This window comes from Aeromonas sp. 62-46 (assembly GCF_001898585.1).
Classification (GTDB): Bacteria; Pseudomonadota; Gammaproteobacteria; order Enterobacterales; family Aeromonadaceae; genus Aeromonas; species Aeromonas caviae.
The window spans coordinates 1-47,449 of the sequence record NZ_MKUI01000051.1 but is presented as its reverse complement, the minus strand read 5'-3'; the positions used below and the strand labels follow the sequence as shown (position 1 = coordinate 47,449).

The 47,449-nt window shown below is 61.5% G+C and carries 45 protein-coding genes and 1 pseudogene; 34 read left to right on the top strand and 12 right to left on the bottom strand.

Annotation, left to right across the window (positions count from 1 at the left end):
* The first annotated feature begins 169 nt into the window (after nucleotides 1-169).
* The 9 genes from lafB to BGO64_RS16675 all read left to right on the top strand — a co-directional run bounded on the left by lafB (nucleotide 170) and on the right by BGO64_RS16675 (nucleotide 6,898).
* Nucleotides 170-1,453 (top strand): lateral flagellar capping protein LafB, encoded by a 1,284-nt coding sequence (gene lafB, locus BGO64_RS16715; RefSeq protein ID WP_202044632.1) that lies wholly within the window; start codon nucleotides 170-172, stop codon nucleotides 1,451-1,453.
* Between the two features lie 39 nt (nucleotides 1,454-1,492).
* Complete coding sequence (lafC, locus tag BGO64_RS16710; RefSeq protein WP_042864849.1) at nucleotides 1,493-1,885, top strand: lateral flagellar export chaperone LafC; 393 nt, start codon at nucleotides 1,493-1,495, stop codon at nucleotides 1,883-1,885.
* Between the two features lie 120 nt (nucleotides 1,886-2,005).
* Nucleotides 2,006-2,344 (top strand): hypothetical protein, encoded by a 339-nt coding sequence (locus tag BGO64_RS16705; protein WP_041214009.1) that lies wholly within the window; start codon nucleotides 2,006-2,008, stop codon nucleotides 2,342-2,344.
* Nucleotides 2,341-3,384 (top strand): flagellar hook-length control protein FliK, encoded by a 1,044-nt coding sequence (locus BGO64_RS16700; protein ID WP_410487674.1) that lies wholly within the window; start codon nucleotides 2,341-2,343, stop codon nucleotides 3,382-3,384. The genes BGO64_RS16705 and BGO64_RS16700 overlap by 4 nt, the downstream gene beginning before the upstream one ends.
* A gap of 39 nt (nucleotides 3,385-3,423) precedes the next feature.
* Nucleotides 3,424-3,882 carry a lateral flagellar basal body-associated protein LafF gene (lafF, locus tag BGO64_RS16695; protein WP_041211801.1) on the top strand — a complete coding sequence of 153 codons (459 nt, stop codon included), beginning with the start codon at nucleotides 3,424-3,426 and terminating at the stop codon, nucleotides 3,880-3,882.
* A 5-nt stretch (nucleotides 3,883-3,887) separates the two neighbouring features.
* Nucleotides 3,888-4,598: a lateral flagellar system RNA polymerase sigma factor LafS gene (gene lafS / locus BGO64_RS16690; RefSeq protein ID WP_045522170.1), complete on the top strand. Its 711-nt coding sequence runs from the start codon at nucleotides 3,888-3,890 to the stop codon at nucleotides 4,596-4,598.
* Nucleotides 4,599-4,648: 50 nt separating this feature from the next.
* Nucleotides 4,649-5,506 (top strand): lateral flagellar motor stator protein LafT, encoded by an 858-nt coding sequence (gene lafT, locus BGO64_RS16685; RefSeq protein ID WP_041211799.1) that lies wholly within the window; start codon nucleotides 4,649-4,651, stop codon nucleotides 5,504-5,506.
* The gene (lafU, locus tag BGO64_RS16680; RefSeq protein WP_213320004.1) at nucleotides 5,506-6,453 is read left to right on the top strand and encodes a lateral flagellar motor protein LafU; all 948 of its coding nucleotides are present in this window, start codon (nucleotides 5,506-5,508) and stop codon (nucleotides 6,451-6,453) included. Before lafT ends, lafU begins: the two co-directional genes overlap by 1 nt.
* On the top strand, nucleotides 6,440-6,898 hold the full coding sequence (locus BGO64_RS16675) for a PilZ domain-containing protein (protein ID WP_042015087.1): 459 nt from the start codon (nucleotides 6,440-6,442) through the stop codon (nucleotides 6,896-6,898). Before lafU ends, BGO64_RS16675 begins: the two co-directional genes overlap by 14 nt.
* Here BGO64_RS16675 and BGO64_RS16670 read toward each other — a convergent pair.
* Nucleotides 6,834-7,691: a lytic transglycosylase domain-containing protein gene (locus tag BGO64_RS16670; protein WP_213320157.1), complete on the bottom strand. Its 858-nt coding sequence runs from the start codon at nucleotides 7,689-7,691 to the stop codon at nucleotides 6,834-6,836. The genes BGO64_RS16675 and BGO64_RS16670 overlap by 65 nt on opposite strands.
* A gap of 255 nt (nucleotides 7,692-7,946) precedes the next feature.
* Here BGO64_RS16670 and BGO64_RS16665 point away from each other — a divergent pair, with 255 nt between their 5' ends.
* The 20 genes from BGO64_RS16665 (at nucleotide 7,947) to mutT (ending at nucleotide 30,859) form a co-directional block, all read left to right on the top strand.
* Nucleotides 7,947-8,243: a hypothetical protein gene (locus BGO64_RS16665; protein WP_041211797.1), complete on the top strand. Its 297-nt coding sequence runs from the start codon at nucleotides 7,947-7,949 to the stop codon at nucleotides 8,241-8,243.
* Nucleotides 8,244-8,481: 238 nt separating this feature from the next.
* Nucleotides 8,482-8,940 carry a division/cell wall cluster transcriptional repressor MraZ gene (mraZ, locus tag BGO64_RS16660; protein WP_039040489.1) on the top strand — a complete coding sequence of 153 codons (459 nt, stop codon included), beginning with the start codon at nucleotides 8,482-8,484 and terminating at the stop codon, nucleotides 8,938-8,940.
* Nucleotides 8,941-9,879: a 16S rRNA (cytosine(1402)-N(4))-methyltransferase RsmH gene (gene rsmH / locus BGO64_RS16655; RefSeq protein WP_042015088.1), complete on the top strand. Its 939-nt coding sequence runs from the start codon at nucleotides 8,941-8,943 to the stop codon at nucleotides 9,877-9,879.
* Between the two features lie 3 nt (nucleotides 9,880-9,882).
* On the top strand, nucleotides 9,883-10,197 hold the full coding sequence (gene ftsL, locus BGO64_RS16650) for a cell division protein FtsL (RefSeq protein ID WP_010675842.1): 315 nt from the start codon (nucleotides 9,883-9,885) through the stop codon (nucleotides 10,195-10,197).
* The gene (locus tag BGO64_RS16645) at nucleotides 10,194-11,960 is read left to right on the top strand and encodes a peptidoglycan glycosyltransferase FtsI (RefSeq protein WP_010675841.1); all 1,767 of its coding nucleotides are present in this window, start codon (nucleotides 10,194-10,196) and stop codon (nucleotides 11,958-11,960) included. The genes ftsL and BGO64_RS16645 overlap by 4 nt, the downstream gene beginning before the upstream one ends.
* A gap of 95 nt (nucleotides 11,961-12,055) precedes the next feature.
* Nucleotides 12,056-13,540 (top strand): UDP-N-acetylmuramoyl-L-alanyl-D-glutamate--2,6-diaminopimelate ligase, encoded by a 1,485-nt coding sequence (gene murE / locus BGO64_RS16640; RefSeq protein ID WP_286701039.1) that lies wholly within the window; start codon nucleotides 12,056-12,058, stop codon nucleotides 13,538-13,540.
* On the top strand, nucleotides 13,537-14,892 hold the full coding sequence (murF, locus tag BGO64_RS16635) for a UDP-N-acetylmuramoyl-tripeptide--D-alanyl-D-alanine ligase (RefSeq protein WP_042864853.1): 1,356 nt from the start codon (nucleotides 13,537-13,539) through the stop codon (nucleotides 14,890-14,892). The genes murE and murF overlap by 4 nt, the downstream gene beginning before the upstream one ends.
* Nucleotides 14,886-15,968 (top strand): phospho-N-acetylmuramoyl-pentapeptide-transferase, encoded by a 1,083-nt coding sequence (mraY, locus tag BGO64_RS16630; protein ID WP_010675838.1) that lies wholly within the window; start codon nucleotides 14,886-14,888, stop codon nucleotides 15,966-15,968. Before murF ends, mraY begins: the two co-directional genes overlap by 7 nt.
* Nucleotides 15,969-15,971: 3 nt before the next feature.
* Nucleotides 15,972-17,255, top strand: coding sequence for a UDP-N-acetylmuramoyl-L-alanine--D-glutamate ligase (gene murD / locus BGO64_RS16625; RefSeq protein WP_041211794.1), 1,284 nt, complete (start codon nucleotides 15,972-15,974; stop codon nucleotides 17,253-17,255).
* Nucleotides 17,252-18,436: a cell division protein FtsW gene (gene ftsW, locus BGO64_RS16620; RefSeq protein WP_010675836.1), complete on the top strand. Its 1,185-nt coding sequence runs from the start codon at nucleotides 17,252-17,254 to the stop codon at nucleotides 18,434-18,436. Before murD ends, ftsW begins: the two co-directional genes overlap by 4 nt.
* Nucleotides 18,433-19,500 carry an undecaprenyldiphospho-muramoylpentapeptide beta-N-acetylglucosaminyltransferase gene (gene murG, locus BGO64_RS16615; protein ID WP_010675835.1) on the top strand — a complete coding sequence of 356 codons (1,068 nt, stop codon included), beginning with the start codon at nucleotides 18,433-18,435 and terminating at the stop codon, nucleotides 19,498-19,500. Before ftsW ends, murG begins: the two co-directional genes overlap by 4 nt.
* A gap of 110 nt (nucleotides 19,501-19,610) precedes the next feature.
* The gene (gene murC / locus BGO64_RS16610; protein WP_045522161.1) at nucleotides 19,611-21,065 is read left to right on the top strand and encodes a UDP-N-acetylmuramate--L-alanine ligase; all 1,455 of its coding nucleotides are present in this window, start codon (nucleotides 19,611-19,613) and stop codon (nucleotides 21,063-21,065) included.
* A gap of 97 nt (nucleotides 21,066-21,162) precedes the next feature.
* Entirely contained in the window at nucleotides 21,163-21,915 is a 753-nt protein-coding gene (locus tag BGO64_RS16605; protein WP_029314839.1) for a cell division protein FtsQ/DivIB, read from the top strand.
* The gene (gene ftsA / locus BGO64_RS16600; protein WP_010675832.1) at nucleotides 21,896-23,155 is read left to right on the top strand and encodes a cell division protein FtsA; all 1,260 of its coding nucleotides are present in this window, start codon (nucleotides 21,896-21,898) and stop codon (nucleotides 23,153-23,155) included. The genes BGO64_RS16605 and ftsA overlap by 20 nt, the downstream gene beginning before the upstream one ends.
* A gap of 39 nt (nucleotides 23,156-23,194) precedes the next feature.
* Entirely contained in the window at nucleotides 23,195-24,346 is a 1,152-nt protein-coding gene (gene ftsZ, locus BGO64_RS16595; protein ID WP_005305686.1) for a cell division protein FtsZ, read from the top strand.
* Between the two features lie 102 nt (nucleotides 24,347-24,448).
* Entirely contained in the window at nucleotides 24,449-25,372 is a 924-nt protein-coding gene (gene lpxC, locus BGO64_RS16590; RefSeq protein WP_010675831.1) for a UDP-3-O-acyl-N-acetylglucosamine deacetylase, read from the top strand.
* Nucleotides 25,373-25,512: 140 nt separating this feature from the next.
* Nucleotides 25,513-26,418 (top strand): M23 family metallopeptidase, encoded by a 906-nt coding sequence (locus BGO64_RS16585; RefSeq protein ID WP_039040495.1) that lies wholly within the window; start codon nucleotides 25,513-25,515, stop codon nucleotides 26,416-26,418.
* Between the two features lie 57 nt (nucleotides 26,419-26,475).
* On the top strand, nucleotides 26,476-29,196 hold the full coding sequence (gene secA / locus BGO64_RS16580; RefSeq protein WP_041211791.1) for a preprotein translocase subunit SecA: 2,721 nt from the start codon (nucleotides 26,476-26,478) through the stop codon (nucleotides 29,194-29,196).
* Between the two features lie 65 nt (nucleotides 29,197-29,261).
* A complete protein-coding gene (locus tag BGO64_RS16575; RefSeq protein WP_286701038.1) occupies nucleotides 29,262-30,446 on the top strand; it encodes a tetratricopeptide repeat protein in 1,185 nt (394 codons plus the stop codon).
* 8 nt (nucleotides 30,447-30,454) lie between these two features.
* Nucleotides 30,455-30,859 carry an 8-oxo-dGTP diphosphatase MutT gene (mutT, locus tag BGO64_RS16570; RefSeq protein WP_171864957.1) on the top strand — a complete coding sequence of 135 codons (405 nt, stop codon included), beginning with the start codon at nucleotides 30,455-30,457 and terminating at the stop codon, nucleotides 30,857-30,859.
* Nucleotides 30,860-30,916: 57 nt separating this feature from the next.
* Here mutT and yacG read toward each other — a convergent pair whose 3' ends face one another.
* The 9 genes from yacG to BGO64_RS16525 all read right to left on the bottom strand — a co-directional run bounded on the left by yacG (nucleotide 30,917) and on the right by BGO64_RS16525 (nucleotide 38,611).
* Complete coding sequence (gene yacG / locus BGO64_RS16565) at nucleotides 30,917-31,111, bottom strand: DNA gyrase inhibitor YacG (protein WP_039040499.1); 195 nt, start codon at nucleotides 31,109-31,111, stop codon at nucleotides 30,917-30,919.
* Nucleotides 31,112-31,121: 10 nt separating this feature from the next.
* Nucleotides 31,122-31,844 carry a cell division protein ZapD gene (gene zapD, locus BGO64_RS16560; protein ID WP_286701037.1) on the bottom strand — a complete coding sequence of 241 codons (723 nt, stop codon included), beginning with the start codon at nucleotides 31,842-31,844 and terminating at the stop codon, nucleotides 31,122-31,124.
* Nucleotides 31,845-31,881: 37 nt separating this feature from the next.
* A complete protein-coding gene (coaE, locus tag BGO64_RS16555) occupies nucleotides 31,882-32,496 on the bottom strand; it encodes a dephospho-CoA kinase (RefSeq protein WP_286701036.1) in 615 nt (204 codons plus the stop codon).
* Nucleotides 32,497-32,514: 18 nt separating this feature from the next.
* Nucleotides 32,515-33,390 carry a prepilin peptidase gene (locus tag BGO64_RS16550; protein WP_286701035.1) on the bottom strand — a complete coding sequence of 292 codons (876 nt, stop codon included), beginning with the start codon at nucleotides 33,388-33,390 and terminating at the stop codon, nucleotides 32,515-32,517.
* Between the two features lie 77 nt (nucleotides 33,391-33,467).
* Nucleotides 33,468-34,709: a type II secretion system F family protein gene (locus BGO64_RS16545; protein WP_010675822.1), complete on the bottom strand. Its 1,242-nt coding sequence runs from the start codon at nucleotides 34,707-34,709 to the stop codon at nucleotides 33,468-33,470.
* A gap of 127 nt (nucleotides 34,710-34,836) precedes the next feature.
* Entirely contained in the window at nucleotides 34,837-36,543 is a 1,707-nt protein-coding gene (tapB, locus tag BGO64_RS16540; RefSeq protein ID WP_041213997.1) for a PilB family type IVa pilus assembly ATPase TapB, read from the bottom strand.
* A gap of 3 nt (nucleotides 36,544-36,546) precedes the next feature.
* Nucleotides 36,547-36,963, bottom strand: a complete 417-nt coding sequence (gene tapA, locus BGO64_RS16535) for a type IVa pilus major pilin TapA (RefSeq protein ID WP_194859978.1) — start codon at nucleotides 36,961-36,963, stop codon at nucleotides 36,547-36,549.
* Nucleotides 36,964-37,273: 310 nt separating this feature from the next.
* Nucleotides 37,274-38,137: a carboxylating nicotinate-nucleotide diphosphorylase gene (gene nadC / locus BGO64_RS16530; protein WP_041211785.1), complete on the bottom strand. Its 864-nt coding sequence runs from the start codon at nucleotides 38,135-38,137 to the stop codon at nucleotides 37,274-37,276.
* Between the two features lie 3 nt (nucleotides 38,138-38,140).
* The gene (locus BGO64_RS16525) at nucleotides 38,141-38,611 is read right to left on the bottom strand and encodes a retropepsin-like aspartic protease family protein (protein WP_042015101.1); all 471 of its coding nucleotides are present in this window, start codon (nucleotides 38,609-38,611) and stop codon (nucleotides 38,141-38,143) included.
* A gap of 128 nt (nucleotides 38,612-38,739) precedes the next feature.
* On the opposite strand from BGO64_RS16525, the gene ampD reads away from it, so the two are divergent.
* The 5 genes from ampD to lpdA all read left to right on the top strand — a co-directional run bounded on the left by ampD (nucleotide 38,740) and on the right by lpdA (nucleotide 46,689).
* On the top strand, nucleotides 38,740-39,312 hold the full coding sequence (ampD, locus tag BGO64_RS16520) for a 1,6-anhydro-N-acetylmuramyl-L-alanine amidase AmpD (protein ID WP_039040507.1): 573 nt from the start codon (nucleotides 38,740-38,742) through the stop codon (nucleotides 39,310-39,312).
* Nucleotides 39,313-39,588: 276 nt separating this feature from the next.
* Entirely contained in the window at nucleotides 39,589-40,353 is a 765-nt protein-coding gene (gene pdhR, locus BGO64_RS16515; RefSeq protein WP_010675815.1) for a pyruvate dehydrogenase complex transcriptional repressor PdhR, read from the top strand.
* 83 nt (nucleotides 40,354-40,436) lie between these two features.
* Nucleotides 40,437-43,097, top strand: coding sequence for a pyruvate dehydrogenase (acetyl-transferring), homodimeric type (gene aceE / locus BGO64_RS16510; protein WP_039040509.1), 2,661 nt, complete (start codon nucleotides 40,437-40,439; stop codon nucleotides 43,095-43,097).
* A gap of 120 nt (nucleotides 43,098-43,217) precedes the next feature.
* Nucleotides 43,218-45,113 (top strand): pyruvate dehydrogenase complex dihydrolipoyllysine-residue acetyltransferase, encoded by a 1,896-nt coding sequence (gene aceF / locus BGO64_RS16505; protein WP_286701034.1) that lies wholly within the window; start codon nucleotides 43,218-43,220, stop codon nucleotides 45,111-45,113.
* Between the two features lie 148 nt (nucleotides 45,114-45,261).
* Nucleotides 45,262-46,689, top strand: a complete 1,428-nt coding sequence (lpdA, locus tag BGO64_RS16500) for a dihydrolipoyl dehydrogenase (RefSeq protein WP_010675812.1) — start codon at nucleotides 45,262-45,264, stop codon at nucleotides 46,687-46,689.
* A gap of 73 nt (nucleotides 46,690-46,762) precedes the next feature.
* Here the strand turns inward: lpdA and BGO64_RS16495 are convergent, their stop codons facing one another.
* Both BGO64_RS16495 and BGO64_RS16490 read right to left on the bottom strand, forming a co-directional pair.
* Nucleotides 46,763-46,945 (bottom strand): hypothetical protein, encoded by a 183-nt coding sequence (locus BGO64_RS16495; protein ID WP_017779057.1) that lies wholly within the window; start codon nucleotides 46,943-46,945, stop codon nucleotides 46,763-46,765.
* Between the two features lie 143 nt (nucleotides 46,946-47,088).
* Nucleotides 47,089-47,449: pseudogene (locus tag BGO64_RS16490) on the bottom strand (methyl-accepting chemotaxis protein); the annotation flags it as partial.

The following is a 47,449-nucleotide window of genomic DNA, read 5'->3' as shown; positions in this document are numbered from 1 at the left end:
CCGTGCTGTCCAACTCCAACCAGATGACCGGCATGGTGACTTCCCTGCTGCGTTGATGGTTTGCCGGGCCGCCCCGAGAGGGGCGGCTCTTGTTTGACAACCGCTTGCCGGTTGGAAAGGGCCGAGCCGGTCTTTTCCAACAGGCATGCCACCGAATAAGGGGATAAAGATGCAAATAGATCCGGCCAGCACGGCGATGCAACTGGTAGCCGTCGAGCGCCAGAACATGGACAAGTTGCTGAAGAAGCAGCTGGACAGCGTCAAGGCTCAGCAGAGCGCCATCAGCAGCCTCACCACCAAGCTGTCGAGTTTCCAGACCCTGCTCAAGGATCTGAACAAGGCGAGCAGCCTGCAGGCTCAGAAGGCCACCCTGTCCCAGGAAGGGCTCATGACGGTGACGAGCAATGGCAAGGCCAGCTCGGGTCAGTACAGCTTCTTCGTGGAGCAGCTTGCCCAGTCCCATCAGGTCGGCTTGCAGCTTGACAGTGACACGGCACCGCTGCCGGCAGACGGCGTCTTCTCCCTGACCGTCAAGGGCAAGACCCTGGACATCGACCTGGCCTCCCTCCCGGCTGGCGCCACCGTCAAGGATCTGGTCTCCCAGATCAACAATGCCAAGGACAACCCGGGGGTGAAGGCGACCCTGGTACGTACCGACGGCAAGGTCAGCATGGTACTGACCAGCAAGGAGAGCGGCGTGGAGAACGCCATCACCCTGGGGTACAGCGGGGATGGTGCCAATGCCCTCGGGGTGGCGATGGCCGGCAAGACGGACATCACCCAGGCGCAGGACGCCAAGCTGCGCATGGGGGGGGACAACCCTCTCACCATCACCTCTGCCAGCAACAAGATAGAGAACGTGGTGGATGGCCTGACGTTCCAGCTGACCAAGGCGCAAAAGGCGGATGACGCTCCGCTGCTGGTCACGGTGGATCAGGACAAGGAGGCGGTTACCGGCTCCCTCAAGAAGTTTGTCGACAGTTACAACGAGCTGGTGGATGAGCTGGCCAAGATGACCTCCAGCGATCCCAAGGCGCCGGGAGCCCTCTCCTCCGACAGCGGGGTACGCAGCCTCAAGAGCGTGATTGCCCGCAGCGTGCGGGAGTTGCCCGATGATCTGACTCTGGGGAGCCTGGGGATCAAGACCGACAAGGCGGGCAAGCTCTCCTTCAACGAGACCGACTTCAACAAGGCGCTGGAGAAGGATCCCGAGCTGCTCGGCAAGGCACTCATGGGCGACGATGGTCTGCTCAAGCGGATGAGTAATGCCCTGGACCCCTATACCAAGCGGGACGGTGCACTCAAGGGACGCAAGACAGGTCTTGAAGCGAACGAGAAGCGGGTGAATGAGCGGATGGAGGCGCTGGATCGGCGCATGGATTCCGCGTATAAGCGCTACCTCAATCAGTTCACCACCATGAACCAGATGTTGCAGACCATGGGCGGCTTGTGAGACGGCTAGCCCGTAACACTTTGAATAAGCGAGTTTTTCATGTTTGAACCCCAAGAAGGCTATGACGCCTACCAGTTCGCCGCCACCCAGGCCAAGGCCGCGAGCGCCGATCCGCACCAGCTGGTGCTGATGTTGATGGATGGCCTGCTCGACGAAATAGCCAGGGCCGAGGGCCACATTCTGGCCAGGCAGTACGAGCGCAAGGGGCAGTCCATCAACAAGTGTCTGCAGATCCTGGGAGGGCTCGACAGTGCCCTCGACATGGACAAGGGCGGGGAGCTGGCCAGCAACCTGCACCGTCTGTACGACTACTGCGGCCAGCGGCTGTTCGAGATCAGTGTGGGCAACGATGTCGCGGGCTTTGCAGAGGTGCGTCGCATCCTGCTGGAGCTGAAAGAGGGTTGGGAAGCGATGGCCCGCCATCCCCGTTGATGCGGAAATCCACCTTCCTCATGGGGCAAAGGTCGGAACTAACGTATTGAAATATAATGTTTATATATTTGGCCTGCTCCTTGCTTGCCCGCAAGGTCGTCCTATTTTGAGGCCATCATCATGTCCATGACAGGAGCCGTGCCCCCCGGTGCGGAACGCGAGACCCGTCAGCGCCAGCTCCTGGGGCTCGGGCGTCTTATCTTGCAGCAGGCCCGCGCCGGACAGTGGGATGCGGTGCGGCTGGCGGACCAGCGTCTGGCCCAGCTGGTGGCGCATCTGAACAGTCAGCCTGCATTGTGGCAATCCCTGATGCCGGCCCGGGATCAGGTGCGCCACTGGCATCGGGAAGCCTTCGCGCTCTGTGAGCAGGAAACGGCGCTGCGCAAGCAGGAGTGGGACAGCCTCTCCCGCAAGCGGGAAGGATTGCAGGCCTACGACGAGGCGCAGACATGGGCATGATCCCTCTCCCCGTGGCAGAGACACTGCCCGCTTCCCCATCCGGTGGTTTTACCCGCCTCTCCCGCCAGCCTGACGGTCAGGGGGAAGAGTACCAGCCTCTGGATCTTCCGCAGGAGGCGATGCTTCCTCCGTCCACCGCCCCTTCCGCCCCCGTCGACGAGACGGAGCAGGCGGAAAGCGTCGAAGTGGCTGCGGATGTCGCAGAGCAACTCGCCGCCTTCAACCAGATGCCACCACCTTTTGTCCGACAGGAGGAGGGACGTCTTCCTCCTGCCCGTTTGTCATCGAATGGCGGCCTTGCCCCCGTCGGGGAGGTGCAACCCGCCTCCTCGCCTGTGCTGCGCGCCCTCAGCGGGTTCGAGCGAATGGAAGGGGAGCGGATGCCGGTGCCGCCGCTTTCCGTTGGCAAAGAGAGCCTCCCTCAACCCGCCGGGGAGCTGGCCATGCGAATGCTCCAGCCAACCACCCAGGGCGAGCAGCCTGCGACCCGGAGTGCGGCAGTGGTGGTGCCTCTTCCCGGGGAGCCCGCCCCGGAGCGGGAGGTCAGCGTCACCGAATTCAAGGCAATGGCGGGGTTGTCGCCCGCGCTCTCTGCCGCCAGGCCTGCGGAATACCAGTGGGCACCGGCGCGTCTTGCCGCAAGCGAGGCCCAGTGGGGCCAGCAGCTGGTCGATGTGCTCAAAGACAGGGTCGAGCTGCAGGTAAACCATAGCATCAAGCAAGCCCATATCCGCCTCGATCCCCCAGAGCTGGGTCGCCTCGAACTGACCGTGAGGATGGAAGGGGATCGGCTCAACGTGCAGCTCAACGTGACCAACCCGGCGGTGCGTGAAGCCCTGATCCAGTCGATGGAGCGGCTTCGCATGAGTTTGGCTCCCCATCATGCTGGTGGTGTCGAGGTGAACGTGGGCCAGGGGGGAGAGCAGGAGCGGGGGGATCGCTGGCAGCAGGAGAAGATCCTGGCAGGTCGACGACAGTGGCAGGAAGAACAGGACGCATCGGGCAGTGCTGGCCAGGATTGGCTCAACACCCTGGTGTGACATTTCAAGATCTGGCAATAGCGAGAGTGATTTCAAATTATGCGGCGTGTCATGAAGTGGTTGATGGTGATAATGATGGCGCTGTGCCTGCTGGCGGCGCTGGCCTATGGCGCCTATCTCAAGCGGGATACGGTTGCCGTCTGGCTGGGCCTGGCAGAAGCCAAGCCCGAGCTGAGCAAGACGCCGCTGTTCAAACCGATGGAGCGTTTCGTCATCAGCCTGGAGGGAGACAGGGAGCCCCACTATCTGGTGCTGGAGCTGGCGCTGGTCACCCACAATCCCCAGCAGCTGGAGACGCTCAACGAGCTGACCCCCCTGATCCGCAATGCCATGGTGCAATATTTCAGCCATCGCTCCCATGAGGCGGTGAAGCAGGAGCTGCAGAACATCTCGGCCCTGCAGACCTCTCTGCTCGGCAAACTGGTGGGAACCCTGGAGGGGTATGGCTACAAGCCTTATCTGGATGAAGTGCTGGTCACCAAGGTCCTGGTGCAGTAGCGAACATGATGGACGCTGGTTGGGATACTCCCTGCGAACTGACCGCCTCCGCTCCCCGCACCGGTGAGCAGGTGATCCTGAGCCGTTATCTGCCTCTGGTGAAGCGGGCAGCCACTCACCTGCGCAGTCAGGTGAGCGCCAGCTTCGATCAGGAGGACATGGAGCAGGTCGGCATGATGGGGCTGCTGGAAGCCTGGCGTCGCTATGGGGGTGAACCGGATGCCCAGTTCGAGAGCTATGCCTTCAAGCGGGTGCGGGGAGCCATGCTGGACGAGCTGCGGCGCCTCGACTGGCGCCCCCGTCAGCTGCGCCAGCAGGTGCACGGTCACAACCAGGTACAGCGGGAGCTGTTCAACCGTCTGGGGCGCAACCCGACCGAGCAGGAGCTGGCACAGGCGCTTTCCTGCACCGTCGAGGAGGTGCGCCAGCTCGCCTATGCGAGCCAGGCCGAGGCGTTGCAGAGTCTGGAGGAGTGGCTGGAGAACGGAGGCAGGGCGCCCGCATCCGAGTCTGACGATCAGGATCTGGCCATGACCCTTGGCAAGGTGCTCGGCACCCTGGACAAGCGTGAACAGCTGCTGCTTTCCCTCTATTACCAGCAGGAATTGAACATGAAGGAGATTGCACTGGTGCTCGGGTTGACCGAGTCGCGGGTGTGCCAGCTCCACAAGCAGTGCGTCCTTCAGCTCAAGCAGCGATTGGTCGACTCCATATAGTTATGCCTCTCCCCGCGGGGGGAGTCTTGTTGATTTCTGCGGGAGCATCCATGCAAAAACAGATTGGTCTTGGTGTCATTTTCGTATGTGTGATCGGCGGCTTCATGATGGCCGGGGGGCGCCCCATCGCCCTGTGGCAGCCTGCCGAACTCATCATCATCATAGGGGCGGCGGTCGGTTCCATGTTCCTTGGCAATTCCAAGGAGGTGATGCATGAAATGTGGCGCCAGATGAAGCTTTGCTTCAAGTCCAACAAGGACGAGAAGGAGATCTATCGCGAACTGCTGACCCTGATGCACCAACTGCTGGAAGAGACCCGCAACAAGGGGATGAAGGCGCTGGACGAGCACGTGGAGAATCCGCAGCAGAGCTCCGTCTTCCTCATGTATCCCCAGGTATCGGAAGATCCGCAACTGCTGGGCTTCATCATCGACAACCTGCGTCTGCTAGGCATGGGCAAGATCACGCCCCATGAGCTCGACACCATACTGGAGCAGGAGATCATGGCCATCGAGGAGGACATGCTCAAGCCCGCCCATGCGCTGCACAAGACCGGGGAGGCCTGCCCCGGCTTCGGGATCCTGGCGGCGGTGATGGGGATCATCATCACCATGCAGCAGCTCGACGGCCCCCTCAGCAACATAGGCGTACACGTGGCGGCCGCCCTGGTGGGCACCTTCATCGGCATCTTCCTCTGTTATTGCCTGCTGGAGCCCATCAGCAATGCCATGGAGGAGATGGTCAAGCGCCGCATCGGCATGCTGATGTGCATCAAGTCGATCCTGATCGCCCAGCTGCGGGGCAAGACGCCGCTGCTCTCCGTCGATTCCGGCCGCAAGATGCTGGAGCCTGACGTGAAACCCAGCTTCCTCGAACTGGAAGACTGGGTGACCAACAGGGCCATGTGATGCGCAACCACGAGCAGATCGTCATCAAGCGCCAGCAGCGGCGCAGCAGCGCTCCCAAGGGGGGCGGTGCATGGAAGGTGGCCTTCGCCGACTTCACCCTGGCCATGATGGCCTTCTTCATGGTGCTCTGGATCCTGGCCGTCTCCAGCCAGGAGGAGCGTGATGTGGTGGCCAGCCGTCTGCGCGACTACAGCATCATGGACAGCGAGGCAAACCCGTTCGACATCAGCAACAGCCCCTATCCGGTGGATCTTGGCGGCAACCCCTCGGTACTGGAGGAGTTGAGTCCCCAGTTCGTGGAGGAGGGGCAGCGCATGCCCAGACATATGGAGCGGGATCGCAGCATCTTTACCGATGGCGCCAAGGGAGGCTATGAGAGCCTGCTGGCGGGCAAGATTGAGGGAGAGAAGCAGATGGCGCAGTTGGCCGGTTTCATCGGATCCATGGCGGATCAGATGCAGGCCAGAAACAACCTCGAGCTGCAACTGGTGCCCCAGGGTCTGCGGATCCTGATCCGCGACGATGACGAGCGCGAGATGTACAGCCGGGGCAGTGCGCGGATCAGCCCCTATTTCCGCCACCTGCTGATGGCACTGGCCCCTGTCTTCCAGCGAGTGGAGAACCGGGTCATGATCTCGGGCCACACCGACAGCACCCCCTTTGCCGGTGACAACTACAGCAACTGGGAGCTCTCCTCCGATCGCGCCATGATGGCGAGGCGTGTCCTGCTTGCTGGCGGCATGCCCCCCGAGCGAGTGGGTCAGGTGGTCGCCATGTCGGATACCATGCTGGACAACACCGCCGATCCCAAAGGCAGCCAGAACCGCCGCATCGAGTTGCTGGTGATGACGACCCAGGCGGAAAAGAGCCTGGAGCAGCTGTTCAGTGCCCAAACCCAAGCCGCCACCCGGACAGCCAAGGACGCCGTTGCCCATGGAAACCCCTGATGCCGATCTGCCCCCCGTGACACCGTTCAAGGATCCCAGGCGCAAACTGCCGCGCTGGTATCTCCATGACGGGACCACGCCCCTGGAATCCCAGAGTTGCGGCATCGCGGCCCGGCTCATGGTTTCCGGCCTGCTGTTCGACAAGCGCATCGGACGGGCGGTGATCAAGGATATCGGACCGGGTGGGGTCGGTTTCCTCGCCCCCGCCCGTTTTACCTTGCCCGATAACGTCAGCCTGTCGTTGTCACCGCGGATCGTGCTGGCCTGTCATATCACCCATCGCAGGGCCATAGGCCAGTACCTCAGCTTCTACGGCGCGCGATGGGTCGATCCTGACTCGGTGGATCTCGCGCCTGTTCTGAGCCACTGGCGCCACTGTTTCATGGCGCCAGCAGAGGGCGAGCCTGCTCCAATCCCAGTGGATCCGGCAACCGCTCAAGAGTGAGGCCTCCCCGCCCCATGTCCAGTCCCCGTGCAGGCAGCAACAGCAGGGGATCGTGCAGGCTTTCCAGGGACACGGCCCGCACCAGCTGCGGGCGTGTCTCTTGATGACGCGGGGCAGGAGGGGCCTTGCCCCCGCCATAAATGATGGGGCAGTCACTCACCTCCCGGGGATCGGGCAATCGCCAGGCGGGATTCCACCGGCTTGCCTCGTTCATGGCAACCCCCCGTTCCATGGCCCACTCCAGCAATGAGCAGCCCCCCGGCTGCCGCCATACCCGGATATTTTCTCCCGCCTGCCAGGGCGGCAGGACAAACCCGTGCTGCGCCGCTCTATCCAGCAATTGGGAGAGCGCGAGGAAGCGCGCCACATAGAGGCGAGTTTCGGTTGGCAATTGCAACTCCCACACATTGCGTGTCCCGCCGTTGAGCACCGCCTTCAGTACTCTTCCCTCTCCCGCGTTGTAGGCAGCCAGTGCCAGCAACCAGTCCTGCCCGAAGAATTGATGCAGCCAGCCGAGGTAGGAGAGCGCCGCCTCCGTCGCCAATGGCAGGGAGTAGCGGCCATCGAAGCCGTTTGTCATGGGGACGGAGAAGCGGGCTGCGGTATCCGGCATCAACTGCCAGGGCCCGGCGGCGCCCGCCGAGGAGATCACGTCAAGCCGGTAGCTGCTCTCGATCAGGGGCAGCAGTGCCAGCATGGGCGGGAGTTTTCGCGTCTGAACCTGCTCCGTGACCCAGCGGATCATGGGCTGGGACTCGGCGAGCCTCGTTTGCAGGTGGCTGCGCTGGCGCAGCAGAAAGCGGGTCTGCTCGTTGACCAGTTCGGCACCCGGGCCGACAACGGGGGTAGGAAAACCCGCCTGCCAGTGATAATGATCATAGGAGTAACAAACGGCACTGCTCAGTAGCGAGAGCCCGGGGAGAAGGCGCAGGGATATTTTGGCAACAGCGGACAGAGCCTGGCGGGAAAATGATAAAAACACGATGTATCTCAACAGTTTTTGACAATATCTGTCGACTGTTCATGTGGTATCCAGGACGTGATAAGCATGATAACACGAGTAAAAAAGACCCCAAAGGCGGGCAGGGCGATTCAGAAATTTCTGCTTTATCTGATCCTCGTTAATTTTGGTTTGATGTGGCTCTATATCATGTATGCCGACGAGCTGACATTGGGCGCCAATCTACTGCTGACTTTTCTTCTCATCGTCTATAACCTGCTGCTCTGCCAGCTGGTGGTGCTGCGAGCCCGTCGGGTAGGGGATGGATACATCATCTATCCCGTGGTGGGCGTCAGCATTATCCTGTGCGCCGTCGTGCTGTTCCGTTTCATCATTTCCCCGTGAAATCGATTAATTACGAGGCACACTTCGCCGGGATGATTTAATTCCCCCATGAATAACTTGTGGAAAATCAATTCATTTAATCGGTAGTCCCATCACGCTGCGTCAATATGTTCCCCATGCCCGAGATCCTTGCTTGAAAAGCCCCCTGCTCGTCCTTAAACTTCATGGTGGAGAAAAGTGGATCAAAGTGGTTTTATTGGGCATCTAGCCCCCATAACTCACCTTCGGGGACTGCAATTTGTTGCGTGGCGCTCACGCCATCAGCCTGGACAGCAAGGGGCGGTTGGCGATTCCGACCAAATTTCGTGATTGGCTGCGCGACGAATGCGACGGCCAGCTGGTCTGCACCATCGACATCGCCCATCCCTGTCTGCTGCTTTATCCCCTGAATGAATGGGAAGAGGTGGAGCGCAAGCTGAAGACCCTTTCCAGCACCAACCCGGCGGAACGCCGCCTGCAGCGTCTGCTGCTCGGCCACGCGGCCGAATGCGAACTGGATGGCAATGGCCGTCTGCTGCTCAGCCAGCCGCTGCGCAGCCATGCCGGGCTGGACAAGAAAGTCATGCTGGTGGGTCAGCTCAACAAATTCGAGCTGTGGGATGAAGCCCGCTGGCAACAACAGATCAACGACGACATCCTGGGCCTGCCCGAGGACGACTGGGCAAGTTCACCACGACTACAGGATTTTTCTTTATAAATGACCCAAGCCGCTGAACACATCACAGTGCTGTTGCACGAAGCCGTCGAAGGGCTGGCCATCAAGCCGGACGGTATCTACGTCGACGGTACCTTTGGCCGGGGTGGTCACTCTCGTCTCATTCTCCAGCATCTGGGCCCCAATGGCCGTCTGATCGCCATCGACCGGGATCCCCAGGCCATTGCCGAGGCGGCCAAGATCCAGGATCCCCGTTTCGAGATCGTGCACGGTCCCTTCTCCGGCATCACCCGCTATCTGACAGAGCGCGGCCTGCTGGGCAAGGTCGATGGTTTCCTGCTGGATCTCGGTGTCTCCTCCCCCCAGCTTGACGATGCCGAGCGTGGCTTCAGCTTCATGAAGGACGGCCCGCTCGACATGAGGATGGATCCCACCTCCGGTCAGAGTGCCGCCGAGTGGCTGGCCCGTGCCGATGTGGACGACATCGCCTGGGTGCTGAAAACCTTCGGTGAGGAGCGCTTCGCCAAGAAGATTGCTCGCGCCATCGTGCACGACCGGGTGACCGAGCCCTATGTACGCACCCGCCAGCTGGCGGAGATGATTGCCCGGGTCAACCCGAGCAAGGAGAAGGGCAAGCACGCGGCGACCCGCAGCTTCCAGGCCATCCGCATCTATATCAACAGCGAGCTGGACGAGATCGAAACCGCCCTCAACGGCGCGCTGGACGTGCTGGCTCCTCACGGCCGTCTCTCCGTCATCAGCTTCCACTCTCTGGAAGATCGGCTGGTGAAGCATTTTATTCGCAAGCATGAGAAAGGTCCGGAAGTACCCCACGGCATCCCCCTGACCGAAGCCCAGCTTGCCGGTGGTCGCAAGCTGAAGTCGATCGGCAAGGCGCTCAAGCCTTCCGACCACGAGGTCAATGAAAACACCCGGTCCCGCAGCTCGGTGCTGCGGGTCGCAGAGCGTCTTGCGGAGTAAACGATGAGCGACGTGCGCGTTCACCTCGCCAGGGAGATCGTTGCGGATCTCTGGCGCCACAAGTTGCAGGTCCTGTTGACCGTCGCCGTGCTGGTCACCGCCTTTGCGGTGATCCTGGTGACCAACATGACCCGGGGTCTGACGGCCAAGCAGAACGATCTGATGGCGGAGGAGGACAGGCTCAACATCGAGTGGCGCCACCTCTTGCTGGAACAGGGCACATTGGCTGAGCACTCCCGGGTGGCGAGTCTGGCCATGGACAAGTTGCAGATGGCTCGTCCCCTGGTGACCACTGAAAAGGTAATTACACAACCATGACACGCAAGGCCGCCACCAAGGCTCCGGCAAAGGACAAAGCCAAGGCGAAAGCACCCTCACTCTACCCGTGGCGCTTTCGGACCCTGGTTTTCTTCATCGGCATCGCGTTTGCGGGGCTGATCCTGCGGCTGGCCTGGATCCAGGTGATCGATCCGGACAGACTGCGCCAGGAGGGGGACATGCGCTCCCTGCGCACCACCTCCACCCAGGCGGTGCGCGGCATGATCACGGACCGCAATGGCGAACAGTTGGCGGTATCCGTGCCGGTCGAAGCGGTCTGGGCTGATCCCAAGACGGTGCACGAGTCCGGTGCCATCCACAACGAGCGTGCCTGGCTGGCACTCTCCGCCGTGCTCAAGCTCGACATCAACACCCTCAAGCATCGCATCGCCAACCCGAGCAAGCGCTTCGTCTATCTGCAGCGGCAGGTGACGCCTGCGGTGGCCGAGTACATCAAGGGGTTGAAGCTGGGGGGCATCTATCTGCGCCCCGAGGCGCGCCGTTTCTACCCGACCGGCGAGATAAGCTCCCACCTGGTGGGGGTGACCAACATCGATGGCAGCGGCATCGAGGGGATTGAGCGCAGCTACAACGAGTGGCTGACCGCAACCCCTGGCGAGATGAGGGTGCGCAAGGACAGGCAGGGCCGCGTCATCGAGCGCCTGGGCCTGGTGAAAGAGGGCAAGCACGCCAACGATCTGCAACTGAGCATCGATCAGCGGGTGCAGGCGCTGGCCTATCGCGCCCTCAAACGGGCCACCGACGAGAACAAGGCCACCTCCGGCTCCATGGTGATGCTGGATGTGAAGACCGGCGAGGTGCTCGCCATGGTCAACACCCCCTCCTACAACCCGAACAACCGCGGCCAGTACCAGAGTTTCCGGGTGCGAAACCGGGTGGTGACCGATACCTATGAGCCGGGTTCCACGGTCAAGCCATTGATTTTGCTTAGTGCCTTGCAAGCCGGTGTCACCAGCTGGAAGGACTTCATCCCGGGCGGCCCCCTCTTCATCGGGGCCAAGCAGATCCGTGACGTGAGTATCCACAAGGCGACCAACCTGTACGACATCCTGCGCTACTCCTCCAACATCGGCATGTCGCGCATCGCGCTGCGGATGCCGGCCCAGGAGATGATCAACACCCTGAGCATGGTGGGCTTCGGCATGGACACCGGCAGCGGCCTGATGGGGGAGAGCAGCGGCATGCTGCCCCAGCGTCGCCGCTGGTCCGACATCGAGCGAGCCACCCTGTCGTTCGGTTATGGTCTGCGAGTGACCCCGCTGCAGCTGGCCTCCGCCTACGCCACCCTGGCCAACAAGGGCAAGCGGGTTCCGCTCTCCATCATCAAGGTGACCAAGCCGCCCAAGGGTGAGCAGGTCATCGATCACAACAACGCCGCTGCCATGTTGCAGGCGCTGGAGTACGTGGTCAGCAATGCCATTCCCAAGGCCCAGATCCCCGGTTATCGGGTCGGTGGCAAGAGTGGTACCGCCAAGGTGGCCGTGGCTGGGGGCTATGGCAAGGACTACATGGCCTGGTTTGCCGGTTTCGCGCCGGCCAGCAATCCCCGTTTCGTCATGGTGGTGGTGATCAACGAGCCCAAGGGGGATGCCTACTACGGCGGTGCCGTGGCGACCCCGCCCTTTGCGGAGGCCATGGGAGGCGTGTTGCAGCTCTTCAACATCCGTCCCGATGCGATCCCGCCCGAGGTACCCGCCAAGCTTGCCCGCACGGAGGCCAACAATGGCGCACCGCGTACTTGACGGGCATCCGGCTTTTTCCATCGGCCCCGCTGCTGTCGGGGCATTTTCCATGGCGTGTACGAGCGCCCGCATCCCCGCATTTTCGGAGGCTTCCCATGCCGCCCCGCACACTTGATCAACTGATGAGCCGCTTCGGCATCGATGCCCCGGCGCTTTCCCTCACCGATCTCCAGCTCGACAGCCGGCGGGTCGGTCCCGGCTCGCTCTTCGTGGCGATTCGTGGCCATCAGGTGGATGGCAGGCGCTTCATCGAACAGGCGGTGGCTCAGGGAGCGACCGCCGTGCTGTTTGAGGAGGACGGAGAATTCGTCCCTCCGGCGACCCAGATCCCCTGCATCGGCATGAGGGATCTTCCCGCTCGTCTCTCCGAGCTGGCCGGTCATTTCTACGGTCACCCTGCGCAAAAGCTGCAACTGGTGGGCATCACGGGCACCAACGGCAAAAGCACCACGGCCCTGCTGGTGGCCAACTGGCGCACCCTGCTGGGGGGCAAGGCCGGGGTCATGGGCACCATAGGCAACGGTCTGTTTGGCGAGCTCATCGAAGCAGAGAACACCACGGGCAGCGCGGTCCAGGTGCAGGCCAATCTGGCCGCCTTGCAGCAGCAGGGGGCCGATCTGGTGGCGATGGAGGTCTCCAGCCACGGTCTGGTGCAGCATCGCGTGGCGGCCCTGCCGTTTGCCGCGGTAGTCTTCACCAACCTGAGCCGGGATCATCTGGACTATCACGGCACCATGGAGGCCTATGCCGCCGCCAAGGAGGAGCTGCTGAAGCTGGTGGATGAGCCTTGCGCCGTCATCAACGCCGATGACCATCTGGGACGGCAATGGTTGGCGACCTATCCCGGTGCGGTGGCCTTCGGGGTTCATGGTCCGATTGAAAACCATGCCGGACGACAACTGACGGCGCAGGATCCCCATTTCCACCAACAAGGTTTTGATACGCGCATTAACTCCAGCTGGGGGAATGGTGTATTATCCGCCCCCTTGCTCGGCCGCTTCAACGTCAGCAACGTGCTGGGCGCCATGGGCGCCATGCTGGTGCTCGGCTACGACTTCGATGACCTGCTGGCGACGGCCCCCAGACTGCAACCGGTGACCGGTCGCATGGAGTGCTTCGGCGGTGGCGATGCGCCGCTCGCCGTGGTCGATTACGCCCACACCCCGGATGCGCTGGAGAAGGCATTGCAGGCCCTGCGGGTGCACTGTCACGGCCGGCTCTGGTGCCTGGTGGGATGCGGCGGCGACAGGGATCGCGGCAAGCGTCCCATGATGGCTGCCATGGCGGAGCAGCATGCGGACTGCGTGATCCTGACCGACGACAATCCCCGTACCGAGGAGCCGGCCCGGATCATGGCCGACATGGTGGCGGGTCTTCGCGATCCCGGCGCCGTGCAGATTGAGCACGACAGGACCAAGGCAATCCAGCTGGCACTGAGTCAAGCGAGCAAAGAGGACATCATCCTGGTGGCCGGCAAAGGCCACGAGGATTATCAGATCATTGGAACCGACAAGCGGCACTACAGCGATCGGGAAACCGTCGCAGCCGCCTTGCACACATTAATGGAGTCATTCAAATGATGACCCTCAGGCTTGCCGACCTGGCGCAGGTGCTCGATGCCCGTCTGATCGGGGGCGACCATGAGATCACGGCGGTCAGCACCGACACCCGTACCCTGGGCGCGGGGGCGCTGTTCGTGGCCCTGCGCGGCGAGCGTTTCGACGCCCACGATTTCTGCGACCAGGCGGTTGCCGCCGGCGCCAGTGCCCTGCTGGTGGAGCGCGAATTGCCGCTGGCCATTCCACAACTGGTGGTGGGCGACACCCTCAAGGGGCTTGGGCGTCTGGGCAGGCTGGTGCGCGAGCGCATCAATCCGAAAGTGCTCGCCATCACCGGCAGCTGTGGCAAAACCACGGTGAAGGAGATGGCGACGGCCATCCTGCGTTGTGAAGGGGAGGTGCTGGCCACCGCCGGCAACTTCAACAACGAGGTGGGGGTGCCGCTGACCCTGCTGCGCCTCGAGCCGCAACACCAGTTCGCGGTGATGGAGCTGGGAGCCAACCACCCGGGCGAGATCGCCTGGACCACGTCGCTCGCCAGACCCGACGCCGCCATCATCAACAACGTCGCTGCCGCGCACCTGGAAGGCTTTGGCTCCCTGGAAGGGGTGTTCCATGCCAAGAGCGAAATCTTCGAAGGGTTAGGCGAGGGCGGCACCGCCATCGTCAATGCCGACAACGAGTTCTGGCCGAAGTGGCGTGAAAAGGGCATCCACTGCGCCTTCTCCCTCGAGGATCAGCGTCAGCCGTTCCACGCCCGCGACATCGTGCTCAACGAGCAGGGTTGTGCCGGGTTCGTGATGGTGACGCCCCAGGGAGAGGTGAACCTGACCCTGGCCATTCCGGGCCGCCACAACGTGGCCAACGCCCTGGCTGCTGCCGCCGGGACCCTGGCCCTGGGTGCATCGCTTGCGTCCGTCAAGGCGGGGCTGGAGCAGATGGCGCCGGTCAAGGGCCGTTTCTGCGTGCAACGCTGGGGTGGCCTCACCCTGGTGGATGACACCTACAACGCCAGCGTGGAGTCCGTGCTGGCGGGTATCGATGCCCTGACCGCCATGAACGGCTACAAGGTGCTGGTATTCGGTGACATGAAAGAGTTGGGTGAGGAGTCCGCCGCGCAGCATGCCCGGGTCGGACACCACGCCCGTGAGCAGGGCCTCGATGCCGTGCTGACCGTAGGGGAACAGAGTCGCCACACCGCAGATGCCGCGGCTGGCCGACATTTCGATAACAAGGCGTCGTTGTTTGAAGTGCTTGCGCAAATGATAAAGACACATCAGGAAATTTCGATTCTGGTCAAGGGCGCCCGTGGCTCCCGCATGGAAGATATCGTCGAGATGGTCAAGGGCCATCAGGAGTCAGCCACATGCTAGTCTGGCTGGCGGAACTGCTCACCCCGCACTTCACCTTCTTCAACGTCTTCTCCTACCTGACGTTTCGCGCCATCCTGTCGATCATCACCGGTCTGGTGGTGGCGCTCTGGATGGGGCCGCGCCTCATCCGTCGCCTGCAGATCATGAAGTTCGGCCAGGTGATCCGCAACGACGGTCCCGAATCCCATCTCAGCAAGAAGGGCACCCCGACCATGGGCGGCCTGATGATCATTGCAGCCATTTTCACTTCTGTGCTGCTCTGGTGCCGCCTCGACAACCCCTATGTCTGGCTGGTGCTGTTCGTGCTGGGGGCCTATGGCGCCATCGGTTTTGCCGATGACTATCTCAAGGTGGTGCGCAAGAACACCGACGGCCTCATCGCCCGCTGGAAGTACTTCTGGCAGTCCGCGGTCGCGCTGGGTGTGGCAGTCTTCCTCTACGCCACGGCCACCCACGATGGTCAGACCCAGCTGGTGGTCCCCTTCCTCAAGGATGTGATGCCCCAGCTCGGCCTGATGTTCATCCTGCTGACCTACTTCGTCATCGTCGGTACTTCCAACGCGGTCAACCTGACCGATGGCCTGGATGGCCTCGCCATCATGCCCACCGTGATGGTGGCGGGGGGCTTCGCCCTGATCGCCTGGGCGACCGGCAACGTCAACTTCGCGAACTACCTGCACATTCCCTACGTGCCCTACACCTCCGAACTGGTGATCGTCTGTACCGCCATCGTGGGCGCGGGTCTGGGTTTCCTCTGGTTCAACACCTACCCGGCCCAGGTCTTCATGGGGGACGTGGGTTCCCTGGCCCTGGGCGGCGCGCTCGGTACCATAGCCGTGCTGGTGCGCCAGGAGTTCCTGCTGGTGATCATGGGGGGCGTCTTCGTGATGGAGACCGTCTCGGTGATCCTGCAGGTCGGATCCTACAAACTGCGCGGCGTGCGGATCTTCCGCATGGCCCCCATCCATCACCACTATGAGAAGAAGGGCTGGCCGGAGCCGCGCGTCATCGTGCGCTTCTGGATCATCACCCTCATGCTGGTGCTGCTTGGCCTCGCCACCCTGAAGGTGAGGTAAGCCATGGTCATCATCATCGGACTCGGCAAAACCGGACTCTCCTGCGTCGATTACTTCCTCGACCGCGGCGTCACGCCGCTGGTGATGGACACCCGTGCCAATCCGCCGGGCAAGGACGAGCTGCCCCCCGAGGTGGAGCTCATCCACGGGCTGGACGCGGAGCGGCTCAAGCAGGCGCACATGATAGTGGCGAGCCCGGGCATCGCCCTGGCGACCCCGGAGTTGAAGGCCGCCGCCGAGTTCGGGGTGCGCATCGTCGGTGACATCGAACTGTTCGTGCGTGAAACCCAGACGCCCGTCATCGCCATCACCGGTTCCAACGGCAAGAGCACGGTCACCACGCTAGTGGGTGAGATGATCGCCGAGGCGGGGCTCAAGGTCGGTGTGGGGGGCAATATCGGCACCCCGGCGCTGTCGCTCCTCAAGCAGCCCATGGATCTCTGCGTGCTGGAGCTCTCCAGCTTCCAGCTCGAGACCACCTACAGCCTGCGGGCCGCCGCCTCCGTGGTCTTGAACCTCAGTGAAGATCATATGGATCGCTATGCCGGCATGGCGGATTACCGCGCCGCCAAGATGGAGATCCATCAGCACTCCCAGCACATCCTGATCAATCGCGACGATCCCCAGACCCTGCCCGATGTGGGTCAGGTTTGGCAGAGTTTCGGCCTCGACTGCAACGGCTACGGTCGCTGCGAGCTGGAGGGCCGTCACTGGCTGACTTTGCACGGCGAGCCGCTCCTGGCGGTGGACGAGATGAAGATAGTGGGTGCCCACAACCAGGCCAACGCGCTGGCCGCCATGGCCCTGTGCGATGCGGTGGGTATTCCTCGCGAGGCACAACTTGCCGTGCTGCGCCGCTTTGAAGGCCTGCCTCACCGTGCCCGCTTCGTGCGGGAGGTAAATGGGGTGCGCTGGATCAACGACTCCAAGGCCACCAACGTGGGGGCGACCCTGGCCGCCGTGGCCGGGGTGCGTGAAGCGGTAAAGGGCCGCCTGCTGCTGCTGGCCGGTGGCCAGGGCAAGGGGCAGGACTTCGGCCCGGTGCAGGCGCTGCTCGGCAGCCAGATCGATCACATGTACTGCTTTGGTCAGGATGCCGAGGTGCTGCTGGCCCTGGGCGAACAGACCGAGCGGGTTGCCGATCTTGACGCTGCTGTCGCCAAGGCGGCGGTCGATGCCAGGCCCGGTGACTGGGTGCTGCTGGCGCCGGCCTGTGCGAGCCTGGATCAGTTCAAATCCTTTGAAGCGCGCGGCGATCGCTTCACCGAACTGGTGATGGGCTTATGAACGCCCTGCGCGTGGTTGCGGGATTCTTGCAGCGCTGGTTGCTACCGGCGCGCCCCGCCGGTCTCTACGATCGGCAGCTGGTGGTACTGGCTCTCGCCCTGATGGGCGTCGGGCTGGTGATAGTGGCGTCAGCTTCCATTCCTGAGGGGATCGCCATCAACAACGATCCCTTCATGTTCGTGAAGCGCCACGGCATGTTCCTGGTGATGGCGCTGGGTATCTCCTGGTTCGTGTTGCAGGTACCCATGGCACGCTGGCAGCACTACAACGGCCCCATGTTGTTGCTGGCCATCGTGCTGCTGGTGATGGTGTTGCTGGTGGGCCGCAGCGTCAACGGTTCGGTACGCTGGCTGCCGCTTGGCCCCTTCAACTTGCAGCCGGCTGAGTTCGGCAAGCTGGCGCTGTTCGTCTATCTGGCGGGCTATCTGGTGCGCCGCCAGAGTGAGGTGCGCGAACGCTTCATCGGTTTCATGAAACCCATGGCGGTGCTGTTCGTGGTGGCCATCCTGCTGCTGGCCCAGCCGGATCTCGGGTCAGTGGTGGTGATGTTCGTCACCTCCCTCGGGATGCTGTTCCTGGCCGGTGCCCGGCTGGTGCAGTTCATCGGTCTCATCCTGGTGGGGGTGAGCGCCGTGGTGACCCTGATCATCGCGGAGCCCTACCGGATGCGGCGGGTGACCTCTTTCCTCGACCCCTGGGCAGATCCCTTCGGCAGCGGCTATCAGCTGACCCAGTCCCTGATGGCCTTTGGTCGGGGGAGCTGGTTTGGCGAGGGGCTCGGCAACTCCATCCAGAAGATGGAGTACCTGCCGGAAGCCCACACCGACTTCGTGTTCGCCATTCTGGGCGAAGAGCTGGGCTACGTGGGGGTGCTTGGCGCACTCTTCCTGATTTTTGCGCTGGCGGTGAAGGCGCTCAAGCTGGGTCACCAGGCGCTGGTGGCCGAGCGGCTCTATGAAGGTTATCTGGCCATCGGCATCGGCATCTGGTTCAGTTTCCAGACTTTCGTCAACGTCGGTGCCGCCAGCGGCATGATGCCTACCAAGGGGCTGACCCTGCCGCTGGTCAGTTATGGCGGCTCCAGTCTCATCATCATGATGGTGGCGGTGAGCATGTTGATTCGTATCGATTTCGAGTTGCGCCAGGCGAGTGCCCAGGCGCGCGTGCGGGAGGTTGCGTGAGCAAGACGTTACTGGTGATGGCGGGTGGTACCGGGGGCCATGTGTTCCCCGGCCTGGCCGTCGCCGATCGCCTCAAGGCCCAGGGCTGGACCATCCACTGGCTCGGCACTGCCGACCGGATGGAGGCGGAGCTGGTGCCTGCCCATGGTTATCCCATCTCCTTCATCGACATCCAGGGGGTGCGTGGCAACGGCATCAAGCGTCTGCTCGCGGCGCCCTACCGTGTCATCAAATCCGTGCTGCAGGCCCGCCAGGTGCTCAAGACCATCCAGCCCGATGTGGTGCTGGGCATGGGGGGCTTCGCCTCCGGCCCGGGTGGCGTGGCCGCCTGGCTGTCGGGCATTCCGCTGCTGCTGCACGAGCAGAATGCCGCCGCCGGCCTGACCAACAAGCTGCTGGCCCGTATCGCCAGGCGGGTACTGATGGCCTTCCCCGGTGCCTTCGCCCCCAATGCCCGCACCGCCGTGGTGGGCAACCCGGTGCGCCCCGAGGTGGTGGCGCTGCCGGATCCCCAACTGCGCAGCAGCAGCGATCCTCTGCGCCTGCTTGTGGTCGGTGGCAGCCTGGGGGCCCGGGTCCTCAACGAGCAGGTGCCTCCTGCGGTTGCAGCTGCCGGTGTGCCCATCGAGGTGCGTCACCAGTGCGGCAAGGGCAACGGGGAGGCCGTGGCTGCCTCCTATGCCGGGCTGGGGGTCGAGGCCGAGGTGAGTGAATTTATCAAGGACATGGCGGATGCCTATGCCTGGGCGGACCTGGTAGTGTGCCGCGCCGGCGCATTGACCGTCTCCGAAGTGGCCGCCGCCGGTGTGGCCGCCATCTTCGTGCCCCTGCCCCATGCGGTGGACGATCACCAGACCCGCAACGCCCTGACCCTGGTCGACGGCGGTGCGGCCGAGTTCCTGCCCCAGTCAGAGCTGACGCCGGCGGCGCTGGCGTCGCGCCTCTCCTGGCTCGCCGGGCGCAGGGAAACCCTGTTGAACATGGCCCAGGCCGCGCGCCGGGTCGCCATCATCGATGCCGCCGAACGGGTTGCCGATGAGTGCAAACGGCTCGCCACCGGCTGAGCCAAACGAGATGGAAGGCCAAGATGTGCCGCCAAGGCCCCGCTTCTGTCTTCGAACTGATGAATGTCGCCGAATGAAAATGGCCTGTGGCCGCGAATTGAGAAAGAACTATGACCAAGGTTGAACTGGCAAAACTGCGTACCGTTATCCCCGAAATGCGCCGCGTGCGTCGCATCCACTTCATCGGCATCGGTGGCGCCGGTATGGGCGGTATTGCGGAAGTGCTTGCCAATGAAGGGTATCAGGTGACCGGCTCGGATCTTGCCCGCAACGGGGTGACTGAACGCCTGGCCTCTTTGGGCGCACACATCTTTGTCGGTCACAGTGCCGAGCATGTGGACGGTGCCAGCGTGGTGGTGGTTTCCACCGCCATCAAGCAGGACAACCCCGAGCTGCTGGCTGCCCGCGAGCTGCGTATTCCCGTGGTGCGCCGCGCCGAAATGCTGGCGGAACTGATGCGCTTCCGTCACGGCATCGCCATCGCTGGGACCCACGGCAAGACCACCACCACCAGTCTGGTGGCGAGCATCTATGCCGAGGCGGATCGCGACCCCACCTTCGTCATCGGCGGTCTGCTCAACAGCGCCGGCACCAATGCCCGCCTGGGCAGCAGCCGTTATCTGATTGCCGAGGCGGACGAGAGCGACGCCTCCTTCCTGCATCTGCAACCCATGGTCTCCATCGTGACCAATATCGAAGCGGATCACATGGACACCTATGGTGGCGATTTCTCCAGGTTGAAGGCCACCTTCATCGATTTCCTGCACAACCTGCCGTTCTACGGCCTGGCTGTGGTGTGCGTGGATGACCCGGTGATCCGCGCCATGCTGCCGGAGATCGCCCGTCCCACCCTCACCTACGGTCTGAGCGATGATGCCGATGTGCAGGTGCTGGACTTCGTGCAGACCAGCAATCGCAGCCGTTTCCGGGTGCGCCGTGCAGGGGCGGGTGAGCTGGAGGTGACCCTGAATCTGCCGGGCATCCACAACGCCCTCAACGCCGCCGCCGCCATTGCGGTGGCAACCGAAGACGGCATCGGCGACGAGGCCATCATCCAGGCACTTTCCAAGTTTGAAGGGGTGGGGCGCCGCTTCCAGCAATATGGCGAGTTTGAAACCGGCCGTGGCAAGGCCATGCTGGTGGACGATTACGGTCATCACCCGAGCGAAGTGAAGGTGACCATCAACGCCGCTCGCGCCGGCTGGCCCGAGAAGCGGCTGGTGATGGTGTTCCAGCCGCACCGCTACAGCCGGACCCGGGATCTCTACGAAGATTTCGCGGATGTGCTTTCCAAGGTGGACGTGCTGGTGATGCTGGAGGTCTATGCCGCCGGTGAGGAGCCCATTCCCGGTGCCGATGGCCGTGCCTTGTGCCGTTCCATCCGCTCCCGCGGCACCCTGGAGCCCATCTTTGTCGCAACGCCGGACGATGTGCCCGCGGTGCTGGCCGACCTGATTGGCGAGGGGGATCTGGTATTGACCCAGGGGGCGGGTAACGTCGGTGCGCTGGCCCGTCGTCTCGGCGAGATGAAATTGAGCGTGGATAGCATGAAATCCGGTGCCTGAGGGCCCAATGAGTATTTTGACCGCCAAGCCGAGGCCTATATAATGGCGAACCGGTCTGCAAGTGGCCGGCATGGCGCGTTTTACGGGGATCGATCGGGTGGAGGCAAGGGCACAAGGGCGCACCAAGGGGGGCTTCATCGCCGGGGTGGCATTTTTCATCCTGGTCATGTGGGGGCTCTACCAGACTGCGCTGGATGTTAAAGACTGGCTGACGGATGCCAGTCGGTTGCCCATGAGCGAGCTGTTGCTGCAGGGGCAACACGAATATTTGAAGGCCGATGAGTTGCGTGCTGCCGTGCTGGATGGTGCCGAACTTCGCAACTTCTTCGAGCTGGATGTGAACGAATTGCAGGCGCGTCTGAACGCTCTGCCCTGGGTGGCCCAGGTCTCGGTACGAAAGAAGTGGCCGAACAAGATCAAGGTCTATCTCACGGAACAGGATGTGGCGGCTCGCTGGAACGGTAACCGCTTCGTCAACACCAAGGGTGAGGTATTCAGTGCCCCGGACAGGGTGAAGAAGCCCCTGATGCAGTTGTCCGGGCCCGATGATCAGGCCGCCAAGGTGCTGGAAGCCAGCCATCAGTACGAAACGCTGCTGGCGGCCAAGGGATACAAGTTGCTGGGGGTGAATCTGACCCCCCGCCATGCCTGGGAACTGACCCTGGATGGCAACATTCAGCTGTTTGTGGGGCGCTCGGATATCGCGCTTCGTCTGCAGCGGTTTATCGATGCCTTTCCGGTCATCGAGCCCCGTGAGCGGGTTGCTTACGTGGATCTTCGATACGACACCGGGATGGCAGTTGGCTGGAAGAAAAGCGAAGAGAAAGTGAATGACCAACACCGCAGATAGAAATTTGATTGTCGGACTGGATATCGGCACGACCAAGGTGGCGGTACTGGTTGGCGAAGTATTGCCCGATGGCGAACTCAATGTCATCGGCATGGGCAGCCACGCTTCTCGCGGGATGGAGAAGGGCGGGGTCAATGACCTCGACTCCGTGGTCAAGTCCCTGCGCCGCGCGGTGGAAGAGGCCGAGATGATGGCAGACTGCCAGATCAGTTCCGTCTATCTGGGGCTGTCCGGCAAGCACATCGATTGCCGCAACGAGACCGGCATGGTGCCCATCTCCGACGAAGAGGTGACCCAGGAGGATGTGGACAACGTCATCCACACCGCCAAGTCGGTGCGGTTGTCTGACGAGCTCCGGGTGCTGCACGTGCTGCCCCAGGAGTTCGCCATCGACTATCAGGAAGGGATCAAGAACCCGGTCGGCCTCTCCGGCGTGCGGATGGCAGCCAAGGTGCATCTCATCACCTGCCACAACGACATGGCGCGCAACATCGAGAAGTGTGTGGAGAAGGTGGGTCTGCGGGTGGATCAGCTGATCTTCTCCGCCCTGGCCTCCAGCTACGCCGTGCTGACCGAAGACGAGAAGGAGCTGGGTGTCTGCGTGGTGGACATCGGTGGTGGCACCATGGACATGTCGCTCTTTACCGGCGGTGCCCTGCGTCACACCAAGGTGATTCCCTATGCGGGCAGCACGGTGACCAGCGACATCGCCTATGCCTTCGGCACGCCGCCGCTGGATGCGGAGGCGATCAAGGTGCGCTACGGCTGCGCCCTCGGCCGCCTGGTCAGCAAGGAAGACAATATCGAAGTGCCCAGTGTCGGCGGTCGCCCGGCGCGCAGCCTGCAACGGCAGACACTGGCGGAAGTGATTGAACCCCGTTACACCGAGTTGCTCTCCATGGTGAATGACGAGCTGGTGCGGGTGCAGAGCGAATTGAAGGCACAGGGGGTCAAGCATCAGCTGGCCGCCGGTGTGGTCTTGACCGGTGGCGCGGCCCAGATCGAAGGCATTGTGGAGTGCGCAGAGCAGATCTTCCAGAGCCAGGTCCGGGTGGGCGAGCCCATGAATATCCGGGGATTGAGTGATTACGTACAGGCACCGGTGTACTCGACTGCGGTCGGGTTGTTGCAGTACGGCCGCACCAACCAATCCACCGGCAGTAACAAGGAATATGCCGCCAAGGCAAGCGTAGGTGGGCTGGTCAAACGGGTCAGCAACTGGTTGCGTGGCGAGTTCTAAAGATTTTGCTGAGTCAGGCAAATAAAGCGGAGAGACAACATGTTTGAATTTATGGATAGCCACACTGACGAAGCCGTCATCAAGGTGATAGGTGTGGGTGGCGGCGGCGGCAACGCAGTCGAGCACATGGTTCGTCAAAACATCGAAGGTGTCGAGTTCATCACCGTGAACACCGACGCCCAGGCACTGCGCAACTCCAGTGCCAATACCACCTTGCAGATCGGCGGTGGCATCACCAAGGGTTTGGGTGCCGGGGCCAACCCGGAAGTGGGTCGTGACGCCGCCATGGAAGACAGGGAAGCGCTGCGCGAGCTGCTGACCGGTTCCGACATGGTGTTCATCGCTGCCGGCATGGGTGGTGGTACTGGTACAGGTGCTGCCCCGATCGTGGCCGAAGTGGCCCGCGAGATGGGTATCCTGACCGTTGCCGTCGTGACCAAACCGTTCTCCTTCGAAGGGAAGAAGCGGATGGGCTTCGCCGCTCACGGCATCGAAGAGCTCTCCAAGAACGTCGACTCCCTGATCACCATCCCCAACGACAAGTTGCTGAAGGTACTGGGTCGCGGCATCTCCCTGCTGGACGCCTTCAAGGCGGCCAACGACGTGCTGCTGGGTGCGGTGCAAGGCATCGCCGAACTGATCACCCGCCCGGGCCTCATCAACGTCGACTTCGCGGACGTGCGGACCGTGATGCGCGAGATGGGTACCGCCATGATGGGTACCGGCTCCGCCTCCGGTGACGACCGTGCCGAAGAAGCGGCCGAGAAGGCCATCTCCAGCCCGCTGCTGGAAGATGTGGATCTGGCCGGTGCCCGCGGCATCCTGGTCAACATCACTGCCGGCATGGACATGACCATCGAAGAGTTCGAGACCGTGGGTAACGCGGTCAAGGCCTTCGCGTCCGAGAACGCCACCGTGGTGGTGGGTACCGTAATCGACCCGGAAATGCACGACGAACTGCGCGTTACCGTAGTGGCGACCGGTATCGGTGCCGAGCGCAAGCCCGACATCACTCTGGTCAAGAACAACATGGTTCAAGAGCGTCCGGCTCGTCAGCCCCTGATCAGCGAAGCCCTGCAGTCTCGCGTGATGGAAGAGGCCCCGGCCAAGGTGGTGAACGCCGAGCCGCAAGCTCGTCGCGAACCGGATTATCTCGATATTCCTGCGTTCCTGCGCAAGCAGGCAGACTAAGCCTCTGATGGCTCTGGTTTGTTTGTTGCTTAAGGATTGTGCTAAGATGGCCCGGCAACGACCATCTGGTCAGGAATTTGAGCTGTTAAAGCGGATACGCCCATGATTAGACAAAGAACCTTGAAAACGAGTGTCCAGGCCACCGGTGTGGGCCTGCATTCGGGCCGGAAAGTCACTATGACGTTCCGTCCGGCGCCTGTTAACACAGGGATCGTTTACTTGCGTACCGATCTGAATCCTGTGGTCGCGCTGCCAGCCAACGCCGATCAGGTGCGTGATACCGTGCTTTGTACCGCTCTGGTGAACGAAGCCGGTGTTCGCGTGTCGACCATCGAACACCTGTCTGCCGCTCTGGCCGGGATGGGCATCGACAACCTCTATGTCGAGGTTGATGCCCCCGAGATCCCGGTAATGGACGGCAGTGCGCATCCGTTCATCTATCTGCTGCAGGAAGTGGGTATTCGTGAACAGAACGCACCCAAGCAGTTCGTGCGGATCAAGCAGAGCATCCGGGTTGAAGACGGCGACAAGTGGGCGGAATTCCACCCCTACCGCAACGGCTTCAAGATGGATCTCGAGATCGATTTCCAGCATCCGGTGTTTGAAGGCCGCAACCAGCGTTGCGTGCTGGACTTCTCCGGCAGCTCCTTCGTGAAAGAGATCAGCCGTGCCCGTACCTTCGGCTTCATGCGTGACATCGAGTACCTGCGTTCCCAGAACCTGGCACTGGGCGGCAGCCTGGAAAACGCCGTGGTGCTGGATGACTACCGGGTGCTGAACGAAGATGGTCTGCGCTACGAAGACGAGTTCGTGAAGCACAAGATGCTGGATGCCATCGGCGATCTGTACATGTGCAATCGCAGTATCATCGGTGAATTCCGTGCCTACAAGACGGGCCATGCCCTGAACAACAAGCTGCTGCGTGCCCTGCTGGCCCAGCAGGAGGCCTGGGAACTGGTGACCTTCGAGGGTGAGGGCGACAAAGCGCCTATCGCTTACTACGACAACGGTCTGGTTCTGGCCTGATAGCTGTGCAACAGGACGTCGGTCATCTCTCCGCACCGACGTCCTGTCATTTGTTTATTCCATCCTTTAATACCGATTATCTCCCGGTTTTATTGCCCGTGAAGGCCCTTGGCCTCACCTGACCGAGAAGACAGATTTCTATGAGCATTACCCTGATCCTCCACGGTAAGCAGCGCCGCAGGTTGCACTTACCCAAACAACGTCTGGCCTGGGTCGGCGGTATTCTCTTCACTGTATTGGCCTTGGGGGGCGGCTGGCTCTGGCAGAGCTGGCAGCAGAAAATGGAGGCGCTGGAAGTGGCGCTGACCCTGGCGCAGCAGCAAAAATCCACGCAAGGGGCCGATGAAGCCCGCGAACAGCTTGCCATGCTGGCCGCCCAGGTGGGCACCATGCAGGGACAACTTGGTCGCCTCAACGCCCTCGGCGAGCGCCTGACCGAGAAGGCGGACCTCGATCCCGAGGAGTTCAACTTCAAGGAGCTGCCCCCGATGGGCGGCCCTTCCTACGATGCAGACCTGGAAGTCAGCCTGGGTGAACTGCAAGATTCCATGGAACACCTCAGCCGCCAGCTCAGCAGCCGCGAAGAACAGCTGTCGGTACTTGAATCCTTCATCATGAACCACCATATCACCGATGCGGGTTTCATCCCCGGCTCACCGGTCAAGCAGGAGCGTGTCTGGATCTCCTCCGGTTTCGGTGGGCGGGTCGATCCGTTCAACGGTCGCGCCAAGATGCACAAAGGGGTGGATTTCCGCGGCAGGCCCGGCACCCCCATCCTGGCGACAGGCAAGGGGATTGTCAGCTGGGCGGGGCGCCATCCGGAGTTTGGCAACATGGTGGAGATTGACCATGGCAATGGCCTGGTCACCCGCTATGCCCACAATTCCAAGTTACTGGTGGATGTGGGCACCCTGGTCGATGAGGGCCAGAAGATTGCCCTGATGGGGCGAACCGGTCGTGCAACCGGAGTTCATTTGCATTACGAAGTGTTGAAAGATGGTCGTCAGGTCAACCCCGCGCGCTTTCTGAATGCCAGACGGGGTTAGGTTTTTTCTTCAGGTTCCAGTGACGGAACGCTTATATAACCAAAACAGTTGGTACCCATGATTAGCACACTGCTCACCAAGATTATCGGCAGCCGGAACGACAGAACGCTCAAGGCTTTGCGCAAAATTGTAAAACAAATCAATGCGATGGAGCCTCAATTTGAGGCACTGTCCGATCAGGAACTGCAGGCGAAGACCGCCGAGTACCGTCAGCGTCTGGAGCAGGGCGAAACATTGGAGCAGTTGCTGCCGGAAGCGTTCGCCACCGTCCGTGAAGCCTCCCGCCGTGTGTTCGGCATGCGTCACTTCGACGTCCAGCTGATCGGCGGCATGGTGCTGAACTCCAACCGCATTGCCGAAATGAAGACAGGTGAAGGTAAAACCCTGACGGCCACCCTGCCGGCCTACCTGAACGCCCTGACCGGCCGCGGTGTGCACGTCGTGACGGTGAACGACTATCTGGCCAAGCGTGATGCGGAAGCCAACCGCCCGCTGTTCGCCTTCCTCGGCATGACGGTGGACTGCAACGTGCCCGGCATGGATGCGTCCCAGAAGCGCGATGCCTACGCTGCCGACATCACCTACGGTACCAACAACGAATTCGGTTTCGACTACCTGCGCGACAACATGGCATTCTCGCCGGAGCAGCGCGTACAGCGTCCGCTCAACTACGCGCTGGTGGATGAGGTGGATTCGGTGCTCATCGATGAAGCCCGCACCCCGCTCATCATCTCCGGTCCGGCGGAAGACAGCTCCGCCATGTACACCCAGATCAACAAGTTGATCCCGCTGCTGGTCAAGCAGGACAAGGAAGACTCCGAGGAGTACACCGGCGACGGCCACTACACGGTAGACGAGAAGAACCGCCAGGCGCTGCTGACCGAAAACGGCCAGATCTTCGTGGAAGAGCTGCTCAAGAAAGAGGGACTGCTGGCCGAGGATGACTCCCTGTTCTCCGCCACCAATATCAGCCTGCTGCATCACGTCAATGCCGGCCTGCGCGCACACACCCTGTTCGAGCGCAACGTCGACTATATCGTCCAGAAAGACGAGATCGTCATCGTCGACGAGCACACCGGCCGCACCATGCCGGGTCGTCGCTGGTCAGACGGTCTGCACCAGGCGGTCGAGGCGAAGGAAGGGGTCAAGATCCAGAACGAGAACCAGACCCTGGCCTCCATCACCTTCCAGAACTACTTCCGTCTGTACGACAAGCTGGCAGGCATGACCGGTACTGCGGATACCGAAGCCTTTGAATTCCAGCAGATCTATGGCCTGGATACCGTGGTCATTCCGACCAACAAGCCGATGGTGCGCAAAGACATGGGTGATCTCGTCTACCTGACCGCCCAGGAGAAATACGCGGCCATCGTGCAGGACATCCGCGAGTGCGTGAAGCGCGGCCAGCCCGTGCTGGTCGGTACCGTCTCCATCGAGAACTCCGAGCTGCTCTCCGGCATCCTGACCAAGGAAAATATCCCGCACAAGGTACTGAACGCCAAGTTCCATGCCATGGAAGCGGAGATCGTCGCCCAGGCCGGCCAGACCGGCGCCGTCACCATCGCCACCAACATGGCCGGTCGTGGTACCGACATCGTGCTGGGCGGCAACTGGCAGGCGGAGATCGCCCAGCTGGAAAACCCGTCAAGCGAGCAGATTGCCGAGCTGAAAGCGGCCTGGCAGGTGCGTCATGACGAAGTACTGGCGGCCGGTGGCCTGCACATCATCGGTACCGAGCGTCACGAATCCCGCCGTATCGACAACCAGCTGCGCGGCCGTTCCGGTCGTCAGGGTGATCCGGGTTCCTCCCGCTTCTACCTCTCCATGGAAGATACCCTGATGCGGATCTTCGCCTCCGACCGCGTGACCGGCATGATGAAGAAGCTGGGTATGGAAGAGGGCGAGGCCATCGAGCATCCCTGGGTGACCAAGGCCATCGAGAATGCCCAGCGCAAGGTGGAAGGTCGCAACTTCGACATCCGTAAAAACCTGCTCGAGTTCGACGACGTGGCCAACGATCAGCGCAAGGTGGTCTACGAGCAGCGCAACGAACTGCTGGACACCAACGACATCTCCGAGACCATTCACGTCATCCGTGACGACGTCTACGGCGCCATCATCGACGAGTACATCCCGCCCCAGTCCCTGGAAGAGATGTGGGACGTGCCGGGTCTGGAAGCGCGTCTAAAGTCCGATTTCGCCCTGGATCTGCCGCTGCAGCAGTGGCTGGCGGAAGACGACAAGCTGTATGAAGAGAAGCTGCGCGAACGTATCCTGGATGAAGCCACCAAGCTCTATGCCCACAAGGAAGAGCTGGTCGGCAAGGAGGTGCTGCGCAACTTCGAGAAGGCGGTGATGCTGCAAACGCTGGATGGTCTGTGGAAGGAGCACCTGGCGGCCATGGATCACCTGCGCCAGGGCATCCATCTGCGCGGCTACGCCCAGAAGAACCCCAAGCAGGAGTACAAGCGCGAATCCTTCGATCTGTTCACCCAGATGCTGGAGACCCTCAAGCGCGACGTGGTCAGCATCCTGAGCCGGGTACAGGTGCAGGAGCGGGATGTGGAGGCGATGGAAGAGCAGCAGCGCCAGCAGGCCGAAGCCGCTCCTCGTACCTACACCCATGCCACGGCCGAAAACCAGCTGGCTGACGAGGATACGGGTGGGGCCGAGGGCCATACCACCTTCGTGCGCGACGAGCAGAAGATCGGGCGCAACGATCCCTGCCCCTGTGGTTCGGGTAAAAAATACAAGCACTGTCACGGTCAGCTGACCTGACACCCTGCCATGATGAATACACCGCCTCCGGGCGGTGTATTCATTTTCGGACCAAGGAGGGGACGATGAGCAGATTGCCGGCGGGATGGGATGGGGAGGCACATGGGCACTGGCTGCAGGAGAAGCGCCAGGAGGCGATCCGTTGTGTGCTGAGCAGGCTGAACGCAGAGACGAACAAATCTGTTCCCCTGCAACTGCAGTTTGCCTATTACCTCTTTTTGTCCGGCGATCCCGCCTCGGCGGCCCAGGTGCTGACGCTGGCGTACCGGTCCGCGCCCGATAACACTGAGGTGCTGCGCAATCTCTGTGTCTGCCTCTCGCGCTCCGAACAACATGAGCGGGCCGTGACGCACCTGGTCGAACTGGTGCGGCGCGAGCCGGGTGATTATCTGGTCCATGACGGGCTTTGCACTTCCCTTGCCAAGCTAGGACGCCATGAAGAAGCGGCACAAGCGGGAACCCGTGCCCTGACTCTCAAGGATGAGGCCGTCTCGCAGCCTGTCGCGGGGTGGGTGCTGCCGGCAGAGGGGCCGGATGACTGGCTCGCGGAGCAGGGGGAGAAGCAGGCAGTCATCGCCTTCTCCTTGTGGGGAGCACAGCCCCGCTATTTGCGGGGAGCGCTCGACAATGTGCTGGCCGCAGCTTACCTCTATCCGGGCTGGCGGGTGCGTTTTTATGTGGATGGCAGTGTCCCTCAGGGGTTTCTGGCCTGCCTGCAAGAACATGGCGCCGAGATAAAGGTGCAGCCCGATGGCCAATCCCAGCGTCAGCGCCTCTGCTGGCGCTTCCAGGTCGCCAATGATCCCGGAGTGGGGCGCTTTCTTGTGCGCGATGCGGACTCCGTGCTGAATCTGCGGGAGCGGCTGGCGGTCGATGACTGGCTTGCATCGGGGCGCTGGTTCCATATCATGCGTGACTGGTGGAGCCACACCGATCTGGTGCTGGCCGGCATGTGGGGCGGTGTGGCCGGTGTGCTGCCTCCCCTTGCGCCGCTGATGGCGAGCTATCAGTCTAGTACCATGGAAACACCGAACATCGACCAGTGGTTCTTGCGAGACTGTTTATGGCGCTATCTGCGCCAGAGCGCGCGGGTACACGATCGTTGTTTCACTCCGCCCGGTGCACTGCCCTGGCCGCAGGTTGCGCCGCCGGGTAATGAGCATGTCGGGCAGGATCTCTTCAGGGCCCGGGGGGATCAGCAGGCCATTCGGCTTGCCCCCTGGATCGCCCGTTTGCCGTGTTTACGCTGAGGACAATGATGGAACAGAAGAAACGGATCTGGGTGGCGGTGGGCGTCATCGAGAACGAACGGGGCGATATCTTCATCGCCAAACGCTCAGCCGATCGCCATCAGGGGGATCGCTGGGAGTTTCCCGGTGGCAAGGTGGAGTCGGGGGAGGATCTGCTCACCGCGCTGGACAGGGAATTGTGGGAAGAGATCGGGATCCGGGTGCAGGATTGTGCCCCCTTCATGGAGCTGCACCACGATTACCCCGACAAGCAGGTCTTGCTGGATATCTGGAAGGTGACCCGCTTCCACGGCGAGCCCTTTGGCAAGGAGGGACAGGAGTGCCGCTGGGTGCCACTGGCCTCGCTGCACGAATACCGCTTCCCGGATGCCAACGGCCCCATCGTCGCGCGGTTGCAGGCCTCGCTAGCCTGAAAGGGAATCGATACCAACGAAAAAGGGCCTGAGGGCCCTTTTTTGATCGTGAAGTGTTTATTGCCAGGGATCGCCCTGTTCCGGGTCGGGCAGCAGATCCGGGTTGATCTCGCCCGGGATGCGCTTCTGTTCATCCGCCCACTCGCCGAGGTCGATCAGCTGGCAGCGCTTGCTGCAGAAGGGGCGAAACGGGCTCTGCGGGCCCCATTCGATCTCGCTCTGACAGGTCGGGCACTTTACCTTGGTCACCATGGGGCGCTCCTCAACAACAGGCGAGCTGGAAGGAAACGTCGCCTATCTGCTGTTCCGTCGTCGGCAGGAAGCGCAGGGCGAAGCGGTTCTTGTGGCCGCTCAGGGTCGGATAGCAGGGCTGGGTGCCCGCCAGACGGATGCGGATCAGTTCAGCCCCTTCGGCGGTATCCTGGAAGAAGCCGTTGGTGGCCACCTGGTCGCTGAAGTTGCCTGACTCGCGCCACAGGCACAGCAACAGGGAGATGGCGTTCATCAGCAGGGTGATGTCACTCAGCCATTGCTGCATCTGCTGGTGGCGGGTGACGGCCGGGGTCGCCAGCCAGTGGTGCAGTTGCGGCACATCGAAGGCGCACAGACCACCCGGAATGGAGAAGCGCTGACGAATGGAGCCGAGCAGGCGATCCTCTTTCAGACGGGCGCCGGGGCGCGGGGAGTTCAGCAGGTTGCGGGAGAGCTGGGTACTCTCCTGCTGCATCCGCTGGATCTGCTCGAGATCGACGTCAGGCAGACTGGCCCAGTGGCTCAGGCGTTGGCCGAGGCGCTCCAGATCCTTGATGAGATCGGCACGCAGGTCACCACGCTCCAGCAACTCCTGCAAATCGAACAACCCCTTGAAGAAGGCGATATGTGCCCAGGACTGGTCACTCTCCAGATTGTCGCGGATCTGGGAAAACAGGGACTCCAGACGAAGATAGGTCCGGCTTTTTTCATTGAGGGGGAAATCGTAAATCATGCCTAATCCTGGCCAGCCATAAACCGGCCTAGTGTACTCACAGTTGGTGGGCTTGTTGAGAGGCAAATGCCAGATATGTCTGGTGCAGGGCGAAAATTCGCTGCCCGATGGTCTCACTCGTACCACTCTGGTTGTCCAGGACGTCGTCGGCCATCGCCAGGCGCTCGCTGCGGCTCGCCTGGGACGCCAGTATCGCCTGGGCCTGTTCCCGACTGACGCCATCGCGGTGGCAGGTACGCTCGATTTGCGTCGCTTCGTCCACATCGATCACCAGTACCCTATCGGCGAGGGAAGTGAGCCTGTTTTCCACCAGCAAGGGGACGACCAGCAGGCAGTAGGGGGAGCGGGTTGCCGCACACTGGCGCAGCATCTCGCTGCGGATGAGGGGATGGAGCAGGGCATTGAGCCACTCCTTAGCCTGCGAGTCGGTGAAGATCCGCTCTCGCAGCCGGCGGCGATCGAGCTGGCCATCGGGGGCAACGACATCCGGGCCAAAATGGGCGGCGATGGCAGCCAGAGCAGGGGTGCCGGGCTCCACTACCTCGCGGGCGATGATGTCCGCATCCACCACCTCGATGCCCAGCTCGGCAAAGCGGTTGGCAACCGTGGTCTTGCCGCTGCCGATTCCCCCTGTGATTGCGACTACATACATGGGTCAGAGATCCTTTTGCTAGAGCACGACATCAAGATACCAGCGGGTGATGCTATCGCCCCACAGCAGCGTTATCCAGCCCGCGATGGCGAGATAAGGGCCAAAGGGAATGGGTTTGCCCTGGTGGTGGTTGCGCAGCAGGATGAGACCGATGCCGATGATGGTGCCCGCCAGCGAAGAGAGCAGCAGCACGATGGGCAAGGCTTGCCAGCCGAGCCAGGCGCCCAGTGCCGCCAGCAGTTTGAAGTCGCCATAGCCCATCCCTTCCTTGCCGGTCAGCAGCTTGAAGGCCCAGTAGAGGCTCCAGAGCACCAGATAGCCCGCCATGGCGCCGACCACCCCATCGGCCAGGGGCACGAAACCGCCCGCCAGATTGAACAGCAGGCCACCCCAGAGCAGGGGCAGGGTGAGCTGATCCGGCAAGAGCATCTTGTCCAGGTCGATGAAGGTCAGTGCGACCAATGTCCAGGTGAGCAACAAAGCGGCAAGGGTGCCCCAGCCGGGGGCAAGCGCGGCTGCTACCGAGACAGACAGCAGGGCGGTGAGCAGCTCGACCAGGGGATAGCGAGCCGAAATGGGGGCGTGGCAGTTGCGGCAGCGCCCCCTGAGCCATAGCCAGCTCAGCAGGGGAATGTTCTCCAGCGCCCCTATGGGGTGGTCGCAGTGGGGGCAGCGGGAGCGAGGTACCATGAGGTTGTATCGTCCGGTTGCAGGAGGAGTCTCTTCACCGTCACCGAAATAGTCGCTGTATTCGGCATGCCAGGCCCGCTCCATCATGATGGGCAGGCGATGGATCACCACGTTCAGGAAGCTGCCCACCATCAGGGAGAAAAGGAAAATCAAGGAGAGATAGAGCCAGGGCAAGCCCTGGGCCAGTTCGATCAAAGGCACCATAGATCAATCGCTTGTGTCGGGAACGGGGATGACAGATGGCCGGGGGAAATGCACCGCCCGGCCCTCTGTCGAGGGGGTCAGTGTATCACAGAGCCCAGCTTGAAAATGGGGAGGTACATGGCTACTACCATGCCGCCGACCAGCACCCCGAGCACCACCATGATGATGGGTTCGAGCAGGCTGGTGAGGCCGTCGACCATGTCGTCCACCTCCTGTTCGAAAATGGCGGCGACCTTGGAGAGCATGTCGTCGATGGCGCCGGATTCCTCACCGATCATCACCATCTGGGTCACCATGTCGGGGAAAAGATCCACGGTGCGCATGGCGACGTTGATCTGCATGCCGGCCACCACCTCGTTGCGAATGGCCATGGTCGCAGTGCGATAGACGTAGTTGCCCGATGCTCCGGCCGCCGAGACCAGGGCATCCACCAGCGGGATACCGGCGGAGAAGGTGGTGGAGAGGGTGCGTGCAAAACGGGCCATGGCCGCCTTGTGCAGTATGTTGCCCACCACGGGAATGGTGAGGATGAACTTGTCCGTGTTGTCCCTGACCTTCTGGGATTTTCGCCAGGCCCGCACATAGAGGAAGACGGCGAGAGCAGCGCCGCCAAAGATGGCGTACCACCACTCCTGCATAAAGCGGGAGATGGCGATGACGAACCGGGTGAAGGCGGGCAGCTCGGCACCGAAGCTCTTGAAGATATCCTCGAACTGGGGAATGACGAAGAGCAGCAGGATGGAGGTGACGACGATGGCCACCAGAATGACCATGGACGGATAGAACATGGCCTTCTTGATCTTGGATTTGAGGGCTTCGTTCTTCTCGCGGTAGATGGCGATACGGTCGTAGATAGTCTCCAGGGCACCGGATTGCTCCCCGGCTTCGACCAGGTCGCAATAGAGGTCGTCGAAGTGGCGAGGATGGCGGCGCAACGCCTCCGAGAGCGGGGTGCCTGTTTCCACATCGGCGGCGATCTGGCCGATGAGCTCGCGCACAGCCGCTTTCTCGTGGCCGCGAGCAATGATCTGAAGACTCTGCACCAGAGGCACGCCGGCGGAGAGCATGGTAGTGATCTGGCGGGAGATGACGGCGATGTCCATCGGCTTGATCTTGGCGCCGCCCTTGGAGAAGAGCCCCTGGCTCTGCTTGCTGACCCTGGTGACGTTGACGCCCTGCTTGCGCAGCTCGGCCTTGACGGTGGTGATGCTGTCGGCTTGCAGCTCGCCGGAGACCTTCTGTCCCTTGCGGTTGACGCCGTGCCAGCGGTAGGAGAAGACTTTTTTCGGTGCGTTGCGTTTTTGAGCTAATGTGGCCATCACTGCATCCTGCAATTGGGCGACGGTGGCCGGATGCTGCTGCCTGTCCGGCTCATCTTGGCTTGAAGAAGGTCATCGGGGTGATTACAGCGGCTTCACCCGGCGAGATGACTCGGGCACTGCGAACTCAGTTGGTGGTGATCCTGTTGATTTCGGCCAGGCTGGTGACGCCAAGACGCGCTTTCTCGAGGCCGGATGTGCGCAGGGTACGCATCCCTTCCTTTTGGGCTATCGCGGCAATCTGCAGCGAGTTGGCTCCCTGCATGATGAGTTTGGCGATGTTGTCGGACATCAGCATGATCTCATAGATGCCGACCCGGCCTCTGTAGCCTCCCGAGCACTCCTTGCATCCCACGGGCTTGAACAGCCGCAACCCGGCGGCCAGTTGCTGCTGGGTGAAGCCCAGCTCCAGCAACTCGGCTTCCGGCACCACTTCCGGCGCCTTGCAGTGATCGCAGAGTTTGCGGGCAAGGCGCTGGGCCATGATGAGGGTGACCGAAGAGGCGATGTTGAAGGCCGGCACCCCCATGTTCATCATCCGGGTGAGCGTTTCTGCCGCCGAGTTGGTGTGCAGGGTGGAGAGCACCAGATGACCGGTCTGGGCGGCCTTGATAGCAATCTCGGCGGTTTCCAAATCCCGTATCTCCCCCACCATGACGATGTCGGGATCCTGGCGCAGGAAGGAGCGCAGGGCGCTGGCGAAGGTGAGCCCCGCCTTGGGATTGATCTGCACCTGGTTGACGCCGGGCAGGTTTATCTCGACCGGATCTTCGGCGGTGGAGATATTGACCTCGCTGGTGTTGAGGATGTTGAGGCCGGTATAGAGTGAGACCGTCTTGCCTGACCCCGTCGGGCCGGTCACCAGGATCATGCCCTGAGGTTTGGAGAGGGCGTGCAGGTATTGCGTCTTCTGCCGGTCGTCAAAGCCGAGTTGATCGATATTGAGCCGGGCGGCCGAGGAGTCCAGCAACCGGATCACGATCTTTTCGCCCCACATGGTGGGCAGGGTGTTGACCCGCATGTCCATGGATCTGTTGCGTGAGATCTTGAGTTTGATCCGACCATCCTGGGGCAGGCGCCGTTCGGCAATATCGAGCCGCGCCATCACCTTGAGGCGAGCCGCGAAGCGGTTGGCCAGGTTGACCGGCGGCGTGGCGACTTCGTGCAGTATGCCGTCTACCCGAAAGCGGATCCGGTACTTGGTCTCGTAGGGTTCGAAATGCAGGTCGGAGGCCCCACGCTTGATGGCATCCATCATGATCTTGTGGATGTATTTGACGATGGGTGCGTCATCGTCCGCGGTGTTGACGCTCTCGTCGAGGCGGGAACTCTCGTCGGAGACCTCGAGTTCGGAGATCTCGGCCTCGTCGATATGATCCATGCCCAGGGTATCCTGCTCGCTCTCCATCAGCTTGCCGATGGCGGCGGTCAGCTTGCTCTCTTCGACCAGCAGGGCTTCCGTGTGCAGGCCAAAACTGAAGCCAAAATCCTCCAGAGCCGACACATTGGTCGGATCGGACATGGCGATATAGAGAGTATGCCCCTGGGTGTAGATGGGCAGGACATGGTGCTTTTCAATCAGCTTTTGATTGAGGTATTTCTGCGGGATCTCGGCGAGATCAAAGGCCGCCAGATCCAGCAGAGGTACCCCATATTCCAGCTCGCAGAAATCGGCGAGGGCTTTGCTGTCGAGGATGTCATTTTCAATCAGGAAGGTGACAAAGGGCTTGCGCTGCGCCTTGGCCTGGCTCAGATAGCGCTGTGAGTCCGGCTCACTGAGGAGGGAAGAAGCGGCCAGGCTGGTGGCCAGGCCGCTATTGAGGCTAGAGGTCATGCGTTAGCAAATGCCTTGGCCTGTACAGGTTGCTGAGCTATCTGGGGTCCAGAGAATTTGTCCACCACTGGCAACACCATCCAAAATATATTCTACGCCATCAAATGGGTCTGCTCCGACAGCGGTAATACTTGCACCTGATGTGATGCTGCCAACCGTTACCGATTTAACATACCCACTTGCACCTGCCGCAGACGGAATACCTCCAGAGCCATTGGCATCGCAAAGCCCCATATCTCCAGTGGTTTGATAACACACTTCAATTGCCGTCTTAACACCACCAGTTGCAGCGATCACTTCTGAGAATTTAGCTTTTTTGGTATAGGTCTGATACGCCGGCAAGGCGATGGCGGCGAGGATGGCGACGATCGCAACGACGATCATCAATTCGATTAGCGTAAACCCTGACTGTCTTTTCATGTGAAATATCCTTTTTTCCATGTTTCCTGATAAGCACCGGTGGAATGCTATCCACGCTGGTATCTTATCCGAGCGCTTCGGGTTGGCAACAGAGGCGGGGACCTTGTTAGCCACTTTTATGTCATTTAGTGAAATGTGTAGAAAAATCAAAGATTAAATGGCTTCCATTGGCACTTGTCATGAGGCGGGAGGGCCCATCTTCACACTCCTTATGTCGTGGGATCCTGCATAAAGAAAAGGCGCCGATGGCGCCTTTTGCAAGTTTCGAGCCCTGTAATATTTTTGGGCACGAGCAACGGATGGGGCTTGCTCAAGCCTCGACAAAGCGCATGGAGAGATCCAGTGCCCGCACATGCTTGGTCAGCGCTCCCACCGAGATAAAGTCGATCCCGGTCGCGGCGTATCCGGCAAGAGTATCGAGGGTGACGTTGCCGGAGACTTCCAGCTTGGCTCTGCCCTGATTGAGGCGAACAGCGTCCTGCATCATGGGGATGTCGAAGTTGTCCAGCATCACGATGTCGGCCCGTGCGGCCAGGGCCTGCTCCAGCTCGGCCAGGGATTCGACCTCGACTTCCACCGGTTTGTCCGGATTGAGACGGCGCGCTTCGCTGATTGCTTCCGCGATGCCACCGCAGGCGAGAATGTGGTTCTCCTTGATGAGGTAGGCATCAAACAGACCGATACGGTGGTTTTTGCCGCCCCCGCAGGTGACCGCATACTTCTGGGCGCTGCGCAGGCCGGGCAGGGTCTTGCGGGTATCGAGGAGGCGGCAGTCAGTGCCTTCCAGCTCGGCCACATAACGGGCGGTCAGGGTGGCGACCCCGGAAAGGGTCTGCACGAAGTTCAGCGCGTTGCGCTCGCCGGTCAGCAGCACGCGGGCGGGGCCATGGAGGCGGAACAGCTCCTGATTGGGGGCAAGGCGTTCACCATCTTGCACTTTCCACTCGACCTTCACTTCGCCACCGAGCTGGGCAAACACCTCGTCGACCCAGGGCTGGCCGCAAAATACGCCCGCCTCGCGGGTGATGACTCGCGCGGTCGAGATGCGATCGGCCGGGATCAGCTGGGCCGTGATGTCGGCGCTGGCATCCGGTTGATCCAGCGCGGTGAGGGCATCGCCCAAGTCTTCGAGAAGTGCGGCGCGCACGGCGCGGCGGATGTCCTGTTGTAACATGCCTTATTCCTGCAAGGGTCTGAGAAGCAATTGCCTGTCTTTCTGGCGCAATTCCAGCCTGCCCAGGGCATTCATGCCCACCAGGATCTCCTCCCCGTCGGCAGCCGGATTGATAAAGACGGACAAATCGTACAGGGTCAGCGGACCCATCGCCAGACTTTCGATCCGGCCAGTTTCGACCTGGATCTCTCCGGCTGCCGTGTTGACCCGGCTGCGGCCCGTGGCGACGAGGCCGAGCCGGGCGGCCACCTGGCTCGGTATGGTCACCCGGGTTGCTCCTGTGTCCAGCAGCAGTTGCACCGGCTGGTCGTTGATGGCACCCTCCAGACGATAATGGCCGCTGGCATCGGCCCTGAGCAGCAGATCGCCGCTGGCGGTCACCGACGGTTGTTCACGACCATGGAAGTAGAGGGTCAGCAGACCCAGCAGCGAGAGCCAGGCGAGCAGCCAGAGACGGCGTGCCATCGGGTGCATAGTGTGTCCCATATCGCGCGAGTGAATGGCTCAGCCTAACATAGCGTTATCCATGAATTCAGAGACTTGTTCCCAGTTTTCCCATCCCGCCAGAGGCACATCGCTTCCATTTGTGAGTCGAGCAGACGATGACACAACCCACAACCCTGTTTTCCATCGATCGTGAAGGATGGTGCGAGCAGGCCCGCAAGGTGCCTTCCCCCCATCACAATGAGAGGCTCAGCCCGGAGGATGTCTCCTTGTTGGTGATACACGGCATCAGCCTGCCCCCCGGGCAGTTTGGTGGCCCTTTTATCGACGATCTGTTTCTGGGGCGCCTCGATCCCGGTGCTCACCCCTATTTCGCCGGTATTCATCAACTGAGGGTCTCGGCCCACTGCCTGATCCGCCGCGATGGGGAACTGGTACAGTACGTGCCTTTTGGCGCCAGGGCATGGCATGCGGGAGTCTCGAGCTGGGAGGGGAGGGAGGCGTGCAACGATTTTTCCATCGGGATCGAACTGGAAGGGACCGACGAACTTCCCTACAGCGACAAGCAATACGAGGTGCTGTCGGACCTCAGCCGGGCGATTGTGCACCGTTATCCCGCCATCACGGCGGACCGTATTGTCGGCCACTGCGACATCGCGCCGGGCCGCAAGACGGATCCGGGTGACAGTTTCGAATGGCCTCGCTATCGGGAAAAGCTTCACTTTGAGTGAAAAATCTAAAAATTATTTTGTGTTTTTAGAATCAATGGCTTGCCTTGTCTGGCAAGCCATTTTTCATGCTGTTGGCCAAATGTTATCGGTGAGCAAGCTCACAAATATTGGTCAGACCATTTTCTATGAGCTATATCATGATTCCGCGTTTTTACCCCCAAAGTGGCAACCTAGCTTCTTGATTCAGATCATCTTTTGGGTGGACTTTTTTCAAGCCCTCTGCTAATTTTCGCCCCAATCATAAAATTGGTAATACCAATTTAACAAAGTAGCCTCATGCCCTATATCAAGATAACTCAGCCCAAGCTGGCCGACGCCATCGTCGCCGAGCTGGAAAGCATGATTCTGGAAGGCAGCCTGCAGCCGGGCCAGAAGTTGCCGCCCGAGCGGGAACTCGCCATCCAGTTTCAGGTGTCGCGCCCTTCCTTGCGCGAAGCCATCCAGCGCCTGGAAGCGAGAGGACTCTTGTATCGTCGTCAGGGCGGTGGCACTTACGTACAAAATGCCCTGAGCAAGGGGATCGCCGACCCCCTGTTCGAACTGCTCAGCACTCACCCGGAAGCCCAGTACGACCTGCTGGAGTTTCGTCACGCGCTGGAAGGCATCTGTGCCTACTATGCGGCGCTGCGGGGCACCGAGGCTGATTTCGAACGGATTCGCCTGGCGCAAGCCGCCATCGAAGAAGCCGGTCAGCAAGGGTCGCTGGTGGTCGAATCGGCCGCCGTGACCCAGTTCTATCTGGCCGTGGCCGAGGCCTCCCACAACGTGGTGCTGCTGCATCTGTTGCGGGCCATGGGCCCCATGCTCGAGCAGAACATTTTACGCAATAACGAAATTTTGAATCGCCGTCCGGGAGTGGTCGCCAAGATCCGTCGCCATCGTGCGAGCCTGATCGAGGCTATCCTGTCGGGGGCTCCGGAGCGGGCCAGGGCTGCTTGTCATGAGCACCTGGCCTTTATCGAGGACACCTTGTTGGATATGCAGAGGGAAGACAGCCGGATCCAGCGATCCATGCGTCGGATCCGTCAGCAGGAAAACTAATCCCACAAGGCTTTCTTAATTGTCGAATGCTTGCGCCCTTCGCCGTGCAATGCCGTGCAATCACAACAACATAGGAACCAGCCATGTCTGATATCCTGAAGAACGATGTGGACCCGATAGAAACGCTGGAGTGGCTTGCCTCTCTGGAATCCCTGCTGCGTGAAGAGGGTCCGCAACGCGCTCAGTTCATCCTTGAACAGTTGGCCGAGAAAGCCCGCGCAAGCGGTGTGGACGTGGCTGCCAAGGCAAACCGCGACTACATCAACACCATCCCGTCCAGCGACGAACCGGCTTACCCGGGCGACCTGGAAATGGAACGCCGCATTCGCGCCATCATCCGCTGGAACGCCATGATGATCGTGCTGCGCGCTTCCAAGAAGGACCTGGACCTGGGTGGTCACATGTCTTCCTTCGCTTCTTCCGCGACCATCTACGAAGTCTGCTACAACCACTTCTTCCGTGCCCGCAACGAGAAGGACGGTGGCGATCTGGTCTACTTCCAGGGTCACATCTCCCCGGGCATCTACGCCCGCGCATTCGCCGAAGGTCGCCTGACCGAAGAGCAGCTGGACAACTTCCGTCAGGAAGTGGATGGCAAGGGTATCCCTTCCTACCCGCACCCGAAACTGATGCCGGAATTCTGGCAGTTCCCGACCGTTTCCATGGGTCTGGGCCCCATCGCCGCCATCTATCAGGCGCGTTTCCTGAAGTACCTGACCGACCGTGGCATCAAGGATTGCTCCGAGCAGACCGTTTACGCCTTCCTGGGTGACGGCGAGATGGACGAGCCGGAAGCCAAGGGTGCCCTGACTGTTGCCGTGCGTGAAAAGCTCGACAACCTGGTGTTCGTGGTCAACTGCAACCTGCAGCGTCTGGATGGTCCGGTTGTCGGCAACGGCAAGGTCATCAACGAGCTGGAAGGTCTGTTCGCCGGCGCTGGCTGGGACGTGACCAAGGTCATCTGGGGTCGCAAGTGGGATGAGCTGCTGAAGAAAGACACTTCCGGCAAGCTGATCCAGCTGATGAACGAGACCGTGGATGGTGACTACCAGACCATGAAGTCCCGCGACGGTGCCTACGTGCGCGAGCACTTCTTCAACCGTTACCCGGAAACCGCCGCGCTGGTCAAAGACATGACCGACGAGGAGATCTTCGCCCTGAACCGCGGTGGTCACGACCCCCGCAAACTGTTCGCCGCCTTCTCCAAGGCTGCACAGACCAAGGGCAAGCCGACCGTGATCCTGGCCAAGACCATCAAGGGCTATGGCATGGGCGAAGCGGCCGAAGGCAAGAACATCGCTCACCAGGTCAAGAAGATGGATCTGGGCTCCGTGCGTCACCTGCGCGATCGTTTCAACCTGCCGGTCACCGACGAGCAGCTGGAAAACCTGCCGTACCTGAAGATCGAAGAGGGTACCGAAGAGCACAAGTACCTGCACGCCCGCCGTGCCGCACTGAAGGGCTATGTACCGACCCGTCTGCGCGAGAGCACCACCAAGCTGGAAATCCCGGCGCTGGATGCCTTCGGTCCGCTGCTGGGTGAACAGGCGCGCGAAATCTCCACCACCATGGCGTTCGTGCGTTCCCTGAACGTGATGCTGAAAGACAAGTCCATCGGCAAGCGCATCGTCCCGATCCTGGCTGACGAAGCCCGTACCTTTGGTATGGAAGGCCTGTTCCGCCAGATCGGTATCTACAGCCCGCACGGTCAGCAGTACACCCCGCAAGACCGCGACATCGTCTCCTACTACAAGGAAGACAAGCAGGGTCAGGTTCTGCAAGACGGTATCAACGAGCTGGGCGCCATGTCCTCCTGGCTGGCTGCTGCCACCTCTTACAGCACCAACGACTGCCCGATGATCCCGTTCTACATCTACTACTCCATGTTCGGCTTCCAGCGGATCGGCGACATGGCGTGGGCAGCCGGTGACCAGCAAGCCCGTGGCTTCCTGCTGGGCGCGACCTCCGGTCGTACCACTCTTAACGGAGAGGGCTTGCAGCACGAAGATGGTCACAGCCACATCCTGGCCAACACCATCCCGAACTGCATCTCCTACGACCCGTCCTACGCCTATGAAGTGGCGGTGATCGTACAGGACGGCCTGCGCCGCATGTACGGTGAGAACCCGGAAAACGTGTTCTACTACATCACTACCCTGAACGAGAACTATGCCATGCCGGCTATGCCGGAAGGCGCCGAGGAAGGCATCCGCAAGGGTATCTACAAGCTGGAAACCGTGGCCGGCACCAAGGCCAAGGTACAGCTGCTGGGTTGTGGTTCCATCCTGGGTCACGTGCGCACTGCCGCCCAGATCCTGGCCAGCGAGTACGGCGTGGGTTCCGACGTGTTCAGCGTCACCTCCTTCAACGAACTGGCTCGTGACGGTCAGGACGCGGATCGCTGGAACATGCTGCACCCGACCGCCGAAGCGCGTGTGCCCTACATCGCTCAGGTACTGGGTTCCGAAGCCACCATCGCCGCGACCGACTACATGAAGTCCTTCGCCGATCAGGTGCGTGCCTTCGTTCCGACCGAGAACTACCGTGTACTGGGTACCGACGGTTACGGCCGCTCCGACAGCCGTGCCAACCTGCGTCGTCACTTCGAAGTGAACGAGTTCTACGTAGTGGTTGCTGCCCTGACCGAACTGGCCAAGCGCGGCGAGGTAGACAAGCAGGTTGTGGCTGAGGCCATCGCCAAGTACGGCATCGATGCCGACAAGGTCAACCCGCTGTACGCGTAAGAGGATTGAGTGTCGCGCCGGGTATCCGGCGCGACCTTGCCTGGGTTTAAACGGATAACGCGGGATGCGCGTGGTGATGCTCAGGCAGCCACGCGGATGCACGCAAGAGGATAAAGCGCAATGTCCAAACAGATTATGGTGCCGGATATCGGTGCTGATGAAGTTGAAGTCACCGAGATCATGGTGGCCGTGGGTGACAAGGTCGAGCTGGACCAGTCCCTGATCGCCGTGGAAGGTGACAAGGCCTCCATGGAAGTCCCGGCCCCCGCCGCCGGTATCGTCAAAGAGATCCTGATCAAGGTGGGCGACAAGGTTGCAACCGGTTCCCAGATCATGGTCTTCGAAGCCGAGGGTGCTGCCGCACCGGCTCCGGTCCAGGCTGCGGCCCCGGTTGCTGCCGCGCCGGCCGCCGCTCCTGCTGCTGCCGCTCGCCAGGACGTCAACGTGCCGGACATCGGTGGTGACGAAGTCGAAGTGACTGAGATCATGGTTGCCGTGGGCGACATGGTTGAAGCCGACCAGTCCATCATCGCCGTGGAAGGTGACAAGGCCTCCATGGAAGTGCCGGCGCCGTTCGCCGGTCGCGTGGTCGAGATCAAGGTTGCCGCCGGCGCCAAGGTTTCTACCGGCTCTCTGGTAATGGTCTTCGAAGTGGCTGGCGCTGCCCCGGCCGCTGTTGCCGCGCCGGCTCCTGCTGCTGCCCCCGTGGCTGCCGCTGCTCCGGTTGCCGCCGGTGCCAAAGACGTCAACGTGCCGGACATCGGCGGTGACGAAGTGGAAGTGACCGAAATCATGGTCGCCGTGGGTGACAAGGTTGAAGCCGACCAGTCCCTGATCACCGTGGAAGGCGACAAGGCCTCCATGGAAGTGCCTGCGCCGTTCGCCGGCGTGGTCAAGGAGATCAAGGTGAAGGCGGGTGACAAGGTCTCCACCGGTTCCCTGATCATGGTATTCGAAGTGGCGGGTGCCGCTCCGGCTGCCGTGGCTGCTCCGGCTCCTGCCGCAGCGCCCGTTGCTGCCGCGCCGGCTGCCGCCGCTCCTGCGCCGGTTGCCCAGGCTGCTGCCGCCTCCGATTTCGTCGCCAACGACGCCTATGTCCACGCCTCCCCGGCTGTACGCCGTCTGGCGCGCGAGTTCGGTGTCAACCTGGCCAAGGTGAAAGCCTCCGGTCGCAAGGGTCGCATCGTCAAAGAAGACGTGCAGGCTTACGTGAAGGATGCGGTCAAGCGCGCCGAGTCCGCTCCGGCTGCCGGCATCGGCACTGGCAACGGCATGAGCGTCGTGGCCTGGCCGAAGGTTGATTTCAGCAAGTTCGGCCCTGTCGAAGAGCTGGAACTGACCCGTATCCAGAAGATCTCCGGTCCTGCCCTGCACCGCAACTGGGCCATGATCCCCCACGTCACCCAGTTCGACGAAGCCGATACCACGGATCTGGAAGCGTTCCGCAAAGAGCAGAACATCCTGGCCGAGAAGCAGAAGCTGGACGTGAAGATCACCCCGCTGGTGTTCATCCTGAAGGCGGCCGCCAAGGCCCTGGAAGCCCATCCGCGCTTCTGCAGCGCCCTGTCCGAAGACGGCAGCAAGCTGATCATGAAGAAGTACATCCACATCGGTGTGGCGGTGGATACCCCCAACGGTCTGGTGGTTCCGGTGGTTCGCGACGTCAACAAGAAGGGCATCCACGAGCTGTCCCGCGATCTGGCCGAGATCTCCAAGAAGGCCCGTGCCGGCAAGCTGACCGCTGCCGACATGCAGGGCGGTTGCTTCACCATCTCCAGCCTGGGTGGCATCGGCGGTACCAGCTTTACCCCGATCGTCAACGCGCCGGAAGTGGCCATCCTGGGCGTCTCCAAGTCCGAGATGAAGCCGAAGTGGAACGGTAAAGAGTTCGTGCCGCGCCTGATGCTGCCGCTGGCTCTGAGCTACGACCACCGCGTCATCGATGGCGCCGACGGTGCCCGCTTCATCACCACCCTGAGTGGTGTGTTGTCCGACATTCGTCGACTGGTCCTGTAAGTGAGAGGGCGGGCCCAGAGCCCGCCCTTTTTGCTTCTCATTTCGTTAACAGGATTGTAAACTTGCCCCGTTTTTTTCACGGCTGCAGCGGCCTTGTTTGGCATAAGACTGTGCTGTCCGGGGATATAAGAACGACAAAGAGGTCATGATGAGTAAAGAAATCAAAACCCAGGTCGTAGTACTGGGTGCTGGCCCTGCCGGTTATTCCGCTGCCTTCCGTGCGGCTGACTTGGGTCTGGATACCATTATCGTCGAGCGTTACTCCACCCTGGGTGGCGTCTGCCTGAACGTGGGTTGCATCCCGTCCAAGGCACTGCTGCACGTCGCCAAAGTCATTGAAGAAGCCAAGGCGCTGGCCGAGCACGGCATCGTCTTCGGTGCCCCGCAGACCGACATCGACAAGGTGCGTCTGTGGAAAGAGAAGGTCATCAACCAGCTGACCGGCGGTCTGGCTGGCATGGCCAAGATGCGTAAAGTCCAGGTCGTGAACGGCTTCGGCAAGTTCACCGGTCCGAACACGCTGGAAGTGGAAGGCGCCGACGGCAAGACCACCGTCACCTTCGACAACGCCATCATCGCCGCCGGTTCCCGTCCGGTGAAGCTGCCGTTCATCCCCCATGACGACCCCCGCGTATGGGACTCTACCGATGCGCTGGAGCTGACGACCGTTCCTGGCAAGCTGCTGGTCATCGGTGGCGGCATCATCGGTCTGGAGATGGGTACCGTGTACTCCTCCCTGGGTTCCGAGATCGACGTGGTGGAATTTGCCGACCAGCTGGTACCGGCTGCCGACAAAGACATCGTCAAGATCTACACCAAGCGCGTGGCCAAGAAATTCAACATCATGCTGGAGACCAAGGTCACCGCCGTTGAAGCCCGTGAAGACGGCCTGTACGTCTCCTACGAAGGCAAGCACGCCCCGGCCGAGCCGGTTCGCTACGACAACGTGCTGGTTGCCGTAGGCCGTGTGCCGAACGGCAAGATGCTGGATGCCGAGAAGGCCGGTGTTGCCGTCAACGAGCGCGGTTTCATCGAAGTCGACAAGCAGCTGCGTACCAACGTGGCCCACATCCACGCCATCGGCGACATCGTCGGTCAGCCCATGCTGGCCCACAAGGGTGTACACGAAGGCCACGTGGCGGCCGAAGTCATCGCCGGCAAGAAGCACTACTTCGACCCGAAAGTGATCCCGTCCATCGCCTATACCGAGCCTGAGATGGCCTGGGTGGGTCTGACCGAGAAGGAAGCCAAGCAACAGGGTCTGAACTTCGAAGTCGCCACCTTCCCGTGGGCTGCTTCCGGTCGCGCCATCGCGTCCGACTGCTCCGACGGCATGACCAAGCTGATCTTCGACAAGGAGAGCGGCCGCGTCATCGGTGGTGCCATCGTGGGCACCAACGGCGGTGAACTGCTGGGTGAAATCGGTCTGGCCATCGAGATGGGTGCCGACGCCGAAGACATCGCGTTGACCATCCATGCTCACCCGACTCTGCACGAGTCCGTGGGTCTGGCTGCCGAAGTGTTCGAAGGCTCCATCACCGACCTGCCGAACGCCAAGGCCAAGAAGAAAAAATAATCTTCTGCCCGTTTCATAAGAAAAGCCGCTCCATGGAGCGGCTTTTTGTTGTCTGTCTTTCGGCACCCTGCGGTCAGCAGCGCCCCTTCTTGGCCTGTCCCGGTGGGCAGAAGGTACCGTAGCCTCCGCGATCCCCGTCGCTGACCCGGATCCGGGTATCGTCCACGCTCACATCGGCCCCGTGCACCCGCACGGGCCCGCTGCTGCAGGCACTGAGCAGCCCCCCCAGCACTATCATCACGACCAGCTTGCCCATCATACCTCCTCGCGTTTTCCTGATTATGAGGCATGTGGCAGGGCGGTGGGAGACGACGTATCCCCCGTGCGTCACGGCTTGCCGTGGTCATGAAGAAGGGCGCCGAAGCGCCCTGGTGCGGGTCAGGAAGAGGTGCCGGACGCTCAGAGGCGGAAGTTGCCGACCAGCTTGTCGAGCTCGCCGGAGAGGTGCTGCAGGTTGCGGCTCGACTCGGTCAGGTGATGGGCGATATCGGCGGTCTCCATGGTGAGCTGGTTGATGTCCTCCACGTTGCGGTTGAGTTCGCCCACCACGCTCGACTGCTCTTCGGTGGCGGTGGCGACCTGGATGTTCATGTCGCTGATCTGGGTGATGTGTCCGGTGATCTGGTCGAGGGCGCCGTTGGCCTCGTCGGCCTGGGTCACCACCCGCAGGCTCTGGTTGCGGCCCTGGGCCATGGCGCTGACGGCGCGGGCGCTCTGCTCCTGGAGGCTGTTGATCATGCCCTGGATCTCGGCGGTGGAG

What these genes read in the sequence shown, in the direction of transcription:
- nadC (WP_041211785.1), bottom strand. Translation starts at nt 38,137, where the DNA reads ATGTTACAACAGGACATCCGCCGCGCCGTGCGCGCCGCACTTCTCGAA.
- lpxC (WP_010675831.1), top strand. Translation starts at nt 24,449, where the DNA reads ATGATTAGACAAAGAACCTTGAAAACGAGTGTCCAGGCCACCGGTGTG.
- ftsZ (WP_005305686.1), top strand. Translation starts at nt 23,195, where the DNA reads ATGTTTGAATTTATGGATAGCCACACTGACGAAGCCGTCATCAAGGTG.
- aceF (WP_286701034.1), top strand. Translation starts at nt 43,218, where the DNA reads ATGTCCAAACAGATTATGGTGCCGGATATCGGTGCTGATGAAGTTGAA.
- BGO64_RS16575 (WP_286701038.1), top strand. Translation starts at nt 29,262, where the DNA reads ATGAGCAGATTGCCGGCGGGATGGGATGGGGAGGCACATGGGCACTGG.
- pdhR (WP_010675815.1), top strand. Translation starts at nt 39,589, where the DNA reads ATGCCCTATATCAAGATAACTCAGCCCAAGCTGGCCGACGCCATCGTC.
- BGO64_RS16585 (WP_039040495.1), top strand. Translation starts at nt 25,513, where the DNA reads ATGAGCATTACCCTGATCCTCCACGGTAAGCAGCGCCGCAGGTTGCAC.
- ftsA (WP_010675832.1), top strand. Translation starts at nt 21,896, where the DNA reads ATGACCAACACCGCAGATAGAAATTTGATTGTCGGACTGGATATCGGC.
- BGO64_RS16525 (WP_042015101.1), bottom strand. Translation starts at nt 38,611, where the DNA reads ATGCACCCGATGGCACGCCGTCTCTGGCTGCTCGCCTGGCTCTCGCTG.
- lafB (WP_202044632.1), top strand. Translation starts at nt 170, where the DNA reads ATGCAAATAGATCCGGCCAGCACGGCGATGCAACTGGTAGCCGTCGAG.
- mutT (WP_171864957.1), top strand. Translation starts at nt 30,455, where the DNA reads ATGGAACAGAAGAAACGGATCTGGGTGGCGGTGGGCGTCATCGAGAAC.
- yacG (WP_039040499.1), bottom strand. Translation starts at nt 31,111, where the DNA reads ATGGTGACCAAGGTAAAGTGCCCGACCTGTCAGAGCGAGATCGAATGG.
- murE (WP_286701039.1), top strand. Translation starts at nt 12,056, where the DNA reads ATGCCGCCCCGCACACTTGATCAACTGATGAGCCGCTTCGGCATCGAT.
- tapA (WP_194859978.1), bottom strand. Translation starts at nt 36,963, where the DNA reads ATGAAAAGACAGTCAGGGTTTACGCTAATCGAATTGATGATCGTCGTT.
- lafT (WP_041211799.1), top strand. Translation starts at nt 4,649, where the DNA reads ATGCAAAAACAGATTGGTCTTGGTGTCATTTTCGTATGTGTGATCGGC.
- lafC (WP_042864849.1), top strand. Translation starts at nt 1,493, where the DNA reads ATGTTTGAACCCCAAGAAGGCTATGACGCCTACCAGTTCGCCGCCACC.
- BGO64_RS16675 (WP_042015087.1), top strand. Translation starts at nt 6,440, where the DNA reads ATGGAAACCCCTGATGCCGATCTGCCCCCCGTGACACCGTTCAAGGAT.
- lpdA (WP_010675812.1), top strand. Translation starts at nt 45,262, where the DNA reads ATGAGTAAAGAAATCAAAACCCAGGTCGTAGTACTGGGTGCTGGCCCT.
- BGO64_RS16645 (WP_010675841.1), top strand. Translation starts at nt 10,194, where the DNA reads ATGACACGCAAGGCCGCCACCAAGGCTCCGGCAAAGGACAAAGCCAAG.
- BGO64_RS16550 (WP_286701035.1), bottom strand. Translation starts at nt 33,390, where the DNA reads ATGGTGCCTTTGATCGAACTGGCCCAGGGCTTGCCCTGGCTCTATCTC.
- BGO64_RS16705 (WP_041214009.1), top strand. Translation starts at nt 2,006, where the DNA reads ATGTCCATGACAGGAGCCGTGCCCCCCGGTGCGGAACGCGAGACCCGT.
- BGO64_RS16495 (WP_017779057.1), bottom strand. Translation starts at nt 46,945, where the DNA reads ATGGGCAAGCTGGTCGTGATGATAGTGCTGGGGGGGCTGCTCAGTGCC.
- aceE (WP_039040509.1), top strand. Translation starts at nt 40,437, where the DNA reads ATGTCTGATATCCTGAAGAACGATGTGGACCCGATAGAAACGCTGGAG.
- mraY (WP_010675838.1), top strand. Translation starts at nt 14,886, where the DNA reads ATGCTAGTCTGGCTGGCGGAACTGCTCACCCCGCACTTCACCTTCTTC.
- lafU (WP_213320004.1), top strand. Translation starts at nt 5,506, where the DNA reads ATGCGCAACCACGAGCAGATCGTCATCAAGCGCCAGCAGCGGCGCAGC.
- murC (WP_045522161.1), top strand. Translation starts at nt 19,611, where the DNA reads ATGACCAAGGTTGAACTGGCAAAACTGCGTACCGTTATCCCCGAAATG.
- secA (WP_041211791.1), top strand. Translation starts at nt 26,476, where the DNA reads ATGATTAGCACACTGCTCACCAAGATTATCGGCAGCCGGAACGACAGA.
- ampD (WP_039040507.1), top strand. Translation starts at nt 38,740, where the DNA reads ATGACACAACCCACAACCCTGTTTTCCATCGATCGTGAAGGATGGTGC.
- ftsW (WP_010675836.1), top strand. Translation starts at nt 17,252, where the DNA reads ATGAACGCCCTGCGCGTGGTTGCGGGATTCTTGCAGCGCTGGTTGCTA.
- BGO64_RS16700 (WP_410487674.1), top strand. Translation starts at nt 2,341, where the DNA reads ATGATCCCTCTCCCCGTGGCAGAGACACTGCCCGCTTCCCCATCCGGT.
- BGO64_RS16545 (WP_010675822.1), bottom strand. Translation starts at nt 34,709, where the DNA reads ATGGCCACATTAGCTCAAAAACGCAACGCACCGAAAAAAGTCTTCTCC.
- rsmH (WP_042015088.1), top strand. Translation starts at nt 8,941, where the DNA reads ATGACCCAAGCCGCTGAACACATCACAGTGCTGTTGCACGAAGCCGTC.
- lafS (WP_045522170.1), top strand. Translation starts at nt 3,888, where the DNA reads ATGATGGACGCTGGTTGGGATACTCCCTGCGAACTGACCGCCTCCGCT.
- zapD (WP_286701037.1), bottom strand. Translation starts at nt 31,844, where the DNA reads ATGATTTACGATTTCCCCCTCAATGAAAAAAGCCGGACCTATCTTCGT.
- coaE (WP_286701036.1), bottom strand. Translation starts at nt 32,496, where the DNA reads ATGTATGTAGTCGCAATCACAGGGGGAATCGGCAGCGGCAAGACCACG.
- lafF (WP_041211801.1), top strand. Translation starts at nt 3,424, where the DNA reads ATGCGGCGTGTCATGAAGTGGTTGATGGTGATAATGATGGCGCTGTGC.
- ftsL (WP_010675842.1), top strand. Translation starts at nt 9,883, where the DNA reads ATGAGCGACGTGCGCGTTCACCTCGCCAGGGAGATCGTTGCGGATCTC.
- murF (WP_042864853.1), top strand. Translation starts at nt 13,537, where the DNA reads ATGATGACCCTCAGGCTTGCCGACCTGGCGCAGGTGCTCGATGCCCGT.
- murD (WP_041211794.1), top strand. Translation starts at nt 15,972, where the DNA reads ATGGTCATCATCATCGGACTCGGCAAAACCGGACTCTCCTGCGTCGAT.
- tapB (WP_041213997.1), bottom strand. Translation starts at nt 36,543, where the DNA reads ATGACCTCTAGCCTCAATAGCGGCCTGGCCACCAGCCTGGCCGCTTCT.
- BGO64_RS16665 (WP_041211797.1), top strand. Translation starts at nt 7,947, where the DNA reads ATGATAACACGAGTAAAAAAGACCCCAAAGGCGGGCAGGGCGATTCAG.